Consider the following 55557-nt stretch of genomic DNA (forward strand, 5'->3'; position numbering starts at 1 on the left):
CACCGAGGCCATCGACGGGTTCGGCGCGACGACCACGGTGGTCTGCGACAGGTCGGGGCTGGCGGTGAAGGGGAAGCCGGCGCCCGCGAAAGTCGCGAGGTCGGGCATCATGATCGCGTGATAGGCGCTGGTGAGATCGATGGTGCTCTTGGGATCGACCGAGACGCGCACGTTGTCCGGCAGGGTGCCGGTGCACTTCTTCTTGTCGGCGATGAGCAGGTTATAGTCGTAGGTCAGCTCGTTCTGGCCGAACAGGTTGTAGCGCGGCAGCGTGACGGTGGCGTTGGAATCCGCGCTCTTCGCACCGGCCGGGCCGAACAGCTGGCTCCACCAGGCAGCGCCCAGCGGCAGCGTCTTGAGGTACTGGCCGTTGATCGAGACGTCGAGGCGCGAGGCGCGCTTGTCCAGCCACTGCGCGACCGGGTAGCGGTAGCCGAGGTTCAGCTTGCCGCCTTCGCGCGGCCAGAAGAACAGGTCAGGCGCGACGCGGAAGCGGGTGGTCAGCGGGCCGGGGGGGATGCCCATGCCCTGCAGCGCGTAAGGCTCCATGATCGAGCCAAGCTCGACCGGCTTGTCGGTGGTCAGCCAGCGCACCGCGCCGTAGCGCGGCCATGCCGGGATGCGCACGCCGTCGAAGCTCATGCGCTGGCCGCCGAACACGCCGCGACCGAGCGCGACGGCAGCGGCGGCGAGGCGCAGGTCTTCGTCGTTGCGCCCCATGATCACCAGCAGCGTGCCGTTGGGATCGTTGGGGTTGCGCACGGCAGCGGCGACGGGACCACCGGCGGGCGCGATGTCGAGGCCGGGGATGCCCTGCGTCCCATTGAGGAACACGATGGCATTGCCGCGCGGGATCGAGCCGACGACCGGCTGGAAGCTGAAGCCGCGATAGCTGGCCAGCGAGCCGAGCCAGCTGGCGGTGGCGGCGGCGGCCTGAAGCTCACCGGCGCGCGGCTGGGTGGCGAAGACGAAGGGCATGCGCAGCGGCACGTTCTGGCCCTTGTCGAAGAACGGCAGCGGCAGGCGCGACAGGTCGGGGCCGAAAGTCAGCGGCTGATAGCTGAAATCGAACCACGAACGGGTGTTCGAGATGTTCGCCCACAGCGAGGAATGGAACGGGTCCTCGCAATCGCGCGCATAGTGGCCGATCAGGCGCAGGTTGAGCTGGTTGTCGCCCGGCAGCAGCAGCGCCGGGTTCACCGGGATTTCAAGGACCTGTCCGGCCGCATTGGCGCGGGTCAGCGGCACCGTCTGCGCGACCTCGCCGTTGACGATGACGACCAGCTGGCTGAGGTCGTCGAGCATCGAGGGCGACCAGGCCATCTGCAGGCGCAGCACGGCGCCGGTGGCGATGCGGTCCTGGCGCATGCCGAAGGGGATGCCCATTTCACCCTGCGTGCCGCGCAGGCGGATCGGCTGGGAGACGCGCAGGTCCTTGAGGGTCAGGCGCTCTGACATACCGCCGGTGTTGGCCACGCCCGGGTTGGCGGCGGAGGCAGCGGTCTCGGGCGCCTTGGCCGTCGGCTGGGCGTGAACCTCGGAGGTGCCGAAGAACAGGCCCGCCGCGCCCAGGGCAACGGCGCCGGCCAGCATCGCCGCCTTGGCGAGCGGCAGGCCCTTGTTCTTGGGGTCGTTCTTCTCGGCTTCCTTGGCGGCCTTCGCCATCGCCGCGCGCTTGGCGGCATTGGCGGCCTTCATCTGGCGGCGTTCGGCGAAATTCAGACCCAGCATGCGCTTCAACGTGACCATATCCACCCTGAGAATGTCGCCGAACGAACGGGCCGTGCCGACCATGGCTGGCGGTCCCCACGGCTGCCACGCATCCGCGCGGCCCATGACGGCGCACACTAGATGGCGACCGGCGAGAATGTCGAGCTTTTCGAAACGAACGTAGGCGTTGGTCGCGTTGGTGCGCATCGTCGTGACCGGGATCGACAGCACCTCATCGCCCATTGCCATGGTGATGTGACTGACCGTGCGGTCCTTGGTCGGCAGTTCCTCGGGCAGGCTCAGCGCCGCACCGCCCATCGAGATGTCGATGGTAGTGGCAGGCACCGTATGGCCCGAGGCGAGGTAGGCGGTGACCGGCAGCTGCACCGGAATGCGAATGTCCACGCGCTCCTGCCGGGTCTCGCGCGCCACCGAAACGGCGGCGAGCAGGATAGCGAGGGAGAACAGCGCCCAGGCCACATTCAGCACCAGCGTATCGGTCTGGATGTTGAACATGTAGGGGAAGAACGCCCATTTCACGACGGCCATGGTAATCCCCAGGATCACGAAGCCGATGCAGATGAGGTGCGGCTTGACGATCGCCCAGTCGAAGTAGGTCTGGTCGAGCAGCGAGCCCTTGTCGGTCACGTTGAACTTGCCCTTGCGCGGCTGGAACCACGTCATGACCGTGGGCTTGACGAGGTGGAAGGCAAGGATCGTCTCGTAGACTTCGCCCCAGTACGGGCGGCGCCAGCCACCTTGCGTCTTCTCGTTGGCGACCGACGAGCAGAACAGGTGCGGCAGCGCATAGGCGAAGATCAGCCCGGCGGACGCCTGGATGATGTTCTGACCGAAGATCAGGTAAGCAAGCGGGCTGGTCAGGAACACGATGCGCGGCACCGGATACTGGAAGTGCATCATCGCGTTGAGGTAGCAAAGGCGCTGCTGCCAGGTGAGGCCGCGGCCGAGCAGCGGATTGTCGATGCGCAGGATCTGCGTCATGCCGCGCGCCCAGCGGATGCGCTGGCCAACGTGAAGCACCAGACGCTCGGTGGCGAGACCGGCGGAGAGCCGCGCCGAGATGTACGCGGTATTCCAGCCGGTGCGCTGCAGCTTGAGCGCGGTGTGCGCGTCTTCGGTCACGGTCTCGCCTGCGAAGCCGTTGGTCTCCATCAGCGCCTCGCGGCGGATGATCGCGCAGGAACCGCAGAAGAAAGTGGCGTTCCACAGGTCGTTGCCGCCCTGTACCGGGCCGTAGAACAGGTCGCCCTCGCCCGGCATGTCGCCCATCGTCTGCGCGAGGTTGCGCTGCACGGGATCGGGCGAATACATGTGGTGCGGGGTCTGGATCAGCGCCAGGCGCGGGTCCTGCTGGAACCAGCCGACGGTCAGCTGCAGGAAGGCGCGGGTCGGCACGTGGTCGCAGTCGAAGATCGCGATCAGCTCGCCGTCGGTCTTCTTCATCGCCGCGTTGAGGTTGCCCGCCTTGGCGTGCAGGTTGTTGTCGCGGGTGATATAGCCGCAGCCCGCTTCCTTGGCGAAAGCGCGGAAATCGGGACGCTTGCCGTCGTCGAGAATGAAGACGCGGTAGCGGTCGACCGGATAGTCGAGGTCCATCGCCGCGAAGACCGTGTTGCGCACGATCTCGAGGCTCTCGTTATAGGTCGGGATGTAGATATCAACGGTCGGCCAGGTGTCCGGCTCGCCCTCGGGTTCGATCACCGGGCGGTCGAGCGGCCAGGTGGTCTGCAGGAAGCCCAGCAGCAGGATGACCCAGGCATACAGCTCGGCGAGGTAGAGCACGCCGCCGAACAGGAATTCGAGCGGGGTGTTGAACGCGATCGTCTGCGTCGTGCGCCAGAACAGGTAGCGGGTCGAGACCAGCACCGCCAGGATGCCGAGCGCGACCGCACCCATGCGGCCCTTGATCCGGCGCATCACCAGCGCGCCCGCCATCGTGACACCGGCGCAGACCCACTGCGCGGTGCCGTCCAGCGGCACGCCGATCACCACGGCGGCGATCCCGACGATCACCGCGACGGAGGCATAGCGGGCGAGCCGGTTGTCCAGCACGCGGGCGGCCAGTTTCTCGATCATGCGGCGCGGCTCGGAGATGACGAGGAATGGGAAGAGGAGGGGGTGGAACCACGCGCCACCCACGGGCGGCCGGGCGTCTCGAGCGCGGGAACCAGCGCAGTGCCGATCGCCTTCACGTCGGCGAGCGCGGCGCTCGACGGGGCGTACTTGGCGAGCGGCTGGAGCATCGCGATCGCTTCGGGCACCGATTCGTCGAGGCGGATGCGGCCAAGCAGCCGCTGCCCCACCAGTTCGCGGATGAACGCCGAGGAATGGCGCGAGAGGCGGCGCGTCTCATCCAGCGCGTTGATAACGAAGCTGGTCGAGGCGATGTTCTCGGGGCTCGCCTCGTCCAGCACCTGCGGCATGAGCGCGAGGGTGTCGGGCGCGGCGTTGATCACGCAGACGTTGGCGCTGGCGTGCGGCACGACGCGGCGCGCGAAGGCGAACTCGCTGGCGGGCACGTCGATGACCATGACCTTGTCCTGGCCGGTCTCCAGGAAACCGAGATCGCGAAGGACCGGCACGAAGTCGTTGTCCTCGGGCGCGGTGGTCAGGCTGCGCAGGTCGATGCCCGCGACCAGCACCGCGTCCTCGGCAGGGGCGAACAGCGAGGGCAGCGACATCGCGGGCTGCAGGCCGAAATGCAGCGGCATGGTGTCGCGCCTGGCGGTCGTCAGCACGGTGACGTCGGCGCCCGCCTCGGACAGGGCCATCGCGATGTGCGCGGCCATGAACGTGGTGCCGGCGCCGCCCTTGAGGCCGTGGGTTACGATGACGGGCATCAGATCTTCCCCTGCGATCCGAGGTCGGACAAGTGACGGAGCATGGCGCGCACGTCCTGCTGCTGCGCACCGCCGCGCCGGTCGGCGGGGGTGCTCGCGGCGGGGCCGTTGCCATAGCGGCTGAACAGGGAGCTCAGGCTCTCGCCGGAATAGGTCTCGACCACTTCGGCCGGTGCCGGCTCCGGTTTTGCCGCAACCACGGCCTCGGCCTGATCGATCGCCTGCAGGCGCGGATCGCGCAGCAGCGCTTCGAGGATCGGCCACAGTTCCAGCTCGCTGAAACGATCTTCGAATTCCTTGTAGGCGAAGTCGTTCTTGCCAAGCCGGTCGAGCAGATTTCTGGCATCGATGCGCATAAGAACCCCTGTATGAACACGTAAATTCTGCGCAAAGAATGGTTAAGAAAGGGTATGCGCAAACTAACGGATCATCGATTCCCATGCCCTTGCACCGCGGAAAGGTGCCATTCCGGCAACAGTTTTCGCGAACTCGGGCAGGTACAGGGCTCAGACATGCAATCCTTTGCAAATTAACCATGCCTTATAACCGGTGAAATCGGCACGCCAACAAGTGATTCGGAAAAATACGCATCATCTTCGGAGGAACTGCCGCAAGGATTGCAGGGCTATGGTCCGAGGCTCAACGACCGGATCACTGCATTCGGTTAACTGTCCTGGAAGGATCACGCGACAATGCCGGAGCCAAGTCCTCCGACCGGCGCTCCTGCGCCCGCGATCATGGGCCTCGACGCCCTCCCTCCGCCCGAATCCGGCGTCGTTGCGATCGACGGAGACCGCCGCCACGCGCGCGAAAGGGTGGAAATGCTGGCCCGTTTCCGCCGCGATCTTGCGATCAACACGGTCGTTCTCAAGGACCTGACCCCGCTCGGCGCACGAATCGAGAGCGTCGGGCCACTGGAGATGGACGAAGTGATCACCCTCACCCTGCCCGAATGCCGCCCGATGATCGCCTTCGTCGCCTGGGCCAACGGCAACGGCGCCGGGCTGGAATTCGTCCACCCGCTGCCCGAAGACCTGTTCGCCGAACTGGTCGCGCAATACGGGCTCAGCAGCGAGACCCCGGCAAGTGCCTGATCAGCTGACCGCCGGTTCGAGAAGCCGCAGCGTCCCGGCGTCGGCGTCGATCTCGGCCATGGCACCTTCGGGCACGCTGATCTGGCCGCCGATGTGCCCGATCATCAATCCCTGAAAGGCCGGCACGCCCAAAGACGCGAATCGACGGTCGAGCACTTCGTAGACGGTGAAGTTCGAGAAACCGCCGTCCGGGTTCTCGCAATGAGTGCATTGGCCGAAGACCACTCCCGCCAGCTTGTCCAGCAATCCCGCCAACGCCAGCTGGGTGAGCATCCGGTCGATGCGGTACTCCGCCTCGTTGGTTTCCTCCAGGAACAGGATCGCGCCATCGAAGTCGGGCAGATAGGGCGTGCCCACCAGCGCACTGAGCACCGCGAGATTGCCTCCCACCAGCCGCCCGCGCGCCTTGCCGCCACGAAAGGTCCGTACCGCCGGTCCCCTGCCGCCGAGGTTCGGCCCGGCATAGGCGGGAACCGCGTATGTGGGCATGGCGCCTTCGAAGGCCAGCTGCCGGAACGAATCCCACGATGCCGGCGGCCACGAAGTCGCCGCGGTCGGGCCGTGGATCGAGACGACGCCCGCCCGCGCCAGCGCCAGGCACAGCGCGGTATTGTCGCTGAACCCGGTGAACAGCTTCGGGTTCTTGCGGATCGCGGCGAAGTCGAGCAACGGCAGCAGCCGCGCCGAGCCCCAGCCGCCGCGCACCGCCATGATCGCGCGCACCCGCTCGTCCGCGAACATCGCCGTAAGATCCCGGGCACGCGCCTCGTCCGATCCCGCCAGATAGCCCTCGCGGTCGGTCAAGTGCGGAGCGAAGCGCGGCTCCAGCCCCATCGCCCGCACCGTCGAACCGATCTCGTCGAGGCCGAAGCGGTCGGCCACGAACCCGGCCGGTGCAACCAGTCCCAGTACGTCGCCGTTGCGCAGGCGCGGCGGGCGCACCATATCCCTCGCAGGCGGCGGCATCCTCGGCCGTGCCGGGGCTCCCAGCGCCGGGAGCGCGCCCGGCAGCATGCAGAGCCCCGCCCCCATTCCAACCAGCGCGCCGCGCCGCGAAAACCTGTTCCCGGTCATCATCCGGACAGCCTAGCCCCTGTAAGATTCCGTGCAACCGAGCGTGCACATATCTGTTCTCGACGCTTCGCGCTTACCCAGCCTATGAAGAGCCAATGACTGAAAAAGAAGACAAAGACCTCACCGAGCGCCGCTTCTACAAGGCCGAGCAGGAAGCCGGCTTCGCCGAGCAGCAGGCCGATACCATCCAGACCGGCCATCCCGCCTATCAGCTCGCCTTCCGCGACACCGACTTTCTCCTGCGCGACGAATTACGCCCGGTCCGCTTCCAGCTGGAACTTCTCAAGCCCGAGATGCTGCTGGAAGAGGCCAACATCGGCTCCACGCTGGTGATGTACGGCTCCGCCCGCATCCCCTCGCCCGACAAAGCCGATGCGGTGCGCACCGCCGCCGTCACCGACGAGCAGAAGAAAGTGGCCGAGCGCCTGGCCGAGAAGGCCAAGTATTACGAGGAGGCCCGCAAGCTCGCCCGGCTCGCCAGCCAGTGTGCCATCGTCGAGAAGGGCATGCGCCAGTTCGTCGTCTGCTCGGGCGGCGGTCCGTCGATCATGGAAGCGGCCAACCGCGGTGCGGCGGAAGTCGGCGCGGAATCGCTGGGCCTCAACATCGTGCTGCCGCATGAGCAGGCCCCCAACCGCTATGTGACGCCGCGCCTCTCGTTCCAGTTCCACTACTTCGCACTGCGAAAGATGCACTTCCTGCTGCGCGCCCGCGCGGTGGCGGTGTTCCCTGGCGGCTTCGGCACTTTCGACGAGTTCTTCGAACTGCTGACGCTGATCCAGACCGGCAAGATGAAGCCGATCCCGATCCTGCTCTACGGCCGCGAGTTCTGGGAGCGCGTAGTCAATTTCGAGGCGCTGGCCGAGGAAGGCGTCATCAACGCCAAGGATCTGTCCCTCTTCCGCTGGTGCGAAACCGCCGAGGAAGGCTGGGGCCACGTGCAGCAGTTCTACAACCTCGATTGCGGATGAGGCCCGACTGCGGGGGAGACGAAGGACTATTCGAAAAACCCGAACACAATAAGTGAACTTATCCGAGTGCCTTGAACGGGCAATCCAGTGCATCTGCGGGGCACCCAAAGACCCCGCAGGACACCCGCCATGAGCCAGATCATCGAACCCTTGAACGACCGTGCTCCAGCATTCCTGGGCGCGCTTGCAGACTATGCCCAGCCCGTCATTGTGGCGCTGAGCACCGCCGGCCTGACCGGCGGCGCGATGGCGGCGGTCGGCTTGCTGGCAGACACCGCACTGCGCCGCCGTTCGCGGCTGAACTGAAGCATTCCCGTCATAGCCAGCACAGCGCCATGACGAGATCGACTATCCGCTAACGAACCGCGTGGTGTCCCATCGGCCCGTGCCCATCGCCGAAGCCCGGCGCCGCCAGCAGCGCCGCGCGCACGAAGTCCCGCGCATCCTCGATCGCTTCGATCAGCGGAGCGCCCTGCCCCAGGAACGTGGCGATGGCGCTCGACAGCGTACAGCCGGTGCCGTGCGTATGGCGCGTTTCCACGCGCGGCGCGGTCCAGAGCACGGGTGCCTGCCCCGGCAGCACCAGTCGATCCTCCACGACGTCACCCGGCGCGTCGCCGCCCTTGGCGATGTAGGCGACGCCCTTCGCGGCCAGCGCGGCGTCTCCGCCCAGCGCGGCGAGTTCGTCGAAATTGGGCGTGGTCAGACAGGCGAGCGCCATAAGCCGCTCGAAAGCGGCGATGGTCGCTGCGTTCGCCAACACCGAACCGGCGGTAGAGACCATCACCGGATCGAAGATGACCGGCACGCCCAGCCCTTCCAGCCGGTCGGCGACGACGGCGGCGATCTCGGCACTGCCGAGCATGCCGATCTTCACGGCATCGACGCCGATGTCGCTGATGCAGGCATCGATCTGCGCGGCGACCATCGACGCCGACAGGGTCGTGACCGCGGTGACGCCCTTGGTGTTCTGCGCGGTGATCGCGGTGATCGCGGTCATGGCGTAGCCGCCGAGCAGCGTAATCGTCTTGATGTCGGCCTGGATGCCGGCACCGCCAGAGCTGTCCGACCCGGCGATGGAAAGAATGCGAGGAGGCTGGTTCATGGCCGCGCTCCTTACGCGCTCAACGCACCCCGAGTCGAGTATCAGCCCTTATAATGCCGCACTTTCGACGGCGGAGCGGAATCATGGTGCCGCTTGGCCCGCGTCGGCCGGTCGACGAGTTCGCCGCCGCAATTTGCGCACATGTCATCCAGCGCATCGGCACACTCGGCGCAATAGGTACACTCGAACGAGCAGATGAACGCGCCGGGGGCTTCGGCGGGAAGGTCCGTGCCGCAGCGTTCGCAATCGGGGCGCATTTCCAGAGCCATTATGCAGCGGCCTTTTCCACGGCGTGACATATAGAGGCTACGGCGGCTTCCACTTCGCCGGCGTCGTCGCCCTCGGCCATGACACGGATGACCGGCTCGGTGCCGGAGGGACGGATCACCAGACGCCCGCGACCATCGAGCGAGGCCTCGGCATCGGCGATGGCCGCCTTGACGCTGTCCGCATCCAGCGGCTTGCCCCCGCCGAAGCGCACATTGCGCAGCAGTTGCGGCACCGGGTCGAAAAGGTGCAGCAGTTCGCTCGCCCGCTTGCCCGACTGGACCAGCGCCGAAAGCACCTGGAGCGCCGCGACGGTGCCATCGCCGGTCGTCGCATGGTCGAGCAGGATCATGTGGCCAGACTGCTCGCCGCCGACGTTGAAGCCACCCGACCGCATCCGCTCGAGCACGTGACGGTCACCGACGGCGGTACGCTCCAGCGAAAGGCCCTGGCCGTTCAGATAGCGCTCGAGGCCGAGGTTCGACATGACCGTCGCCACCACGCCGCCGCCACGCAAGGTCCCCTGCGCGGCCAGCTGGCTGCCGATCAGCGCCATGATCTGATCACCATCGACGGTCTGGCCCTTCTCGTCGACCACGATCAGGCGGTCCGCGTCGCCGTCGAGCGCGATGCCGATGTCGGCCCCGGACGACACTACGGTCTCCTGCAGCAGTTCGACGTGCGTGGAGCCGCAGCGTTCATTGATGTTCTTGCCGTTGGGCGTGACGCCCACCGCGACGATCTCGGCGCCGAGTTCCCAGAACGCCGAAGGAGCCACCTGATAAGCCGCGCCATTGGCGCAATCGACCGCGATCTTGAGCCCGTCGAGCCGCACGGTGGACGGCAGAGAGGCCTTGACCGCGTGAATATAGCGTCCCCGCGCATCGTCCACGCGCCGCGCGCGGCCGATCTCGGGAGAGGCGGCAAGGTCGAGATCGCCGCCCATCAGCATCGCCTCGATCGCCAGTTCATCCTCATCGGAGAGCTTGAAGCCGTCGGGGCCGAACAGCTTGATCCCGTTGTCCTCATAAGGATTGTGGCTGGCCGAGATCATCACGCCCACGTCCGCGCGCAGTTCGCGGGTCAGCAGCGCAACCGCAGGGGTCGGCATCGGGCCGAGCAGCACCACGTCCATGCCCACGCTGGTAAAGCCCGCAACCATCGCGTTCTCCAGCATGTAGCCCGACAGGCGCGTGTCCTTGCCGATCACCACGCGGTGACGGTGCGTCCCGCGCAGGAAGCGCGTGCCGGCCGCCTGACCGACCTTCATCGCAGTGGCGGCGGTCATCGCCCCCTGATTGGTGCGGCCGCGGATACCGTCGGTGCCGAAGAACTGCTTACCCATTTCCTGTCCTCTTGCGCGCAAGATTCGAATCTCTCGTCCGCGCTCTGCAACCTGAGGCGTTACCGCCCTCTGAACGCCGCCTTACAGTCTGTTTAGGTTGTCGTCGAACACCGAATTCCTTCCCCCTTGCTCGCCCGCTTTCCTTTGATGCGTTCCCCTCGCGCGTTCCTCCCTCACGGGCGTGGCAGAACTTGAGGAACGCCAAATTGCCAACCGGGCCGACGCCGCTTATTTGTCGCTCCGCATGAATCCTCCCCCCACCCCGCCGAGCGCCTCGCGCATTCCCGAAATCCGCGTGCCCGGAGCCCTGACCCTGCTCGGCCTCGTCGGCGGGCTTGTCATCGGCCTGTTTCTGGCAGGCAAGCCGATCGCCGAAACCGCGCTCAAGGTTACCGGCCCGATCGGCTCGCTATGGCTGCAGGGCCTGCAGATGACGATCCTGCCGCTCGTCGCCGGGCTGCTGTTCTCCGGCATCGTCGAGACGGTCGCCGCCGCCCGGGCCGGGGCCATGGCCCGGCGCACGCTGGGCATCATCGTCGGCTTCCTGGCATTCAGCGCGATCCTGGGCGCGGTGGCGATGCCGGTGCTGCTCGACCTGTTCCCGGTGCCGGCAGGCGTCAGTTTCCCGCACGGCGCAGATCCGGGCAAGGTCCCGGGCATCTCCGAATTCCTAGCCTCGCTGCTGCCCGACAACGTGATCTCGGCAGCGGCGGCAAGCGCCATGCTGCCGGTGATCGTCTTCGTAGGCCTGTTCGCATTGGCCTCCACCCGCCTTGCGGACGAGCCGCGCCGCGCCCTTGCCGTGCTGTTCGAGGCACTGGCGGGCGCGATGATGGTGGTGATCGGCTGGGTGCTGATGCTCGCGCCGATCGGCGTCTTCGCGCTCGGCCTGACGCTGGGCGTGCGCAGTGGCGGCGCCGCATTGGGCGCGCTGGCGCATTATATTCTGCTGGTCGTCGCAGTGGGGACGGTGGTGATGATCGCCGGCTACGTGATCGCTGTTATCGGCGGCAAACGGAGCCTGCCCGCTTTCGCTGCCGCGATGCTGCCCGCGCAGGTCGTCGCGATCTCCACCCAGTCCTCCATCGCGACAGTGCCCGCAATGCTTGCCTCCAGCCGCAAGCTGGGCGTGTCCTCGACTACGGCGGAGTTCGTGCTGCCTCTCGCGGTGACGCTGTTCCGCGCAACCGGCCCGGCGATGAACATGGCCGTCGCCGTCTATGCCGCCAAGCTTGCCGGACTCGAACTGACGGCAGGCGCCCTCGCCGCCGGTGCTTTCGTCGCCTTCGCGACGACCTTCGGCGCGGTTTCCCTACCCGGCACGATCAGTTTCGTCTCCTCGATAGGCCCGATCGCGGCGGCCATGGGCGTGCCGCTATGGCCGCTGGGCGTGCTTGTGGCAGTGGAAGTGCTGCCCGACCTCATGCGCACCATCGGCAATGTCACCATGGACGTCGCGGTCGCAGCTGCCGTCGATGCCGGGATCGAAGAGGAAGCCGCAACGGCCGAAACGATACACTGAACGGTTCGCCGCAGAAAAAGAAACCGAATCGGATGTAATTCGCTCGGAAGGGGCCTGCCTGCGATAGGAGCCCCGACCTTGGCCATTTCGACCTTGCTTGCTGCCGAGCGTTTCGAAACCATTCCCGTGTCCCACGCCCGGCAGTTCCTCGAACCCGGCCCTGTCGTGCTGTTGACCACCCGCCACGCCGGCAACGACAACGTCATGGCTGTGGGCTGGCATCAGGTCCTGGACTTTTCGCCATCGACGATAAGTTGCGTGGTGTCGCGCGGCTGCCGCAGTTTCGACATGCTGCGCGCCTCGGGCCAGTGCGTGCTCAACGTGCCCACCAGCGACATGCTCGACGCTGTGGTGCGTGTGGGCAACTCTTCGGGCGACGAGGTGGACAAGTTCGCCGCATTCGGCCTCGACCGGGCCAAGGCGCACGACGTCGATGTTCCCGTACTTCCGCAATGCCACGCCCAGCTGGAATGCCGACTGCGCGACGACAGGGCGGTGGAGCGCTACAACCTGTTCATTCTGGAGGTCACGCACATCAGCGCGCGCCCGTCACCCAGGCAGCCGGAGTACCTGCACTACATGGGCGATGGAGTGTTCATGCTATCAGGCAAGCGGGTGTCCCGTCGGCGGCTGTTCCGCCCGGAAATGCTGGGTTACTAAACCTATTCCTCCAGCTCGATGTCCCAGTAGAGCCAGTCACGCCAGGTTTCGTGAAGGTAGTTGGGCGGAAAGCCCCGACCGCGTTCCTGCAACTGCCAGCTGGTCGGCCGGATCGGCTGGACGAGCGGCGGCATGTTTGCCTGCTTGGGGGTGCGACCGCCTTTCCGCAGATTGCAGGGCGCGCAGGCGGTGAGGATGTTCTCCCAGCTCGTCCGCCCGCCGAGGCGGCGCGGGACAACGTGGTCGAACGTCAGGTTATGCGGGCTCCCGCAATACTGGCAGGAAAACCTGTCGCGCAGGAACAGATTGAAGCGGGTGAAGGCGGGAAATTCGCTCGGCTTCACGTACTGGCGCAGCGCGATCACCGACGGGATCTGCATCGTCCAGTTGGGCGAATGCACCGCACGTTCGTAGCTTGAAACGATATCGACCCGTTCCAGCACCACCGCCTTTATCGCGGTTTGCCAAGGCCATAGACTTAGCGGGTAGTAGGAAAGCGGCGTATAGTCCGCATTCAGCACAAGAGCAGGGCAGTCTGAAAGACTTCGGGAGGGATCTCCCTCCGCGCTGCGGAACCGGGCCGCGCGCTCGATCAGCTCCGACTTGAGCATGGCCTCCTGTCGCAGGCCGGGATTGCGGTTTGATGGCAGTCCATGGGCTATTTCCAGCACTTGCGCGAGTCCGCGTCAAGATGGCGGATTCATGAGGACGTAACGCAATCCACAGGGATGTTTCCTCAGCTCGCCGTGCTCGCATGACGAAGGGAGATATTTTCAATTTCATTTCATTGTCTCTAGGACGAAGCCGATGCGTACCCGCTTCGCCCCCAGCCCCAACGGCCCGTTGCACCTCGGCCACGCCTATGCCGCGATGGTCGCGCACGATACCGCCCGCGCGCGCGGCGGCGAATTCCTCCTGCGGATCGAGGACATTGACGGCGAACGCAGCCGCCCGGTGTTCGTGGAAGAATTCTTCCGCGACCTCGAATGGCTGGGCTTCGAATGGGACGGCGAAGCTGTATTCCAGTCGCACCGGCTGGCCAGCCACGCCGCTGCGGGAGAGCGCCTGAAAGCCTTGGGCCTGCTCTATCCCTGCACCTGCACGCGCGCCGAGATCGCCGCCGTTTCTACCGGGTTCGGGCCTGACGGGCCGATCTATCCGGGCACCTGCCGACACCGGGAGGTCAATCCCGACAATGCAGCCTGGCGCCTCGACGTAATCAAGGCGATGGCCCTCACCGGCCCGCTCGAATGGCTGGACAAGAACGCGGGGCTTCAGACCGCCGCCCCGCAGATTTTCGGCGATGTCGTGCTGCTGCGCAAAGACCTGCCCGCCAGCTACCACCTCGCCGCCACGCTGGACGATGCGACCGACGGCATCACCCTCGTCACCCGCGGCATGGACCTGTTTCCCGCGAGCCACATCCACAGGCTGCTGCAAGCGCTGCTTGGCCTGCCGGTGCCGACCTGGCTGCATCATCCGCTGCTCATAGAGGCGGATGGCCGCAAGCTGGCCAAGCGGCGCGGCGCCCCCTCGCTGTCCGACCGCCGCCGCGCCGGGGAGGACGGCCGCGCCATCGCAGAGGCATTGCGCACCGGCGTGCTGCCCGCTGGCCTTTCGTTCTCGCAAGGGGTACACCACGCGCCATGAGCTACATTCTCGTGCCCGTAATCCTGGTGCTGGTGGTCATGGTGATCGTCAGTCTCGTGCGCGGTATCGTCGCCTTCATGAACAGCACGAAGGAAGACCTGCACCGCGATCCGAACGCCACCGGCCCCTCGGCCAACCAGTTGCTGCAGAACAAGATGATGTTCAACCGCATCAAGTATCAGGCCGCCGCCGTGCTGGTCTGCGCGCTGCTTCTGGCGATGGCGCGCTGATCCTTGGTCCGGCTCAACAAGATCTACACCCGCACGGGCGATGACGGCACCACCGGCCTCGTCGACGGTTCACGCCTGCCAAAGCACGCCGCGCGCATGGAGGCGATCGGCGGGGTGGATGAGACGAACTGCGCGATAGGCGTGGCCATAGCGGCACTGGGCGGCACCCAACATGCCCACACGCTCACCCACATCCAGAACGACATGTTCGATCTGGGCGCCGACCTCGCCACACCGGGCAGCGACTTCACCCCCGGCGAGATGACCCTGCGCATCGTCCCCGCACAAGTCGTCTGGCTCGAAAATGCCATCGACGCGATCAACGAGAACCTTGCCCCCCTGCGCAGCTTCATCCTGCCCGGCGGGAGCGAGGCCGCCGCGCGCGTCCACGTCGCCCGCGCCTCCGCCCGCGCCGCCGAACGCCGCGCCACCGCCCTTGCCGCAACCGACGCCGTGAACCCCGCCGCGCTCGGCTATCTCAACCGGTTGAGCGACTACCTCTTCGTCCTCGCCCGTGCGGTCAATCGCGACGGCGCCGATGACGTGCTTTGGGTGCCGGGACAAAACCGCTAGGTTCCCTCCGCGATCCCGAGGTGTTAAGCGCCCGGTTAAACGACAGAGGAGTTTGGCAGTGCAGTCAGTCGGCATCATCGGCGCAGGCATCATGGGGTCGGGCATCGCTCAGACCGTGGCGAGCAAGGGCATGGACGTGATCCTCACGGACGTCAGCCTCGAGAACGCCGAAAAGGGCAAGGCCGGCATCGCCAGGGGCCTGGCCAAGCTGGTCGCCAAGGAAAAGATCACCCAGGCCGACGCCGACGCGCTGCTCGCCCGCATCACCCCCGCCGCCGACTACTCCGCAATGTCGGCCTGCGACCTCATCATCGAAGCCGCCACCGAGCGCGAGGACATCAAGCACAAGATCTTCGAAGCCGCCGGCAAGGTGCTGGGCGCGAATGCCATCATGGCGTCCAACACCAGCTCGATCCCGATCACCCGCATGGCCGCCAGCTCGCCCGACGCCGCGCGCTTCTGCGGCCTCCACTTCTTCAACCCGGTTCCGCTGATGGGCCTCGTCGAAGTTATTCCCGGCCTCGCCACCTCGCAGGACACCATCGACCGCATAAAGGCGTTCGGCGAAAAGCTGGGCAAGACCGTGGTGCTCGCCGGTGACGAACCCGGCTTCGTCGTCAACCGCATCCTGTGCCCGATGCTGAATGAAGCGATCTTCGTCCTCGGCGCGGGCATCGGTTCGGTCGAGGACATCGACGCGGGCTGCAAGATCGGCCTCAATCACCCGATGGGGCCGCTGACGCTGGCGGACTTCGTCGGCCTCGACACGCTGCTGGAAATCATGAAGGTCTTCCACTCGACCACCGGCGACCCGAAATACCGCCCCGCGCCGCTGCTGCAGAAGTACGTCGAAGCAGGCTGGTACGGTCGCAAGTCGGGCAAGGGGTTCTACGATTATTCCGGCGAGACGCCGGTTCCTTCGCGGTAATCAGGGGAAGGAAGTCGCAGGGGTTTACCACCCCTGCACCCCGTATATCGTCGAGATCACGCGCGCAGCTTCGTCGCTCACTGACGCGGCGTCGGAAGACATATAGCCTGCGGCGCAATGTAAGACTGAGGCGGCTGCGCGCGTAACGACGACAGTTCGGGGGTCTGGGGCGATGGCCCCAGATTCCTCTTTGGAACCTCCCCGTTCTCCTACCCGTTTCACCAGACGAAGGAGAATCCCAAAATGACCGACCGCCCCGACGACCTCGCCCCGGAAACGGTGAACGACGAGCAGGAAGACGAAGCCGCGCAGGCGCAGACCATCGCCGAACAGGCACAGGCGCGCGGTGCCAAGGGTCTCGGTTATAGCGATAAGGCCAAGGGCGGTATTCGCGACGAGGACGACGTTCAGGACATCGTCGATCACATGAACCAGATGGACACCAGCGGCACCATCGACATGTCCGCCTATGATGGCGAGGAGACGATGGACGATCTGGAAAGCCGCTACGGCAAGGACAATGCCGCCGACCCGGATTTCAGCGACGACGATTCGTGAAGAGGCGGCTGACCCGACCTCCGACTTACCCCCGTCACCCTGAAACAAGTTCAGGGTGACGTGCGCATAAACGTGAACCCGGCGCTGGCCGGAGACTATTTCCCGCCCGTAGCGTTCGACCACGCCGCAACGATCTGTTGCGCCTGCGCCGCCTGCTCGGCATCGGCTTTCGCCCGCTGGGCCTGATCGTTGGCCGCATCTCCGCTGTCGGGAGTCGGGATCGAGCAATAGGCGGTCGCCAGCACCCCCGCCGACCACATCAGCGCGTGCCAGCGGCTACGGAAAACGTGGGTGATCTTGGGGCCGAACATGAGCCTGCATTAGCGTCTACAGGTTAAGATACCCTACCTCCGTCATTGCGAGCGCAGCGAAGCAATCCAGGGCGGCTCAAGACTGCCCTGGATTGCTTCGCTGCGCTCGCAATGACGAATGAGGGTTTCAACCCTCTGTGCCTGCCTCGCGCTTGAGGTCGTAGAGGATTTCCAGCGCATCGCGCGGAGACAGCGCATCAATATCCATGTCACGCAGCTTGTCGCGCAAGGTGTCGCACTCTTCCTCGCGGGTGGCCTCGGCGGCGGCGAACAGCGGCAGGTCGCCGAGGCCCGCGGCAAGGCCGCCGGTTTCCGCGCGCCCCTTTTCCAGCTTTTCCAGCACCGACTTGGCCCGGCTGATGACCTTGGGCGGCACCCCGGCCAGCCGCGCCACGGCAAGGCCGTAGCTGCGATCCGCCGGACCCTCTGACAGTTCATGGAGCAGCACCAGTTCGCCCTTCCACTCGCGCGCGCGGACGTGGTGGAGCGACAGCGCCTCGCAGGTTTCCGCCAGCCGCGCCATCTCGTGATAGTGGGTGGCGAAAAGGCAACGGCAGCGGTTGGTTTCGTGCACCGCCTCGGCGACTGCCCATGCAAGCGCAAGGCCGTCGTAGGTGGACGTGCCGCGCCCGACTTCGTCAAGGATCACGAAGCTGCGCTCCGAAGCCTGCGCGAGAATGGCGGCGGTCTCGACCATCTCGACCATGAAGGTCGAGCGCCCGCGCGCAAGGTTGTCCGAAGCGCCGACGCGGCTGAACAGGCGATCGACCATGCCGATCCGCGCCGACTTCGCCGGAACGAAACCGCCCGCCTGCGCGAGCAGCACGATCAGTGCGTTCTGGCGCAGGAAGGTGGACTTACCGCCCATGTTCGGGCCGCCGATCAGCCAGAGCCGGTCATGACTGGCGAGGCGGCAGTCATTGGCGACGAAGCGCTCGCCCTGCGCCTTGAGCGCCGCCTCGACCACCGGATGCCGCCCGCCCTCGATCTCCAGCGCAAGGCCGTCGACCACCTGCGGGCGCGTCCAGTTGCCCTCGGCGGCGCGCTCGGCCTGCCCTGCGGCGACGTCGATGCGGGCGAGCGCGGCGGCGGTGCGGGCGATCTCGCGCCGCGCGGCGACCGCTTCGGCCACCAGCGTCTCGAAATGCGCGTCCTCCGCCGCGAGGGCATGGCCGCCCGCCTCGGTGATGCGCGCGGCTTCCTCGTGCAGCGCCAGCGCGTTGAAGCGCATCGCGCCTGCCATCGTCTGGCGATGCGAGAAGCCGCTGTCCGGCTCCATCAGCTTGTCGGCGTGGCGCTGGGCGACCTCGATGAAATAGCCGAGCACGTTGTTGTGCTTGATCTTGAGCGAGGCGACGCCGGTTTCCTCGCGGTACTTCGCCTCCAGCGCGGCGATGGCGCGGCGGGCATTACCCGACATCACGCGCAGTTCATCGAGCGAGGCATCGTAACCGCTGGCGATATAGCCGCCCTGCCCGCGCTCGGTCGGCGGCGTTTCCACCAGCGCGCGGGCGAAGTGATCGACCAGTGCGCCATGCCCGCCGAGATCGGGCAGTACGCGATCCAGCAGCACCGGCAGATCGTCCATCTGCCCCAGCCGATCGGCGATCCGGCGCGCGCCGCTCAGGCCCTCACGCAGCTGACCGAGATCGCGCGGAGAACCGCGCCCCGCCACCACGCGGCCCAGCGCGCGGCCCACGTCCGGCAGCGCCCTGAGCGCCGCGCGCATGTCCTCGCGCAAAAGCGCATCGCCGTGGAGCCATTCGACCAGTTCCAGCCGCTCGGCGATGGCCATGCGGTCGGTCAGCGGGGCGGAAAGATCGTCCGCCAGCTGGCGTGCGCCCGCGCCCGTCACGCAGCGGTCGATCGCGTCGATCAGGCTGCCCTTGCGGCCACCTTGCGATGCTTCGAGGATTTCGAGGCTGGCGCGCGTGGCTTCGTCCATCGCCAGCGCGGCGTCACTGGCGCGCGCCTCGGGCGGGAGCAGCAGCGGCAGCTTGCCGCGCCCGACATGGTCGAGATAGGCGATCAGTCCCCCGGCGGCCGCCAGCATCGCCCGCGTGAACATGCCGAAGCCGTCGAGCGTGGCGACGCCGTGGACCAGCTTCAGCCGCTCCTCACCGCCGTCGGAGGAGAACTCGTGCCCGCCGCGAGGAATCGCCCCATCGGGAGCCTGATCCCAGCCCTCCGGCACCACCAGTTCGCTCGCGCCCAGCCGCGCCAGTGCCGCCGCCAGCCGCTCAGGCGCGCACTCTTCCAGTTCCATGCGGCCGGTGGAGATATCGCAGGCCGCGATGCCGACGATCCCGCGAACCTCGCACGCGGCCGCCAGCACGTTGGCGCGGCGCGGCTCCAGCAGCGATTCCTCGGTCAGCGTGCCCGCCGTGACGAAGCGCACGATGCCGCGCGCGACCAGCGACTTGGAGGCGCGGCCTTCCCGGCGGGCGCGCTCCTTGGCCTCGGCCAGAGTCTCGGTCTGCTCGGCGATGGCGACGCGGCAGCCTGCCTTGATGAGCCGCGCGAGGTAGCCCTCGGCCGCGTGCACCGGCACCCCGCACATCGGGATCGGCTGGCCCAGATGCTCGCCGCGCGTGGTCAGCGCGATGTCGAGCACCTGGCTGGCCGTCTTGGCGTCCTCGAAGAACAGTTCGAAGAAGTCGCCCATGCGATAGAACAGCAGGCAGTCGCCTGCCTCTTCGCGCAGCGTGAGGTACTGCGCCATCATCGGAGTCGCGCCGGAGGTCATGCAGCAGCGTTAGCGGCGCACCTGTCATTTTGGGAAGCCGGGGTGGACATCCTTTCCCCTATCGCGTGGCGGGAACATCCGTTAGTGCCCCTTGCGAAACCGGGAGGCCATGCATTGTCCGATAAGTCCAAGGTCCAGTTCACCGACCGCGAAGCCCTGTTCTACCACCAGACCCAGCGTCCGGGTAAGATCGAGATCATCGCGTCCAAGCCGATGGCGACCCAGCGCGACCTCAGCCTCGCCTATTCGCCCGGCGTCGCCGTGCCGGTGCAGGCCATCGCCGACGATGCCGCCACCGCCTACGACTATACCGCCAAGGGTAACCTTGTGGCCGTCATCTCGAACGGCACCGCGATCCTGGGCATGGGCAACTTGGGCGCGCTGGCGTCCAAGCCGGTGATGGAAGGCAAGGCCGTCTTGTTCAAGCGCTTCGCCGACGTCGATTCGATCGACATCGAGCTTGCCAGCGAGGATACCGACGCGCTGATCGAAGCCATCGCGATGATGGAACCCAGCTTCGGCGGCATCAACCTTGAAGACATCAAGGCGCCGGAATGCTTCATCATCGAGCAGACCCTGCGCGAACGCATGAACATCCCGGTCATGCACGACGACCAGCACGGCACCGCGATCATCGCGGCGGCCGGCCTCATCAACGCCTGCCTCATCACCGGCCGCAAGCTGGACGAGATCAAGGTCGTGGTGAACGGCGCGGGCGCCTCGGCGCTGGCCTGCACCTCGCTCATCAAGTCGATGGGCGTGAAGCATGAGAACGTGCTCGTCTGCGACACCAAGGGCGTGATCTATCCGGGCCGCGAGCGCGTGGACCAGTTCAAGTCCGCCCACGCCGTCTCGACCGACAAGCGCACGCTGACCGAAGCCCTCGTTGGCGCCGACGTCGTCCTCGGCCTCTCGGCCAAGGGCGCGATCACGCCAGAGATGGTCAAGTCGATGGCGCCCGAGCCGATCATCTTCGCGATGGCCAACCCGGACCCGGAGATCACCCCGCCCGACGCCAAGGCGGTGCGCCCCGACGCGATCGTCGCCACCGGCCGTTCGGACTATCCGAACCAGGTCAACAACGTGCTCGGCTTCCCCTTCATCTTCCGCGGCGCGCTCGACGTGCGGGCGACCGCGATCAACGAGGAGATGAAGATCGCCGCCGCCACTGCCATCGCCGAACTGGCGCGCGAGCAGGTCCACGAGGACGTCGCGGCGGCCTACGGTGGTGAGACCCAGCAGTTCGGCCGCGACTACATCATCCCCGCGCCGTTCGATCCGCGCCTGATGGAAGTGGTGCCGATGGCCGTGGCCAAGGCCGCGATGGATTCGGGCGTCGCCCAGAAGCCGATCGAGGACTTCGAGGCTTACCGCGACCAGCTGAAAGCCCGCCTCAACCCGACCACCTCGGTGCTCACCCGCGTCTACGAGCAGCTGAAGGCCAACCCCAAGCGCGTGATTTTCGCCGAGGCCGACAACGAAGTCGTCCTGCGCGCCGCGATCCAGTACCGCGATTTCGGCTATGGCGAGCCGATCCTCGTCGGCCGCAGCCAGACCATCCTCGACAAGATGGCCGAACTCGGCGTGCCCAACCCCGAGAGCTTCCACATCGAGAACTCGATGATCTCCGAGCACGTCCAGCCGATGGTGGAGATGCTCTACGACCGCCTGCAGCGCCGTGGCTTCCTGAAGCGCGACGTGCAGCGCATGTGCAACACCGACCGCAACATCTTCGCCTCGGGCCTGCTCAAGCTGGGCGTGGGCGATGCCATGGTGACGGGCATGACTCGCCCCTTCGCGCAGTCGATGAAGGAAGTGCGCCGCGTGCTCGACCCGGCCGAAGGCGAACTGCCCTGCGGCATTCACATGATGGTCGGCAAGAACCACACCGTGTTCATGGCCGACACCACTATCAACGAGCGCCCCACGGCCGAGGAACTGGTGGTCATCGCCAAGGAGACCGCCGCTGTCGCCCGCAAACTGGGCCACGAACCGCGCGTCGCGTTCCTGAGCTACTCGACCTTCGGCAACCCGGCGGGCAAGTGGCTCGACGCCACGCGCGAGGCGATCCAGCTGCTCGACCAGCAGGAGGTCGACTTCGAATACGAGGGCGAGATGGCCCCCGACGCGGCGCTGAACCCGAAGATCATGGAACTCTACCCGTTCTGCCGCCTATCCGCTCCGGCGAACGTGCTGGTCATGCCGGGCCTGCAGTCGGCCAACATCTCGGCCAAGCTGCTCAAGGAAATCGGCGGCACGACCTCGATCGGGCCGATGCTGCTGGGCATGGAAAAGCCGGTGCAGATCGTGCCGATGACCGCGATCGCGCCGGACGTGCTGACCCTCGCAGCGCTGGCGGCTGCGGGGATTACGGGCTGAAATTGAAGGGGAAAATGCAGGGGTTTACCACCCCTGCACCCCGTATATCGTCGAGATCGTGCGCGAAGTCTCGTCACTCACTGACGCTGCGCCGGAAGACATAATAGCCTGCAGCGCGATTTGGGCTCGACGCCGCTGCACGCGCAACGACGACAGTATGGGGGTCTGGGGCAATGGCCCCAGGACCTCTACTTCCGCCTGTACCGGAAGTACCAGACTTCATGCCCGTAAACCGTACGCGCCTTGTGCTCGTAGCGCGTCTGCGGCCAACCGCCGGGGCGAACCTGAAAGTCGCCGGGCTTCTCGCATAGCCACTCGAACTGTTCGGTATGCCGCTGCATCACCATCAGCGCGTGGCGCAAGTAGATCGCGTGGTCGGTGCCGAAACGGAACTCGCCGCCGGGCCTGAGCTTGGCGGCGAACATGTCGACCGGACCGTCGTTCATCATCCGGCGCTTGGCGTGGCGCGCCTTGGGCCAGGGGTCCGGGTGCAGCAGGTAGAGGAACGAGAGCGAGCCGTCCGGAATGCGCGCCAGCGCTTCCAGTGCATCGCCGTGGTGGATGCGCACATTGCCGATCGGCGGGTGCGCTCCGTTGTCGCCGCTGACGTGGGTGAGCGCCTGCGCCACGCCGTTGAGGAATGGTTCGGCGCCGATGAAGCCGTGGTCGGGCAGCATGTCGGCGCGCTGCGCCATGTGCTCGCCGCCGCCGAAGCCGATCTCGAAGTGGAGCGGGCGATCGTCGCCGAACAGCACCTGCGCGGTGATCGGGCCTTCTTCGGGCATGGAGATACGCGGGAGCAGGTCGTCGACGAGGCTCTGCTGCGCAGCGCGCAGGGGTTTGCCCTTGGCGCGGCCGTAGAGCCGGTTGAGCGTGGTCGGATCGCCGGATTTGTAAGCCGTCATGGCGCGCGCCGATACACAAGGGGGGCGGGACTCGCAATCGGGCATAGTTGCGCGGCGCAACTTGGCGGACCGAAATGCGGATTGCCGAGCATGTGTCGCCCTGCTTTATCCCAACTATGCTGCGCGCCATCTTCCTCCTCCTCGTCTGCCAGCTTGCGGGCGAAGCGATCCATCGCATCACCGGCCTGCCCCTGCCCGGCGCGGTCATCGGCATGGTCCTGCTGGTCGGATGGCTGGCGCTGGTCCCGCGCGAGCGGCCGACGCTGACCGTGGTGACCGGCTGGCTCACCGCGCACCTGTCCATCATGTTCGTCCCCGCCGCCGTCGGGCTGATCGAGGAAGGCCCGGTTCTTTCGCGGTACGGCGTGGGGCTGGTGACGGCCACGCTCGCCTCCACGCTGCTGACGCTGATCGTGACGGCGCTGGTATTCCGCTGGGCCTTCGCCCGCTTCGCGCCGGAGGGCGAGGCGTGAGCGATCCTCCACTGCTGGCGACACCGCTGCTCTGGCTGACGGTCACTTTGGGCGTATTCGAGATCTTCGACACCCTATCGAAGCGCTGCGACCGCCATCCGCTGCTCCATCCGGTGCTCTGGGCCACCCCGGTGCTGATCGCCTTGCTGCTGGCGAGCGGCACCTCCTACGAGACATACAAGGCCGCGACCTTCCCGGTCAGCTTCCTGCTCGGCCCGGCGGTCGTCGGGCTGGCGGTGCCGATCTGGCGCGAGCGGGCACGCATTCGCCGGCTGGCCATACCGATCGTGCTGGCGCTGGGTGCGGGCGCGGTGACCTCGATCGTCAGTGCGGTCGGCGTGCTGGCGCTGTTCGGCGCGCCGCGCGATATCCTCGCCTCGATCGCGCCGAGGGCGACCACCACGCCCGTCGCAATGGCGGTGGCGGGGCAGTTGGGCGGCGTTCCGGCGCTGGCGGCGGTGATCGTGCTGTTCGCGGGCGTCTTCGGTGCGATGGTCGCGACGCCGCTGCTCAATGCGCTGGGCCTGCGCGATTACCGCGCGCGCGGCTTTGCCCTCGGCGTCGCCGCACACGGGATCGGAACCGCGCGGGCGTTTCAGGTGGACGCGACGGCTGGCGCGATGGCGAGTCTGGCGATGGCGCTCAATGCCGTGGTGACGGCGGCGCTGCTGTCGGTGGTGGCGCTGCTGGTGTGATCGTCACACAAAACAACGGCCCGCCCCTCGAGAGGGCAGGCCGCCTTGGTTCCTGCAAGGGGTGCAGGGTAATGTCGAATCAGGCCGCTTCGGCAGCCTCGTCCGGGTCGCGCAGGACGTAGCCGCGGCCCCACACCGTCTCGATGTAGTTCGCGCCGCCGCAGGCATGCGCGAGCTTCTTGCGCAGCTTGCAGATGAAGACGTCGATGATCTTCAGTTCGGGCTCGTCCATACCGCCGTAGAGGTGGTTGAGGAACATTTCCTTGGTCAGCGTGGTGCCCTTGCGGAGTGAGAGCAGTTCCAGCATCGCGTATTCCTTGCCGGTCAGGTGCACGCGGGCGCCATCGACCTCGACCGTCTTGGCGTCGAGGTTGGTGACCAGCTTGCCGGTGCGGATGACCGACTGCGAGTGGCCCTTGGAACGGCGCACGACGGCGTGAATGCGGGCGATCAGTTCCTCGCGGTGAAACGGCTTGGTCACGTAGTCGTCCGCGCCGAAGCCGAACGAGCGGACCTTGCTGTCCATCTCCGAGATGCCCGACAGGATCAGCACCGGCGTCTGCACCTTGGCGACGCGCAGCTTCTTGAGAACATCGTAGCCGTGCATGTCGGGCAGGTTGAGGTCGAGAAGGATGATGTCGTAGTCGTACAGCTTGCCCAGATCGAGGCCTTCCTCGCCCAGATCGGTGGAGTAGACGTTGAATCCTTCCGCCGTCAGCATGAGCTCGATGGCCCGGGCCGTGGTCGGTTCATCCTCGATCAGCAGCACTCGCATGGGTCGGTTCCTTCTTGCCCCCGATGCCCGCGGCTGACGCAGCCGTTTGCGGACATTGCGTTGTATTAACCATATGACCAATGAAGGTTAAAGGTTAATTCGTCGTAAACGCCGGATAATCCCTTAAGCAACTCCAACGGGTCATTCCAACGTCACGGCGCGCGAACCGCGCCATTGCTCACCAGAACGGTGGCCGGTGGTTAATGTTAAGGACGCTGGGAGGGAAAGTGCAAACGATTTGAGGCGACCCGATTCTTAACCCGCCACCGGGCTCGCGACTCGCATGGGCTGGCGCGCGCGGCGCAGACGCTCTGCCGGCCGGTCGATGCGCTTGAGATAGCTCCAAAGGCCGCACTGCAGCCCGATCAGCATGAGGATAAAGGGCTGGAACGCGATGCCCACGAACAGCGAGCCGATCATGTAGACCACCTGCGCCAGTTGCAGCGCCACCGCGAGCGGGGCGGCCCAGGCTTCGTCCGGGTCCTTGCGGTCCTTCCAGCGACGGCGGATCAGTTCCATCTGCACCACGCCCGAAAGCTGCAGCAGCAGCCACAGTCCGAAACCCGGGATGCCCTGCTCGCCCAGCATCTCGAAATAGCTGGAGTGGAAAGCTCGGCCTGTCTCGACGACAGGCGTGCGGGTGATCGTGACGGTGCTGCCGGTGGTCTGGCTGGAAACGGTGTCGTAGGCGACCTTGCTGGACAAGTAGACCTCGAAGCCGCCACCCATCGGGTGATCCTTCACATAGCCCAGCGTCCACTTCCACACGCCGATTCGGGTGCTGGCGGACTGGTCGGACTTGTGATCCTCGATCGTGTTCATGCGCTGCATGTAGGATTGCGGCAGGAATGGCACGACGATCACCAGCGCCGCGGCCATACCGGCCGAGATCAGCACGCGGTTCTTCGCCGTGCGCAAGTAGAGCCCGCATAGAATCGCCAGGCAGACGAGGCCGGTGCGGGCCTGGGTGCCGATCGGGATCAGCGAGCAGGCGAAGATCAGCGCCCCGGTGAACAGCCAGACTTTCCAGTCCGGCGGAAAGATCGTGCCGTATCGCGCCAGCCACACCGCGACGGGAATCAGCGCGATGGCGACGCAGGAGATGATCGAGCCTTCATAAAGGCCGGTGTTGTTCTCCACGAAGATGATGAGGCTGCCGTAGCCGCCGCCGCCCATCGCGGTCTTGAGGCCGCCGTCGATGATCAACGCACTGGCCGAGAGCACCATGGCCAGCGCCACGGCTTCTATCCTGAGGCGCGTGCGCAGGGTCAGCGGCAGGAACAGCGCGAAGACCAGCGCCTTCCAGACCCACGACCACTTGGTCAGCGCTTCCTCGGGATAGTCGGCGGTGAAGGTCGTCACGGCGCAGTAGAGCAGCAGCACGCCGATCAGGCCCTGCCGCCATGTGAAGCGCGAATCGCGCTTGTCGTCGAACACCAGCCATCCCAGGAACGCCGCTGTAAAGGCGATCAGCGAGATCGGCAGCCGCGTCAGGAACCCCCACGAGATGATTTGCGGCGCGACGATATCGACGTAGAGGTAGCACAGTACCCACAGGAACGGCCGCTTGAAGCCGAGCAGCATCATCGCCGCGAAGAAGCCGGTCAGCGCAAGGTTAAGCATCGCCGCCGTCCCCGTCCTCGATGGGCCGGTTCACACGCATCGGCGCTCCCGGCCTGCGACGCGGCCGGGCTTGCGAATCGGTCCCTTCCGAATCGAGGTCAGCCCGCCACAGCAGACGCCAGGCAGCGAGCAGCAGCAGTCCATGCGATATGGCAAGGGCGAGGATATCGACCATCGACAGCCGCGTTAGCAGCGGCAAGTTGACGGCACGTTAAGCGTTCCCCGCTAGGAAATGCAGCTTATGACCCGCATCCTTCACGTGCTCGACCATTCGCTGCCGATCCACAGCGGCTATACCTTCCGCACGCGCGCGATCCTGAAAGCGCAGCACGCGCTGGGCCTCGACGTGCGCGGCGTGACCGGCCCGCGCTACAATGAAGGCGACGGCGTGGTCGAGGAGCACGACGGCCTCCTGTTCCACCGCGTCGGCGGCAAGGCTTCCGGCCCTCCGGTCGTGCGCGAGTGGCGTGAGATCGCCCTGTTCGCGGCGGGCATCGAGAAGGTCGTCCAGCAATGGCGTCCCGACGTCATCCACGCCCATTCGCCGGTCCTGTGCGGACAGGCCGCGCTCAAGGTCGCCCGCAAGTACGGCATCCCCCTCGTCTACGAGATTCGCGCTTTCTGGGAGGACGCCGCCGTCGGCAACGGCACCGGCAGCGAGGGTTCGCTCAAATACCGCCTCACCCATGCGCTCGAAACGCATGTGGTGCGCAAGGCCGACGCGGTGGTGACGATCTGCGAGGGCCTGCGCGCCGACCTCGCCACGCGCGGGATTCCCGAGGACAAGATCACCGTCATGCCCAACGGCGTCGACCTCGCCCTGTTCGGCACGCCGCTGCCGCGTGACGAGGCGTTTGCCGCGCAGCTCGGCTTCGACGGCCCCGTCATCGGCTTCATCGGCAGCTTCTACGACTACGAAGGCCTCGACGTCCTGATCGACGCGATGCCCGCTCTCGTTGCCCGCCAGCCGCGCGCCAAGCTGCTGATGGTCGGCGGCGGACCGCGCGAGGAGGCCCTGCGCGCGCAGGCGGCAGCCTCGCCCGCAGCCGGGGCCATCCACTTTGTCGGCCGCGTTCCGCACCACGAGGTCGATCGCTACTACGCGCTGTGCGACGTCATGGCCTACCCGCGCAAGAAGAGCCGCCTGACCGACCTCGTCACGCCGCTGAAACCCCTCGAAGCGATGGCGCAGGGCAAGCTCGTCGCCGCCAGCGACGTCGGCGGCCACCGCGAGCTTGTCACCGACGGCTTGACCGGAGTGCTGTTCACCCCCGACGATGCATCCGCCTGCGCCGAGTCGCTGGCGCGGCTGCTCGATGCCCGTGACGAGTGGGAATCCTACCGGATTGCGGGCCGCAAGCACGTGGAAACCCGGCACGACTGGGCCGAGAACGCCCGTCGTTATCCTCTCGTTTACCAAATGCTGGCAGCAAAGACCGATCAAGCAGGGCTGGGAGCCGCCGCGTGAGCACAGGTCCCGGTTCAAGACATAAGGGTAATGCAGTGGCCGACACCAAGCTCACCATCGAGAGCGGCGCCGAGAGCGCAGGCGGGGGCACCGGCGGACAGCCGATCACACGCCACCCGCTGTTCCCGGCTATCGTCGCTCTGTGGTTCGGCGCGCTGGCCGGGCTCGGCAGCGTGATCGTCAGTTCCTCGACGATCGAGGGGCTGGTGCTGGCGCTCGGCATCGACAAGGTGATCCCGATGGCCGCGCCGCCGCTCGGCACGACCATGCGTATCCTGCTGGCGCTCGGCATGACCGGCCTCGGCGCTGCGATCGGCGGCCTGATCGCCCGGCGCATCGCCCGCCCCGCCGCCCTGCCCGGAGCCGACACCGCTGAAACGGATGAGATCGCGCAAGCCGCTGCTGCACCGGCATCGACCGCGCGCCGTCGCCGCGCGCTCGCCATCGAGCCCGAAGCCGCATCGGTCGTCGAGGAACGCGCACCGCTGCCCGGCGCACCGACCGACCCTCGAATCCTCAATGTCGCCGATTTCGACATCGACAGCTTCGACGAAGCGCACGACCAGCCCGCCTTCCGCCGTCCGGTGGAAGCCGCTGCCATCGAAAGCGCCGCCGAAGACACCGACGCAGACGACAACCTGCCCGCATGGCTTGACGCCGAAACCGCATGGCGCGAACCCGAAGCGACCTTCACGGCCGATCGCGGCGTGTTCACGACGCCTCCGGGCGCGCAGATCTTCAAGGCCGAACTCGAAGCCGCCGAAGAGGCCGCGCGCGAAGAGGTCGAGGCTCCCGTCGGCAGTCGTCTGTTCGAAGCCTATTCGCGCGAACTCTCGCCGCGCAGCGATGTAGTGACCGACGCGGTGCCGGAAGCCATCGAAGAACCGCTGGCTGGCTCCACCTCCAGCCTCGAAAGAGCCGCGCCCGGCTTCAAGCTGCTGCCGCGCCTGCCGCAAGGCGACTGGGGCGCGCCCGAGGCCGAACTCGAAGCGGAAGAAGCGCCTGCGTGGTCCGTACCGGCCTTCGCGGCACCTGCTGCGGAAGAATCGCCTTCCGACGAAGCGTCCTCCGCCATCGAGATCGTCGCTTTCCACGAAGAGCCCGCGCCCTTCGCGGCTCCCTTCGAAGCGGAGCCGGAAGCTCCGGCCGAAACTTTCGTTGATACCGTGGAGGAACCGCGGTCGAGCGTCCGCATCGCCGATGCCGACCTCGGCTCGCTGTCGCAGGTCGAACTGCTCGAACGCCTCGCCCTCGCCATGGAGCGCCGCCGCGAGGATGCGCGCCGTGCCGCCGAGGCAGCCGTGGTGGTGCCGCAGGCGATCGTCGCCCCCTTCGCCGCCCCGCTCGTCGAAGCCGAGCCCGAAGAGCAGCACGGCTACGTCGAAGCACATCTACCCGAAGCCGAACCGGCAGCCTCGGCGCCCTCATGGCCCACCGCCGTGCCGAGCGCACTTCGCCCGGTTGCTCTCGACCCGATCGACGATGCCGTCGAACCGTTGGAAGGCTATGCCCCGCCGCGCCACATCGGCTTTTCCTCGAACGAGGAGCATCCGGAGTTCGACCCGCATGCGGCCATCCCCTTCCCGTCCAGCCCGTTCCCGAACACCGCGTTCGAGGCCGAAGAGGACACCGGCGACGAAGAGGAGGACACCGTCCTGCAGCAGGGCTACGCCTCGCTGTTCAACCTTTCGCGCCACGCGGCGGTGCGCAAGCCCTTCCTCCAGTTCGGCGACCCCGATGAGGCGGGCGACGAGATCGCCCATGCCACCCCGGTAGTCGCTGACGAGGAAATCGAAGAAGCGGCGCCGTTCGGCCGCCCGGTTCTCCTCCCCGATCCGACCGGGGAAGCCCCGGCTGAGTACGAGGAACGCCCGTTCGACGCTCCGCGCAACGATCCGGAAGCTACCGAACGCGCCCTGCGCGCGGCGCTCGCCACGCTGCAGCGCATGAGCGGAGCGGCCTGAAACCGTCCCTCGACCTCCTCAAGCGGATTCGAAAACCCCCGTCCGGCGCAATCCGGGCGGGGTTTTTGATAATAAAATGCCGGGAAATCCGTCGTTCACGCCATCTTGCTGCGCAGCCAGCCGTGTTCGCCATTGCAAAACGGTCGCTGAATCGTCATGGGGACCGTGGGGTCACTATGCCGCGTGGGGTCGTTCGCACGATTCGGTGCGAGTCCGCAGGCATGCCCAAGTGATCCCCTGCCAAACGGCACCAAAAAAACACAGGATGGGTTTATATCGATGGGATTTCCTAAGCCCCAGGGCCTCTATGACGCGCGCAATGAACACGACGCCTGCGGTGTGGGCTTCGTCGCCCATATCAAGGGCCAGAAAAACCACGCGATCATTACCCAGGCTCTGGAGATTCTGAAAAACATCGACCACCGCGGTGCGGTGGGCGCCGACCCCTTGCTGGGCGACGGCGCTGGTATTCTCACCCAGATTCCCGATGCGCTGCTGCGCACCTGGGCCACTTCCGAGGGCCTCGAACTGCCGCAGGCGGGCGACTACGCGGTCGCCATGTGCTTCCTGCCGCAGGACGATGCCGCGCGCGAGATGATCGTCTCGATCTTCGAGAAGTTCATCAAGAAGGAAGGCCAGCACCTGATCGGCTGGCGCGACGTGCCCGTCACGCTCGACGGCCTCGGCAAGACCGTGCTCGAATCGATGCCGGTGATCCGCCAGTGCATCGTCGGCCGCGGTGAAAGCTGCGCCGACCAGAACGCCTTCGAGCGCAAGATCCTGGCGATCCGCAAGCAGACCCAGAATCCGCTGGCGGCACTGGCCGAGAAGCATGACATGCCGGGGCTCACCGAGCTGTACATGCCCAGCTTCTCGACCCGCACGATCGTCTACAAGGGCCTGCTGCTGGCGACCCAGGTGGGCTCGTTCTACGACGATCTGCGCAACCCGGAATTCGTCTCGGCCCTCGGCCTCGTGCACCAGCGCTTCTCGACGAACACGTTCCCCAGCTGGAAGCTGGCGCACCCGTTCCGCTTCATGGCACACAACGGCGAGATCAACACGGTTCGCGGCAACGTGAACTGGATGAACGCGCGCCGCCGCACCATGGAATCCGAGCTGCTCGGCGCCGATCTCGACAAGATGTGGCCGCTGATCCCGCACGGCCAGTCGGACACCGCATGCCTCGACAACGCGCTCGAACTGCTGATCGCGGGCGGATACTCGATGGTTCACGCCATGATGATCCTGGTGCCCGAGGCATGGGCGGGCAACCCGCTGATGACCCCGGAACGCCGCGCGTTCTACGAATACCACGCCGCGCTGATGGAGCCGTGGGACGGCCCCGCCGCCGTCGCCTTCACCGATGGCCGCCAGATCGGCGCCACGCTGGACCGCAACGGCCTGCGCCCCGCGCGCTTCCTTGTCACCGACGATGACCTGTGCGTCATGGCGTCCGAGAGCGGCGTCCTTCCGATCAAGGAAGACAACATCGTGCGCAAGTGGCGTCTCCAGCCCGGCCGCATGCTGCTGATCGACTTCGAGGAAGGCCGCATCATCGAGGACGAGGAGATCAAGACCAAGCTGGCCGAGGCCGAGCCCTACGAAGAGTGGCTCGACCGCACGCAGTACAAGCTGGCCGATCTCGACGTGATCGAACCCGAACTGGCCGAGCTGCCCAAGCCCACCGGCACGCTGCTCGATCGCCAGCAGGCGTTCGGCTACACGCAGGAAGACACCACGCGCTTCCTCGAACCGATGGCCGTCAACGCCGACGATCCGCTGGGTTCGATGGGCACCGACACGCCGATCCCGGTGCTGTCGCACAAGTCGCGCCTGCTCTACGACTACTTCAAGCAGAACTTCGCGCAGGTCACCAACCCGCCGATCGACCCGATCCGCGAGGAACTGGTGATGAGCCTGGTCACCATGATCGGCCCGCGCCCGAACCTGCTGGGTCATGACGCCGGCACGCACAAGCGCCTCGAAGTCAGCCAGCCGATCCTGACCGACCTCGGCCTCGCCAAGATCCGCTCGGTGGAGGCCGCGCTCGACGGCGCGTTCCGCACCGGCACCATCGACATGACCTGGGACGCCAAGACAGGGGCCGCAGGGCTTGAGCTGGCGATCAAGGAAATGTGCTGGGCCGCGACCGAAGCGGTGCTGGCGGACAAGAACATCCTGATCCTGTCCGACCGCAGCGTCGGCCCGGACCGGATCGCCATGCCCGCGCTGCTGGCGACGGCGGCCGTCCACCACCACCTCGTCCGTCAGGGCCTGCGCATGCAGACCGGCCTTGTCGTCGAAACAGGCGAAGCGCGCGAAGTGCATCACTTCTGCGCTCTGGCAGGCTACGGCGCCGAAGCGATCAACCCCTACCTCGCGCTGGAAACCATCGAGGAAATGCGGGTCCGCAAGAACCTGCCGGTCTCGGCCGAGCAGGCGGCGAAGAACTACGTCTACGCCATCGGCAAGGGCATCCGTAAGGTCATGTCCAAGATGGGCATCTCGACCTACCAGTCGTACTGCGGCGCGCAGATCTTCGACGCGGTCGGCCTGTCCACCGCGTTCGTCGACAAGTACTTCTCCGGAACCGCCACCACCATCGAGGGCGCGGGCCTTGCCGAGATCGCGGAAGAGACCGTGCGCCGCCACGATGCGGCTTACGGCGACAACCCGGTGTTCAAGAACATGCTCGACGTGGGCGGCATCTACGGATCGCGCGTGCGCGGCGAGGAACATGCCTGGACCAGCGAGAACATCGGCCTGCTCCAGCACGCCGTTCGCGGCAACGTGCCCGAAAAGTACCGCGCCTTCGCGCAGACCATCAATGACCAGTCGGAGCGCATGCTCACGATCCGTGGCCTGATGGACTTCGTGCCCGGCCAGTCGATCCACATCGACGACGTCGAGCCCGCGAGCGAGATAGTGAAGCGTTTCGCCACCGGCGCGATGAGCTACGGTTCGATCAGCTGGGAAGCCCACACCACGCTGGCCGTGGCTATGAACCGCATCGGCGGCAAGTCGAACACCGGCGAAGGCGGCGAAGACCCCAAGCGCTTCAAGCCGCTGGACAACGGCGACACGATGCGCTCGTCGATCAAGCAGGTTGCCTCTGGCCGCTTCGGCGTCACCACCGAGTACCTCGTCAACGCCGACGACATCCAGATCAAGATGGCGCAGGGCGCGAAGCCCGGCGAAGGCGGCCAGCTGCCGGGCGACAAGGTCGACAAGACCATCGGCGCCACCCGTCACTCGACCCCGGGCGTCGGCCTGATCTCGCCGCCGCCGCACCACGACATCTACTCGATCGAAGACATCGCGCAGCTCATTCACGATCTCAAGAACGTGAACCCGACCAGCCGCGTCTCGGTCAAGCTGGTGTCCGAAGTCGGCGTGGGCACGGTTGCGGCGGGCGTCTCCAAGGCGCGCGCGGACCACATCACGATCTCGGGCTACGAAGGCGGCACCGGCGCTTCGCCGCTGACCTCGCTGACGCACGCGGGCTCGCCCTGGGAGATCGGCCTGGCCGAAACCCAGCAGACCCTGCTGCTCAATAACCTGCGCAGCCGCGTGGTGGTTCAGGCCGACGGCGGCCTGCGCACCGGCCGCGACGTCGCGGTTGCAGCCCTGCTCGGCGCCGAGGAGTTCGGCTTCGCCACCGCGCCGCTGATCGCGGCAGGCTGCATCATGATGCGCAAGTGCCACCTCAACACCTGCCCGGTGGGTGTGGCCACGCAGAACCCGGTGCTGCGCGCGCGCTTCACCGGCCAGCCCGAGCACGTCATCAACTACTTCTTCTTCGTGGCGGAAGAACTGCGCGCGATCATGGCCGAACTCGGCTTCCGCACCATTCCCGAGATGGTCGGCCGCGTCGATCGCCTCGACATGAAGAAGGCCATCAGCCACTGGAAGGCCAAGGGCGTCGATCTCTCGAAGGTGCTCTACCAGGCGCCGCTGGGCGACGGCCCCTCGCTGGGCTGGAGCGAAGTGCAGGACCACGGCCTTGAACACGCGCTGGACAACGCGCTGATCGAGGGCGCTGCCGATGCTCTGGAAAAGCGCGAAGCCGTCCGCATCGAAAAGCCCGTCATCAACGTCAACCGCACGGTCGGCGCGATGCTCTCGGGCGAGGTGGCGCGTCGCTACGGCCATGACGGCCTTCCCGACAACACGATCAACGTGAAGCTCACCGGCGTCGCCGGCCAGAGCTTCGCCGCCTGGCTTGCCCACGGCGTCACGCTCGACCTGACCGGCGATGCCAACGACTACGTCGGCAAGGGCCTGTCGGGTGGCCGCGTGATCGTGCGCCAGCCCGGCCACGTCGATCGCGATCCCACGAAGAACATCATCGTCGGCAACACCGTGCTCTACGGCGCGATCTCCGGCGAGGCGTTCTTCAACGGCGTCGGTGGCGAGCGCTTCGCGGTCCGCAACTCGGGCGCGATCGCGGTCGTGGAAGGCTGCGGCGACCATGGCTGCGAGTACATGACTGGCGGCGTCGTAATGGTGCTGGGCAAGACCGGCCGCAACTTTGCGGCAGGCATGTCGGGCGGCATCGCCTACGTCTACGACGAGGACGGCGAGTTCGCGAAGCTGGTCAACCCCTCGATGGTGGACCTGCAGCCGATCTCGGCCGAAGCCGACGAGGACGCCAATGACCTTGGGGCAACCGGCCGTCCCCAGCAGCGCACCGTCTCGGTCCGCGACCTGGGCATGGGCGACATGCTGCGCCACGATGCGGAGCGCCTGCGCATCCTGCTCGAACGCCACCACCTGCACACCGGCTCGAAGCGAGCCCGCGCGCTGCTCGACGACTGGTCGAACACGCTGGGCAAGTTCGTCAAGGTGATGCCGCGCGACTTCGCGAAGGCCCTGCGCCAGCAGGAGGCCGAACGCCTCGAAGCCGCCTCGGTCGCAGCAGAATAAGATTTAGGAACGTATCAAGATGGGCAAGGAAACCGGCTTCCTCGAACTCGACCGCAAGGACCGTACGTACGGTCCGGTCGAGGATCGCCTCAAGAACTACAACGAGTTCGTCGTCCCCCTCTCGCCCGAGGCGCTGAAGGCACAGGCGTCGCGCTGCATGAACTGCGGCGTGCCGCACTGCCACACCGGCTGCCCGGTCAACAACATCATCCCGGACTGGAATCATCTGGTCTATGAGGACGACTTCAAGAACGCTCTCGAAGTCCTACACTCGACCAACAACTTCCCCGAGTTCACCGGCCGCATCTGCCCCGCCCCGTGCGAGGCCGCCTGCACGCTGAACATCATCGACGAACCCGTGACCATCAAGTCGGTGGAATGCGCGATCGTCGACAAGGGATGGCAGGAAGGCTGGATCACGCCGCAGGTGCCTGAGAAGCGCACCGGCAAGTCGGTCGCCGTCGTCGGCTCCGGCCCGGCGGGCATGGCCTGCGCCCAGCAGCTGGCCCGCGCCGGTCACTCGGTGACGCTGTTCGAGAAGAACGACCGCGTCGGCGGACTGCTGCGCTACGGCATCCCCGACTTCAAGATGGAGAAGCACCTCATCAACCGCCGTCTCGTGCAGATGATGGCGGAAGGTGTCGAGGTGAAGACCTCGGTCGAAGTGGGCGTCACCGTCTCGGTCGCCTCGCTGAAGGAAAACTTCGACGCGGTGGTCTTCGCCGGCGGCGCGGAAGACCCGCGCCCGCTCGCGATCCCCGGCTTCGAACTTCCCGGCGTGCGCTACGCGATGGAATTCCTCACCCAGCAGAACAAGCGCAATGCGGGCGACGACGAGCTGCGCGCCGCCCCGCGCGGCACCCTGTCGGCCACCGGCAAGCACGTCATCGTCATCGGCGGTGGTGACACCGGTTCGGACTGCGTGGGCACCTCCAACCGCCAGGGAGCCGCTTCGGTGACGCAGCTGGAAATCATGCCCCGCCCGCCCGAAAAGGAAGACAAGGCGCTGTCGTGGCCGTTCTGGCCGCTCAAGCTGCGCACGTCGTCGAGCCACGAGGAAGGCGCGACCCGCGACTGGGCTGTGCTGACCAAGCGCGTCATCGGCGACAACGACGTCAAGGGCCTCGAATGCGTCCGCGTCGAGTGGAAGGGCGGCAAGATGCAGGAGATCGAAGGCAGCGAGTTCACGCTCGAAGCCGACCTAATCTTCCTCGCGATGGGCTTCCTCGGCCCCCGCAAGGCCGGCATGCTCGACCAGTCGGGCGTCGAACTGGACGCGCGCGGCAACGTCAAGGCGAACGTCTTCGAGTACCGCACCAGCGACGAGAAGATCTGGTCCTGCGGCGACATGCGCCGCGGCCAGTCGCTGGTCGTCTGGGCGATCCGCGAAGGCCGCCAGTGCGCACGTTCGGTAGACGAAGCGCTGATGGGCGTGAGCCAGCTGCGGCGCTGATTTGCGGCGTTATCGGATTGAGAGGGGGCGTGCCGAAAGGTGCGCCCCTTTTTCGTTGCGCCTTGCCTCGGGGGCTTCGACAAGCTCAGCCTGAGCGGAATTTAAAGAACGGCTCTCCAACCCGCTCAGGCTGAGCTTGTCGAAGCCCTCACCGCATGCACCACGCCCGCGCGATCATTTCTCCCGCCGCCTTGACCCCGAACCCATCGCCCGGCTCTCTCCGCACCCAAAGGGAGAACCGCAATGCTGCTCGAAATCGCGGAAATCGAAGTACGTCCCGGAGCCGAAGACCAGTTCGCCAGCGCCATGCGTGATGCTGGGATAGCCCACCTCGCCACCTGCGAGGGCGTCGTCTCCGCCCGCTTCGGACGCGGGGTGGAGAACCCCTCGAAGTTCACCTTCAACGTCGTGTGGACATCGATGGAAGCCCACCAGAACGCCCGCACACTCGAAGCATTCGGCAGGTTCCGGGCCTGCTTCGGCGATCTCTCGGTCGGCGGTGCAATGAGCCACTACGTGATGGACGAGGCGATAGAAGGCCGTTCGGCCTGACTCGTCGTCCCGGAATCACCAGTCGATCGTACCGCGCCCACGCGCCACGAGAAACGCATTCGCCTTGCTGAAATGGCCGCAGCCGAAGAACCCCTGATAGGCCGACAGTGGACTGGGATGCGGCGCCGTCAGGACCAGATGATGGCTCTCCATCAGGCCCGCCACGCTCAGCGCCTTCTTCTTCGCATGACTGCCCCAGAGCATGAACACGCAGGGCTCCGTCTTCGCCGCCACCGCCGCGACGGCGGCGTCGGTGATCGCTTCCCAGCCGCGCTTCTGGTGCGAGCCGGCCTGCCCGGCCTCCACCGTCAGCGCATTGTTCAGCAGCAGCACGCCCTGCCGCGCCCAGTGCTCCAGATTGCCGTGCCCCGGCGCTACGACACCGCAGTCGGTCGCCAGTTCCTTGTAGATGTTCACCAGCGAGGGCGGCACTTTCACCCCCTCCTGCACCGAGAACGACAGGCCATGCGCCTGCCCCGGCCCGTGGTAGGGGTCCTGCCCCAGAATCACCACGCGCACCTGATCGAGCGGCGTCAGTTCCAGCGCCCGCAGCCGGGTGCCGCGCGGGGGATAGATCACCTTGCCCGCCGCTTCCTCAGCCTTGAGCCAGCCGCCCAGCTTGCGCGCCTCGGGCGTGGCGAGCACCGGCGCCAGCGCGGGAGCCCAGTTCTCCGGAATGGCCTGGACGTCCTGTGTTGCCGACATGCCCTCAACCTTCCCGAAAAACCCGCGCCTCAGTGCGCGCGCCATTGCGAAACCGCCAGCCAGTCCCTAAGCATTTTCGGATCATGGCTGTCCATCTCCACGAAGAAGATCTCCCCGAAGGCGTGCTCGCGCCGGGTCCCGTCGCTATCGACACCGAGACCATGGGCCTCATCACCGCCCGTGACCGGCTCTGTGTTGTGCAGATTTCGGACGGCAAGGGGGACGAGCACCTCGTCCGCTTCAAGCCCGGCAGCGATTACGCCGCCCCGAACCTGAGGGCCGTGCTGGCCGATCCGGCGCGGCTGAAGCTGTACCATTTCGCCCGGTTCGACCTCGCCGCGATCGAGCACTATCTCGGCGTCACTGCAGCACCGGTGTTCTGCACCAAGATCGCCAGCAAGATGGTCCGCACCTACACCGACCGCCACGGCCTGAAGGACCTGGTGCGCGAACTGCTCGGCAAGGAAGTATCCAAGCAGCAGCAGTCGAGCGACTGGGGCGCCCCGGAATTGACCGACGCGCAGAAAGACTACGCCGCGTCCGACGTGCGCTATCTGCACGCGATGCACGAAATCCTCGTCGTGCGCCTCGCTCGCGAAAACCGCACCGAACTCGCCCAGGCCTGTTTCGATTTCCTTCCGGCGCGCGCCCGTCTGGACCTTGCGGGCTGGCCGGACCACGACATCTTCAGCCACGAAGCAGCCTGACCCGTCTACGGGAGTTACCTGAAGCGCCATGTCCGTCGAAGCCGTACAGATCCAGAACCGCCGCCGGCATTTCGCCCGGCCCGGCGGCTCGCATGATCGACTCGTCGGACTGCTTGCCAAGGTGCTTCCGGCCGGCATCGGCCTCGTCGCTGCCGTCATGATCCTGGTCCCGCTGTCCCCGCGCGGCGAGATCAGCTTCCTGCTTGACCGCAACAAGGTGGCGATCACCAATGAACGCCTGCGCGCGGACGATGCCGCCTATCGCGGCAAGGACAACAAGAACCGCGACTTCACCGTCAACGCCGGTACGGCCGTGCAGAAGAGCGCGACCACGCCGATCGTCGAGATGCTGGGCCTCAAGGCCCTGCTGAACCTCAACGACGGCCCGGCTGAAATCGTTGCTCCGCGCGGCGCCTACAACTACGACAGCGAGCAGATCGCCATCGACGGTCCGGTCAACTTCGCCGCTCCCGACGGGTACAAGATGACCACACGCAACGTCGCCGTCGATGTGAAGCAGAAGACGGCCGTGGGTTCCGGCGGTGTCGATGGCACTGTGCCAACCGGCACATTCCGCGCCGATTCGATGAAGGCCGACCTCGAGAACCGCACCGTGACCCTCGAAGGCAACGCCCGCCTGCGCATGACGCCGGGCAAACTCAGGATACCGCAATGACCGCCGCCCCCCGCATGCTCTACCGTACCGCGCTGGCCCTGCCGGTGCTGGGCCTTGCCGCCCTTGCCGGGTCGCAGCAACTGGGCGCGCAGGTCTTCAACGGCCACAACTCCAACGCCCCGGTGGACTACGCCGCCGACCGCATCGAACTGCAGGACAAGCAGGATCGCGTGATCCTGTCCGGCAACGTCGATGTGAAGCAGGCTGAACTGCGCCTGCGCGCGGCACGCACGGTAGTGAACTTCACCAACCAGGGCTCGATGCAGATCCAGCGCATCACGGCAAGCGGCGGCGTGGTCGTTTCGCGCCCTGACGAGACTGCGACGGGTGATGTCGGCGTCTACGACTTCAACCAGCGCATCATCACGATGACCGGCAATGCCACGATCAAGCGCAGCAACGGCGACGTCCTGCGCGGCGGACGGCTGGTTGTCGACCTCAAGAGCGGCGTGTCTTCCGCTTCGGCCGGACCGAACGGGCGTGTTTCCGGCACGTTTTCAGTGCCCAAGCAGAACGGAAAGTAACTTCCCGGCCTGCCTCGGCTCGATGAAATTAACCAAAAGACATTTTCCTACAGCCGATAATGTGCGTAATTGGTTTCGGGTTTCCTTCGTGTCTGAGGAGTCCCGATGCCAAACAACCCCATTTCCGTGCCTGCCGGGTATGCGCCTGCATTTGCCGTAGGCTTTGCCGCGTCGTCCGGCGGCGACCTGTCGATCGTTGAGCCTGGCCGACCGCTGCCGGTCACATCCGTTCAACCGCCCGCATCCTCACCGCTCACCGGATCAGCCCAGGCGCAGACAACCGCCGGTCCGTTCATTCCTGCGCCCGCCCGACCGGTTTTCCTGGCGCTGGCGGGCATCTGGCAGGGAAATGTCATCATAGCGCGATCCACCGATGGCGGCGCGACGCTCCAGCCACTTACCCTGGCAGGCGAGCCTTGGGCCAGTTTCACCTCCAATGCCTGCGAAGTCGTCTGGGAGGAATACGAAGCGGGCGCCGCGCTCTACCTCCTCGCCGATATAGCGTCCGGTTCCCTGCAATATCGCCTGTCCCAGTAACCCAGCGACCAAAAGTTCATCGCACAGCCTCGTCTGGAGAACATCCATGCCCATCGATGTAATCGCGCGCGGAATGGCCGTAGCGCAAGCGCGCTCCTTCGCCTCGAACGAACCGGGCAAAGGCGCTGCACTCATCTTCACGGAAAGCGGCGACAGTCTGCAGACGGTTTCCGAACTCTCGCTAGGTATCGCACCGGTTCTCCCGAGCGGGGGAGACGATACGGCAGCGCTGCAGGCCGCCCTATCGACCGGGTGCTTGATACTGGCCAAGGGCGCAAGTTATCAAATTGCGGGAAGCCTTACTTGTCCGGCGTACCGCTGTGTCGTGGTCGGTAACGGCGCGCGGCTCAACGTCAACTTCGGATCAGATTACGCCCGCCCGGTTTTCCAGAACGACAAGCAAAGGGACGTCAGTCATACGCTGGTCGTCCGCGATCTCGTGATCCGCGGAAACTGCATGATCTTTGATTTTCGATACTCTTCCAACAACCCGGGTGCCGGGATGAAGATCAAGGCGAATTGTATCGACTTCAATACTCTCGACGGAAATCAGCGCCAGGGAACAGGACTGATCATAGCCGATCAGATCGATTTTCTGGAAATGTCCAATATGGATATTATAAATGTCGATCAGGTATTCCAGATCGGGGGCGGAGCAGAACGGCGCGACAGCACCCAGTTATCGATGCGTCAGTTCTATATACAACAGGTAAATGGTATTGGCTCGATTTCGGGAGTGGATAAATTTACGCTGGAGCAGGTCGATGCAATGACCGTCGGTTCAGGCATTGCCTACCTCCGATCCTGCAAGAACATTCAATGCAGACAGGTGCATGTCGAAGGGATAGGCGCTCCCGGGTATTCGACCGCCGGCGGCGCCATGCCAGCGGCAGCGCAGGGCTATGCCCATTACATCGCAAATCTCATCGAGATTGGCGCCCATTTCGATCAGTGCAAGACCATAGACCACGGCGGGACCGGCGGAACGGGAAAAGGCAGCATATACATCGGTCAAGCGTCACTGCCGAGACTTCAGAATGTAAGGCTTACCAACTGTACGTTTGCGTTGGCAATGATGGGCTCAGCCAATTGGAAGGCGATAGTCAACAGGGGCCGTTTCAAATGGAGCGGCGCCTGGCCATTCACGGCCGACGTGTCACTTCACGCAATCTCCATGCAGTACCAGGATGCCCGGATAGAGGATCCGGTCATCGACCGGACGAGCGCCGGAAATCTGCTGCCGGGGTCTACGCCCCTGAGCCTGACGGATACTGCGATCTCAGGGGGCGGGTCGCCTCCGACAGTGTCGGAGGTGGCGGACGGCTATAGCACGTTCGCCGGCCATTCGGTGACGTTCAATGCCGCAGGATATCAGATGGTCAAAGCGGTCAACGTGCCGCACGGCTGGAATACCCTGATCTTCGAAGGACGCCGAACGGCCGGCCTGCCCAGACTATTCGCTCAGCAGACTGGCGGCAGCTTCTCCACGTTCGTCGATGCTGTACTGGTCGATGGCGCCGGCGAAGACATAACCTGGCGACTCCCCTTCTGGAATGCGACGCCGAACCAGTCCATCAAGATCGGCTTCCTGTCTTCAGCGACGGGCGATGCTCTCAACTGCACGTATATCGGCCTGGCGCGAGGGCTGCATGTTCGTAAACCGGTGACGTCGACCCCTGAAACCTTCGCGTCGCTCCCTCCGCCGAGCAATCTGTGGCTGGGCAGACAAGTCATAGTAAGAGCCACCGGAACAGCCGACACCGCATACATTTGCCTGCGCAATGCCGCAGGTAGCGCCACTTGGGTAGCGCTTGGCTAGGTCGGCAAGCAGGGCCTCAGAAAGCCCTGTCGTGCACCAGGACACGCATGGTCAGGAAGATGATCTGCAGGTCACGCATAATCGTCCACCCCTCCAGGTACTCAAGATCCGCCTGGAGGCGGTTGACGAGGTCCGATTCATGATCCGTCGCACCACGGAAGCCGCGCACCTGGGCGAGGCCCGACAGGCCGGGCTTCAACGAATGGCGCTGCCAGTAACGCAGATCGACTTCCCAGAACAGCTTGTCACCCGCCAGCGACCCCGTGGCATGCGGCCGGGGACCGACCAGGCTCATGTCGCCGAGCAGCACGTTGAACAACTGCGGCAGCTCATCGATACTGGTACGCCGAATGAAACGGCCGACAGTGGTGATGCGCTTGTCGTCTTTCGAGGCGGAGACCGAACCGGTCGCATCGCCCAGAGCCTGCGTCATCGAACGGAACTTGTACATGTTGAAGAAGCGATTGCCGCGGCCCATGCGGCGCTGGGTGAAGAATACCGGCCCTCCGTCCTGCAGCTTCACGGCCAATGCCACCACGATCAGCAGCGGCGACAAGGCGAGAATGGCGCCGCCCGCGAAGGCGACATCGAACAGCCGCTTGACGGCACGATCACGCAGCCCGAGCGGGCCAGCGGATACCATCAACAGCCCGTGCTTGCCGACAACACGCGCGCCTTGTGCGCCAAGACGCGCAACTTCGTCGTCGAGCACTTCGCCATCCACGTTCGCCCCTTTGAGCATCATCGCCCATTCAGCGCGCCGTCCTGCCGGGCAGCTTACGATCACACGATCGATATTGCGGAGGACGAGACCTATGCGATCCAGCGCATTCGGGTCATTGAGGTTGGGGCGCAGGCCCATTCCGGCCGCTGAAATGCGGATCGCTCCGCGCAGTTGCACTTGAGGTCCGCCATCGTCGATGATGAGTTCGTTGATGATGTTGTCGCCACAACGCCAGCGCACGAAACTGCGCAACTGCAGACGCATCCACGCAATGACGGCCATCGCCGCAAGAGCGCCACCATTGAAGCCGGAGCGCGAAACGTCCGCATCCGGCCGGATCAGGAACTGCACGAAGACCACGACGACTACGGCAATTACGATAGCCAGCAACGCGCGGAATACGCCTTTCCAGCCATCCTGCAACGAAGCGGTTGAATAGGCACCGTTGTAAAGCGCCAATGTCAGGAAGATCGGAAGAATCAATTGAGCATGGACCATGCTCTCGGCAAGACCCTGAGATCCTGCAAGAATATACCCGGTTGTAGCGAAGCCGATGAAAATCGAAGCGATGTCGCCGACGACGAGGGAAAGATAGCATTGCAGACGACGCCGCTCGAGCGACGGAGCAACGAGCAGATCATCGACATCGGCCCGCTCCTTGGCGAGCAAACCTGCAGCAAACGGGGCGTTCATGCTGGTAGCACCCGGGCTTGCAAATTCACGCTGAATGCCTCCCTCATCAGAACCTCAGCGCGAGCAGCACGGACATCATGCTGCGGCGCAATAGGTATATGCCCGTATGTACTGAAGAGGCAACCCTAAAAGCGGTTTCTGTCAGGACGTGGTAATTGTCGGTCGTTTTGAATTAGGACGCGCCGATCTTGCAATTGTCAAAAGACCGTCAGCCAATAGCAGTTCCGCATCCTGACTGTTAGCCAACAGGGCCTGATGAAGCCCGACCAGTCGCGCGACAAGCCGTTCGAGGCGATAGCCACGCCAAACCTGCAACTGGGCAGTCAACGCCGGTTGGTCTTTCCAGAATATCCGCCGTGCGCCGGCCTCCGCCTTCAGGAAGCCTGCAACGTCGCGGCTGTCGCCCAGACGTGCATTGAGGCCCGCAAGCTGGGCGGTCCTGCGCTCGAACGCAAGCAGCAGGCCTACCGGGTTCATGCCCTGCTCACGCATCCGCTTCAGTTCGGAGCCAATGATCTCTCGCTTGCCCCCGAGCACCGCATCCACGAGCGGGGAGAAATCGTCATCCTCGGTCGATGCGCCTATGGCATCGAGATCTTTTGCTGCGACCGGTCGCGGAGTTTCGGGGGATGCATCGAGATAGACCGCCAGCTTGGTCACTTCCGAACGGGCAAGCCGCGTATCGAGACCTGCTCCCCGCGCGATCCACTCGGCGATCTCGCTGCCCAGCTTGAGGCCTGCGGCATTGGCCATCGTCCGTACCGATGCTGTCGCCGAAGCCAGGTCCGGCGGGTAGAACATGGCGACAAGGCCATCGGGTCGACCTGCAAGCAGCTTGGCGGTCCGCGACTTGTCCGTTGCACCGGTCGCGACGATCAGGACCGGACATCCCTCGACGTCGTTCTCAAGCAGGGTCTGTACGGCATCGTGCGCCTCGTCGCCCTGTGCTCGAACCCATATATGTCGCGTGCCGCCGAACAGGGAAGTGGAGCGGGCCTCATCGCCGAGACGGACGGGATCGCGGCGCAATTCTGCACCCGACATTTCGATCCGTTCGCCGGGTTCGGGAAGCAGCGAGAGGATTTTCGCCGCAGCATCGGAGGCCCCCGACTCATCAGGGCCGCAGAAGAAGAAGACGCGGGCATCGCGGGCAGCACGCTGGGCAAGGCCCGCGAACTCCTTCTGGGTGGCCTTCACAGCCCTTTACTGGGCGGTTTCACCGCGCAGACGCAGCGCGATGTTGGTGACGATGCGCGTGGCAATGTCCTTGGACATATTCTCGAGTGCGGTCTGCTCGGCGGCGATCGTCGCATAGTCCGAAGAAACGACGTCGATGCCTGCGTCGGAGCCGGCAGTCTGGTCAAGCACGACCTCGCCGCTGCCCACGTCCACCAGTTGATAACGCGCGCGCAGTGTACGCCGTTCGCGGCCCACGGTATCGTCCGAGAGCAGCGCGAAGCTTTCCAGCTTGTCGTCGAGGCGCACATCCAGCCGATACTTCGGCGTGACGCCCTTCGCGCCCGATACGCCAAGTTCATCGACCAGCGCATTGCGCACTAGCCAGCCCGCCTTGCCCTGGATCGCCGAGACTTCGACGGCGGCAAGCCCTTGCGCGACGGCGGCGTTACCGCCGCCGGCATACATCGGCTGCAACCCGCACCCGGCGAGCAGCACGGCGGCGGTGAGGGCGACTAAAGCCTTCACGCGACGAGATTTACCAGTCGGTCGGGCACCACGATCACCTTGCGAATTTCCGCACCATCAAGTGCACGCTGCACTTTCTCGCTGGCAAGGGCAAGCGCCTCGAGGTCTTCCTTCGACGTGCCCTTGGCGACGGTGAGGGTATCGCGCAGCTTGCCCTTGACCTGGACGGCCACGGTGACCTCGTCATCCACCAGGAGTGCCGGATCGACTTCGGGCCATGCGGCGTCGGCGATCAGGCCCTCTCCGATCGAGGACCAGGCCTCTTCGGCGAGGTGCGGCATCATCGGCGACACCAGCAGCAGCAGTGTGCGGATCGCGGCGGAACGGCTGGCGGAGGGCTGGGCCTTCTCCACCGCGCCGGTCAGTTCGTAGATGCGCGCCACGGTCTTGTTGAAGCCGAGCGATTCGATGTCACGCGCTGCGGCATCGACGGTCTGGTGGACCTTGCGGTCGATCGCCTTGTCCTCGCCGGTCGCCGCCGCGTCATACTGCGCGAACAGGCGCCACAGGCGCTGGACAAAGCGGCCGCAGCCTTCGATGCCCGCTTCCGACCAGGGCAGGTCGCGCTCGGGCGGGCTGTCGGAGAGCATGAACCAGCGGATCGCGTCGGCGCCGTAAGTCGCGACGATCTCGTCGGGATCGACGACGTTCTTCTTCGACTTCGACATCTTGATGACGCGGCCGACTTCAACGGCTGCGCCATCGGCCTTGAGCGTCGCGCCTTCGGAGGTGCGCTCCACTTCGCTCGGCGCGAAGTAAATCGGCTGGCCGTTGGCTTCATTCACGCGGGCATAGGTCTCATGCGTGACCATGCCCTGGGTGAACAGGCTGCCGAACGGCTCCTTGACCTCGATCTTGCCGATGCGGGCCAGCGCGCGGGTCCAGAAGCGGGCGTAGAGCAAGTGCAGGATCGCATGCTCGATGCCGCCGATGTACTGCTCCACCGGAAGCCACTCGGCAATTTTTGCCGGGTCGAACGGGCGGTCGTCGGGCTGGCTTGCAAAGCGCAGGAAGTACCAGGAGGAATCGACGAAAGTATCGAGCGTGTCGGTCTCTCGGCGAGCCGGGTGGCCGCACTGCGGGCAATCGACATGCTTCCAGGTCGGGTGACGCACCAGCGGGTTGCCGGGCGTCTGGAAATCGACGTCCTCGGGCAGCACGACGGGGAGGTGCTTCTTGGGCACCGGCACTACGCCGCAGACCTCGCAGTGGATGAACGGGATCGGCGTGCCCCAGTAGCGCTGGCGCGAAACGCCCCAGTCGCGCAGGCGCCACACCGTCTTGCCCTCGCCCCAGCCTTCGCTCTCGGCGCGGGCGATGACGGCGGCCTTGGCCTCAGCAACGCTCATGCCATCGAGGAAGTCGGAGTTTACGAGAACGCCGTCGCCGGCCTCGGATTCGCCATCGAAAGACTTGTCAGCTTCCTCGGCGCTCGCAGCGACGACGCGCGCGATCGGCAACTGGTACTTGGTGGCGAATTCGAAGTCGCGCTGGTCGTGGCCGGGAACGGCCATGACCGCGCCGGTGCCGTAGTCCATCAGCACGAAGTTGGCGATGTAGACCGGCAGCGGCGCGCCCGTGAACGGGTGCTTCGCGGTGATGCCGGTATCGAAGCCCAGCTTCTCCGCCGTTTCAAGCTCTGCGGCGGTGGTGCCGCCCTGCTTGCACAACGCGATGAAGTCCTGAACCTCGGGGCGGCCTTCGGCGCATCCTTGCGCGATCGGGTGATCGGCGGCGACGGCGACGAAGCTGGCGCCGAAGATCGTGTCCGGGCGAGTCGAGTAGACCTCAACCTTGCCACCCGTGGAAAGGTCGAAGCTGAACTGCAGGCCCTGCGACTTGCCAATCCAGTTCTCCTGCATCGTGCGGACCTTCTCGGGCCACTTGTCGAGCGTGGAGAGGCCGTCCAGCAGTTCGTCGGCGAAGTCGGTGATCTTGAGGAACCACTGGGAGAGCTTGCGCTTCTCGACCAGCGCGCCCGAGCGCCAGCCGCGCCCGTCGATCACCTGCTCGTTCGCCAGAACGGTCTGGTCGACCGGATCCCAGTTCACCGCCGATTCCTTGCGGTAGACCAGGCCGTGTTCGTAGAGGTCGAGGAACAGCGCCTGTTCCTGCCCGTAGTATTCCGGTTCGCAGGTCGCCAGTTCGCGGCTCCAGTCGAGCGCGAAGCCGAGGCGCTTGAGCTGAGCCTTCATGTTGGCGATGTTCTCGCGCGTCCAGCCGCCGGGGTGGACGCCCTTTTCCATCGCCGCGTTCTCGGCGGGCATCCCGAAGGCGTCCCAGCCCATCGGGTGCAGGACCTCGAAGCCCTTCATCCGCTTGTAGCGCGCCAGCACGTCGCCCATCGTGTAGTTGCGGACGTGGCCGATATGGATGCGGCCCGAAGGATACGGGAACATCTCCAGCACGTAGCTGCGCGGCTTGGATGAGGTGTCGTCGGCGCGGAAGCTCTGCGCTTCGTCCCACGCAGCCTGCCAGCGCGTGTCCGCCTGTGCGGGATCGAACCGCTCGGTCATCTTTGTCTAAACTCCTGCGGGACGCGCCCGCTCAAATGAACGGGCGGCGCTTTTGGCCGCCCGGTAACTCTCAGCCGCCGATCGAATCGCGGCGCAGGTCGCGGGCGCGGGTGAGGATGATGTCCTCGAGCTTCTGCACAGTCGCCGCCTGCACCGGAGCCGGCACCCAGCCACCACCCTGCTGCACTTCGCGCACGGCGGTGACGCGCAGCGCGTCGGCACGCAAGTCCTGATCGAGGATGGCGATCGACACTTTCACGCGCTCGGTCGGGGTCTTGGGGTTGACGTACCAGTCCGTGATGATGACGCCGCCGGCGCTGTCCGACTGGAGCAGCGGCATGAACGACACAGAATCGAGGCTGGCACGCCACAGGTAGCTGTTCACACCGATGGTGGTGACCTGCGAAGGCGCGAGCTTGGCCTGCTCCTTCTTCCTGCCACCGCCGCAACCGGCCAGCGCCAGCGCAGCCGCGGCGCAGATGCCCACGGTCGTCAGCGTGCGCACGGTGAAGAGGCCGTTGTCGGTGCTGGCTGTCATGTTCGTTCCCAAATCCGGTGTCAGAGGCTGCAGGCGCGGCGCGCGCCGAACCTGTCGTCAAAACGCCTCTATAACCGCCGGTGGGCCAGCGGCAAGAGCGCCTTTCCGATGGGCTGTCCCAAGCAGGGCGCGGATGAGCGCGTCCTGAACGAGGGCGCCCTCTTTGCCCCTGACCCTTTGCCCCGCACTCAGGCCGTGTTAATCTGTCTGGACGATCATGGGGTCATCCTTCACGGCAAGTCCGTGAAAGTGTCTCGATGACAAGCAGACAGGGGCTTTCGATGAGTACCGAGCGTGAGGGCGCGGCCCGGGGAGGCATGAAGGGAAGCCTGCTGCTGGCAGGCTGCGTCACCCTTCTTGCGTTGCCGAGCGCGGTTCTCGCTTTCTCGACCGACTTCAAGAGCAACCCCTCGGCAAGTTCCGGGCAGATCGATTCGCTTGCGCCCGAAACGACTCAGGAGAACCTGTCGCAGGCGATCGCGCTGCGCTCGCTCGCGAAGGGTGACCTGTTCCCCTTCACTCCGGCGGGCACGCCCAATCGCGCGGATCGTGCCGTGACCGTCGCCGTGCGCGTCGATCCGGAAGCAGCGCAGGCGATCATCGTCCACGGTCGCGCCCCGCTCGCGCAGGCGAATCAGGATCAGGCACGCCTGCGCATCGCGCCTACTGCCTTCAATCTCGGCGTTTCCCGCGGATATCAGAACTTCGCGCAGAATCTCGTTCCGCAGGCGCCCACCCGCCCTCTGGCGGAACTGCCGGACCTGAAGAAGTTCAGCTTGTCGCCCGGCCCCGCCAAGCACGACGAATCGCGCTTCAGCCCTCGGATCTCTCTCGACGAGAAGAAGGCCTCCGGCCGTGCTCCGCGTACTTTTGCTGTCGATGGCAGTGAGGTGGATCTCGGCGGCGCTTATCGCGTGACCGAGAATCTCGATGTGACCGCGGGCGTGCGTTATTCCCAGGAACGTGAACGGCTGGTTCCGCTGACCGACGGCAAACAGGACAGCCAGGCCGTTTACGTGGGCACCCAGTTCAAGTTCTGATCCAAGCAATATTGCTTGCAAAATCTGCAACCAGGAATGATGCATTTAGGTCAATAGTCGGCCTTGCGGCCGTCATAATCCTTCCATAGCCTTGTCGTCGGTGGATGCTCACAACGAAAGGCTGAAGGTATGGCGCGCGTTGCAATTGTAACTGGCGGAACCCGGGGTATTGGCGAAGCTGTTTCGCTCGCATTGAAAGAGCGCGGTCACACCGTTGTCGCGAACTACGCAGGCAATGAAGAAAAGGCCGCCGCCTTCACCGAACGTACCGGTATCCCTTCATACAAGTGGGATGTCGGCGATTTCGAGGCGACACAGGAAAGCTGCGCGCGCATTGCCGCAGAAGTCGGCCCGATCGATATCGTCATCAACAATGCCGGCATCACCCGCGACGGCGTGCTCCACAAGATGAGCTTCGACGACTGGAACGACGTCATGCGCGTCAACCTGGGCGGTTGCTTCAACACCGCAAAAGCGACGTTCTCCGGCATGCGCGATCGCGGCTGGGGCCGCATCGTCAACATCGGCTCGATCAACGGCCAGGCCGGCCAGTACGGCCAGGTGAACTATGCCGCAGCCAAGAGCGGAATCCACGGCTTCACCAAGGCACTGGCTCAGGAAGGTGCGAAATACGGCGTCACCGTCAATGCCATCGCACCGGGCTACATCGACACCGACATGGTCGCGGCGGTTCCCGCCCCGGTGCTGGAGAAGATCGTCGCCAAAATTCCCGTGGGGCGCCTCGGCAGCGCCTATGAGATCGCGCGCGGCTGCGCCTTCCTCTGCTCTGAAAACGCGGCTTTCGTTACCGGATCGACGCTGAGCATAAACGGCGGCCAGCACATGTACTGACGATGGCGGACGCGGCCGCGGCTAACCGTCGTTTGGGTCGGACGCGCTTCTCGGCGCAACAACAGGCCCAACTTGAACTCCTCGCCCGAAAAGCGTAGAGTTAACGCCGCAAACGACACTGGCCCATGGCCTGTGGATCAAGCCCTCGCCGCTGCAACGGCGGGGGCTTAGTCGTTTCAGAGCCCGACTTCCTGTCTTCGGTCCATTTTCGAAACGTCTGGGGGACACGCTGCAACGTATCCCCCACCCGTCGCCTACTTCCGGCCCTTCACCTCCACCACCTTCAGGATGAGGGTGGCAAAGGCGAACAAGGCCCCAAGGAAGAGGCACAAGTCAGCAAACGACACTGGCTTTTCCTCCAAGGGATCGACGGCAGGATTGCCGCCGCCGACCACCCTATAGGAAAAATCCTACATGTTCCATATTTGTTCTCATTGAACGTCAGGCGAGTTCCGCGAGCGCGGAGGCGTCGAAACCCTTCAATCCTGCCGCATTGCCGTCACGCACTTTGGCAACCCAGTCTGCGTCAGTGATGAGGGCGCGGCCCACGGCGATCAGGTCAAACTCGTCACGCTCCATGCGCTCCACGAGTCGGTCCAGACCCACGCTGGACGAACCCTCGCCGCCGAATGCCGCCATGAAATCACCAGAAAGGCCGACCGAACCGACGCTGATCGTCGCGGCGCCGGTCAGCTTCTTGGCCCAGCCTGCAAAGTTCAGCCCATTCTCGCCGTCGATTTCGGGGAATTCGGGCTCCCAAAATCGACGCTGCGAGCAATGCAGCACATCGACACCCGCCTCCACCAACGGCTGCAGCCAGTCGGCCATGAGGTCCGGCGTATCGGCGAGGCGCGCGGCGTAGTCCTGCTGCTTCCATTGGCTCAGGCGCAGGATCAGCGGATAGCCCGGCCCCACGGCCTCGCGCACCGCCGCGACGACTTCCGCCGCAAAGCGCGAGCGCTCGCGAATGGTGGCGCCGCCGTAGCGATCAGTCCGCAGGTTGCTGCCCGCCCAGAAGAACTGGTCGATGAGATAACCATGCGCGCCATGCAGCTCGACCACGTCAAAACCGAGGCGGCGGGCATCTGCGGCCGCCGCGGCGAAAGCAGCGACGGTGTCGGCGATGGCTTCCTCGCTCATCACCTCCCCACGCGGCATGTCAGGTGCATCGTAGCCCGACGGGCTCTCGACCGGGGCATCGGGTACCCATTCGGTCATGAAGCTCTTGGTCGCGCCTGTGTGCCACAGCTGCGGCCCCATGCGGCCACCGGCGGCGTGGACCGCATCGATCACCTGCTTCCAGCCGCCCAGTGCCGATTCGCCATGGAAAAAGGGGATGCCGGGGTCATTGCGTGAGGCGGGGCGGTCGATCACGGTTCCTTCGGAAAGTATCAGTCCGACGCCGCCTTCCGCCCGACGGCGATAGTAAGCGGCTTGCGCCTCGCCGGGGATACCCTCGGCCGCAAAAGCGCGGGTCATCGGGGCCATGACGATGCGGTTGGGAAGTTCCAGCGAGCCGATGCGAAACGGCTGGAACAGAACGTCGGTGGCACTTGCGGTCATTGCGGAGCAGCTCCAGTTTGCTGGGGGAACCGCTTAGGTATATATCAGATACCTGAGGTCAATGAGGCACCCTGAGGTGCGCAAGTATATCCAGGGATACCTAGATGCCCGAATGCCAACATTTCTCGGTCGATTGCCCCAGTCGCCTGCTGTTCGACCAGATCGCCGACAAGTGGTCCATGATGGTGCTTACCGTGCTCGATGCCGGCCCCATGCGCTTCAACGGAATCAAGCGCCACCTCGAAGGCGTGACGCAGAAAGCGCTCACCCAGTGCCTGCGGCGGCTGGAGCGCAACGGTCTGCTCGAACGGCGGGTGATTCCCGTCTCCCCGATCGGGGTGGAGTATGAGATCACGCCGCTGGGCCGGTCCCTGCAAACCCCGTTCAAGGCTCTCTACGGCTGGACGATGGCCAACATGCATCAGGTCGAGCAGGCGCGCGCGGAATACGACCGGCGCCTCGCGGCCTGAAGCGGGTCAGTTCAGACTGGACGACGGATCGAGCAATCGCAGATGGGCCTGCGCCATCAGACTGACGGCATCACCGATGACTGCGAGCGCATCGTCGACGGCAATGCCGCACCCGACGCTCAGCGGCGCGAGACCGTTCAGTGCCTGAATTAGATCCCTTTCGTAAGCTTGCAGGCGCTCCGCCTCGAGCCGCGTGACATCGAACTGGGATCCGAGGATATAGCGTGCATCACCCGCTTCCGTTCTCAGGCGCGTCAGGCAAAGCAGGTTCACGAAGGCCGAACCATCGCGCCGGAAATTGATGATCGGCGCTCTGGCTGCAATGGTATCCTCATTGTGCAGGAAGGCGCGAAACTTTGCATGGGCTTGCGCATCCCGCACGCCGCCCTGCAACAATCTGCAATTTTGACCGACCATGTCGTCGGCGGAATAGCCGGTCAGTTCGGTGAAGCGCTCGTTGACGTAGAGCAGGGGATGATCGCCGTCGATCGATGCAAGCGACAACGCGATCGGCAGCGACGTCAGAAAGTCGCGCAGTTCCGAGGGAACCGATGTTTCCATCGCAGGTCAACTCCAGCCGGACAGACTCGAGCGACTACCAGAACGAAGCCCGAAAGCACAACGTCGTGGCGGAAATTCAGAGTCTTGCCAGATTCCCCGAGCAGGATGTCCAACCGGCCACGCTCCTCCTCCCGGCATGAAAAAAGGGCCGCGGTTTCCCGCGACCCCTTTTTCGTAGCCTTGGCTCTGGGCCGAAGCTCTCGATAGGCTTAGCGCTTCGAGAACTGGAAGCTGCGGCGTGCCTTGGCGCGGCCGTACTTCTTACGCTCGACCACGCGGCTGTCGCGGGTGAGGAAGCCGGCTGCCTTGACGGCCGAGCGCAGGGCCGGCTCGTACTTGGCGAGAGCCTGAGCGATGCCGTGCTTCACAGCGCCCGCCTGACCCGACAGACCGCCGCCCTTGACGGTGGCGACGACGTCATACTGGTCTTCGCGGCCAGCGACCTGGAAGGTCTGGTTGATGACCAGACGCAGGGTCGGACGGGCGAAGTAGACTTCCTGGTCACGGCCGTTGACGATGATCTTGCCCGAGCCGGGCTTGATCCACACGCGGGCAACGGCGTCCTTGCGGCGGCCGGTGGCGTAAGCGCGGCCCTGCGCGTCGATCTGCTGCTCGCGCAGCGGAGCGTTCGAGACGGGAGCGGCTGCAACGGTTTCGTCACCGACGGTCACGTTGCCGGCGATCTCGGCGAGGTCCGACAGGCTCTGCACGGTTTCGTTCTCGGACATTATGCGCCCACCTTGTTCTTGCGGTTCATCGAAGCGACGTCGAGCGCTTCGGGCTGGGTGCCACCGTGCGGGTGCTCGGTGCCGGCGTAGACGTGCAGGGCGCGCATCTGGTCACGGCCGAGCGGGCCGCGCGGGATCATGCGTTCGACAGCCTTTTCAAGCACGCGCTCGGGGAAGCGACCGGCGAGGACCTTGTCCGCGGTGACTTCCTTGATGCCGCCGGCGTAGCCGGTGTGCTTGTAGTAGGTCTGCTGCTTGAGCTTGTTGCCCGTGAAGCGCACCTTCTCCGCGTTGATGATGACGACGTGGTCGCCGCAATCGACGTGGGGGGTGAAGCTGGGCTTGTGCTTGCCGCGCAGCAGGTCTGCAACGATCACGGCCAGACGGCCTACAACCAGATTCTCGGCATCGATCAGATGCCACTTCTTCTCCACCTCGGCCGGCTTGATCGACCGGGTGACCTTCGTGAGCGCCTTCATGGCTGGTCTATCCCTATAATTCGAGCGCCAGCCACGGGAGCGAATCCCCTGATAGCGCGGAAGGCGGCCAAATCGTCGAAATGGCTGCGTAAGTCAAGCAATGCGCGGGATTGCAGAGAGGTAAAATAATACCGTCAAGGTCGAGACGGCAACCCGGCGAGCCAGGCCAGCGTTTCCGGCGCCCCGGCATCGCAGCGCCAGCCAAGAACGGCGGGATCGTCGTAAGGGTGCAACTGCGCAACGCGGGCGACGGCTGCATCCAGCAGTTCCGCGCGGGTCTTGAACAGGACGCCGAACTCCCGCGCAGTCCCGCGCTCACCATTCCATACGAAGATGCTCAGCACGCCCGGCACAATGTTGGCGCATGCGACCAGCGCTTCGTCCAGCAGCACGTCGATCACCGCCAGCGCGGCATCCTCGTCTGGAAACGGGCACCAGACGAGCGCCCCGCCCGCGATCGTGCTCATCCCCGGCGGCCGAGGGCATGCGCCCCCCACACTGTCGCAGCGACGAGGAGAGCGCCGCACAGCTGGTGCGCGACGGCGATCCACAGAGTCACGCCGGACCACACGGTAAAGATGCCGAGCAGCACTTGCGTGCCGAAAGCACAATGCACCGCGACCGAAACCAGCCGCTCATGCCTTGCCTTGAGCTTGCGCCCCATGACGACCAGCACCGCAACCACCGCCCATGCCCACCAGCGGTGGATGAAGTGCGTGAGGTAGGGATCGTTGACCAGCGACGAGAAGAACCCGCGCGCCCACTCCACACCCTCGGGAAAGAAGGTGCCCTGCATCAGCGGCCATGCGTCCCAGCTCCACCAGCCGGCACCGGCGACGTAACCGGCACGCAGGCCCGCCACCATGGCGCCCATGAACAGCTGCAGCGTCAGCATGCCCAGCGCGAGGGCGCCAAAGCCGGTCAACCGCGCCCGCTGTTCGCCGCGCTCCATCGCCTTGAGATCGAGCGCGGTCCAGACGAGCCCGCCCAGCGTGAACAGCGCCACCAGCAGGTGCGCGGCAAGGCGGAAATGACTCACCCGGTCCAGCGCTTCGGCGCTGAGGCCCGAGGACACCATCCACCAGCCGACGACGCCCTGCAGACCGCCCAGCGCCAGCAGCGCCAGCAGCCGCGGCTTGTAGCCGCCGGGGATCGTGCGCTTGAACCAGAACCACGCCAGCGGAACCGCGAAGACAAGGCCGATCGTGCGCGCCAGCAGGCGGTGGAACCACTCCCAGAAATAGATGAACTTGTACTGCTCCAGCGCCATCCCGGCGGGGCCGTTGACGTCGAGGTACTGCGGAATCTGCTTGTAGCGGGCGAACTCGGCCTGCCACTGTGCGTCGGTGAGCGGCGGGATCGCGCCGGTCAGCGGCTTCCACTGGGTAATGGAAAGGCCCGACTCGGTCAGCCGGGTGATCCCGCCCACCGCAACGATCAGCACCACCATGACCGCCACCGTCAGCAGCCAGCGCACCATCGGGGCGATATCGTCACTCGTCCCGATGATCGGGCGCCCGTCGTTCACTCTCATGCGTCTGCTTCTTCTTTCATGCGGGCGTTTCCTGCGATTTTGCGGGCATTTGCGCAAGAGGGCGTTCGACGGCACGTGCTTTCGGCGAGTCTTGTTTGAAAATTTCGCACGTATGCCCTTGCATGATGATACAACGTTACATAGATGGCTGCCCATGCGTACTGCCCTTCTTGCGATTCGTAACCGCCTCGACCGTGCCGGGATCATCCTGAGCGGGCTCTGCGCAGTGCATTGCATCCTTGGCGTCGTCCTTGTCGGCGTGCTGGGACTGGGCGGCGAAGCGCTGCTTTCGCCCAGCATCCACCGCATCGGCCTGGCCCTTGCGCTGGTCGTGGGCATCATCTCGCTCGGCTTCGGCATGCTACG

At 65.4% G+C, this 55557-nt stretch carries 52 protein-coding genes (2 of these 52 running past the window's edge); 27 read left to right on the forward strand and 25 right to left on the reverse strand.

The genetic code is table 11. From position 1 onward, the window contains the following. The 3 genes in view from bcsA to ACODRZ_RS03470 are tightly spaced (each overlapping or abutting the next) and all read right to left on the reverse strand, a layout consistent with a single transcriptional unit that may run on beyond the window. A protein-coding gene (bcsA, locus tag ACODRZ_RS03460) for a UDP-forming cellulose synthase catalytic subunit (protein ID WP_488969469.1) crosses the window boundary here: on the reverse strand, nt 1–3807 show its 5' portion. Its footprint begins 660 nt before the window's first position; the window shows 3807 of its 4467 coding nt (coding positions 1–3807); the start codon lies at nt 3805–3807; the stop codon falls past the left edge of the window. Further along, a complete protein-coding gene (locus tag ACODRZ_RS03465; protein ID WP_488969470.1) occupies nt 3804–4571 on the reverse strand; it encodes a cellulose synthase operon protein YhjQ/BcsQ in 768 nt (255 codons plus the stop codon). The genes bcsA and ACODRZ_RS03465 overlap by 4 nt, the downstream gene beginning before the upstream one ends. After that, nucleotides 4571–4927 (reverse strand): hypothetical protein, encoded by a 357-nt coding sequence (locus ACODRZ_RS03470; RefSeq protein WP_488969471.1) that lies wholly within the window; start codon nt 4925–4927, stop codon nt 4571–4573. The genes ACODRZ_RS03465 and ACODRZ_RS03470 overlap by 1 nt, the downstream gene beginning before the upstream one ends. A 336-nt stretch (nt 4928–5263) precedes the next feature. Between ACODRZ_RS03470 and ACODRZ_RS03475 the strand changes: the two genes are divergently transcribed. After that, nucleotides 5264–5665: a hypothetical protein gene (locus ACODRZ_RS03475; protein WP_488969472.1), complete on the forward strand. Its 402-nt coding sequence runs from the start codon at nt 5264–5266 to the stop codon at nt 5663–5665. Here ACODRZ_RS03475 and ACODRZ_RS03480 read toward each other — a convergent pair whose 3' ends face one another. Further along, the gene (locus tag ACODRZ_RS03480) at nt 5666–6742 is read right to left on the reverse strand and encodes a S66 peptidase family protein (RefSeq protein WP_488969473.1); all 1077 of its coding nucleotides are present in this window, start codon (nt 6740–6742) and stop codon (nt 5666–5668) included. Between the two features lie 92 nt (nt 6743–6834). Here ACODRZ_RS03480 and ACODRZ_RS03485 point away from each other — a divergent pair, with 92 nt between their 5' ends. Beyond that, nucleotides 6835–7710: an LOG family protein gene (locus ACODRZ_RS03485; protein ID WP_488969474.1), complete on the forward strand. Its 876-nt coding sequence runs from the start codon at nt 6835–6837 to the stop codon at nt 7708–7710. A gap of 129 nt (nt 7711–7839) precedes the next feature. Continuing rightward, on the forward strand, nt 7840–8016 hold the full coding sequence (locus ACODRZ_RS03490; protein WP_488969475.1) for a hypothetical protein: 177 nt from the start codon (nt 7840–7842) through the stop codon (nt 8014–8016). A 49-nt stretch (nt 8017–8065) separates the two neighbouring features. Here ACODRZ_RS03490 and thiD read toward each other — a convergent pair whose 3' ends face one another. The 3 genes from thiD to glmM are packed head-to-tail and all read right to left on the reverse strand — an operon-like array spanning nt 8066 to nt 10427. Next, the gene (thiD, locus tag ACODRZ_RS03495) at nt 8066–8815 is read right to left on the reverse strand and encodes a bifunctional hydroxymethylpyrimidine kinase/phosphomethylpyrimidine kinase (protein WP_488969476.1); all 750 of its coding nucleotides are present in this window, start codon (nt 8813–8815) and stop codon (nt 8066–8068) included. 41 nt (nt 8816–8856) lie between these two features. Then, nucleotides 8857–9084, reverse strand: a complete 228-nt coding sequence (locus tag ACODRZ_RS03500; RefSeq protein WP_488969477.1) for a DUF1272 domain-containing protein — start codon at nt 9082–9084, stop codon at nt 8857–8859. After that, on the reverse strand, nt 9084–10427 hold the full coding sequence (gene glmM, locus ACODRZ_RS03505) for a phosphoglucosamine mutase (protein ID WP_488969478.1): 1344 nt from the start codon (nt 10425–10427) through the stop codon (nt 9084–9086). Before glmM ends, ACODRZ_RS03500 begins: the two co-directional genes overlap by 1 nt. A gap of 244 nt (nt 10428–10671) precedes the next feature. Between glmM and ACODRZ_RS03510 the strand changes: the two genes are divergently transcribed. Beyond that, nucleotides 10672–11949 carry a dicarboxylate/amino acid:cation symporter gene (locus ACODRZ_RS03510; protein ID WP_488969479.1) on the forward strand — a complete coding sequence of 426 codons (1278 nt, stop codon included), beginning with the start codon at nt 10672–10674 and terminating at the stop codon, nt 11947–11949. Nucleotides 11950–12027: 78 nt separating this feature from the next. After that, a complete protein-coding gene (locus ACODRZ_RS03515) occupies nt 12028–12609 on the forward strand; it encodes a flavin reductase family protein (RefSeq protein WP_488969480.1) in 582 nt (193 codons plus the stop codon). Between the two features lie 2 nt (nt 12610–12611). On the opposite strand, the gene ACODRZ_RS03520 is transcribed toward ACODRZ_RS03515, so the two are convergent. Further along, complete coding sequence (locus ACODRZ_RS03520) at nt 12612–13220, reverse strand: HNH endonuclease (protein WP_488969481.1); 609 nt, start codon at nt 13218–13220, stop codon at nt 12612–12614. A gap of 196 nt (nt 13221–13416) precedes the next feature. Between ACODRZ_RS03520 and gluQRS the strand changes: the two genes are divergently transcribed. From gluQRS to ACODRZ_RS03545, 5 genes are all read left to right on the forward strand, one after another. Beyond that, nucleotides 13417–14259, forward strand: a complete 843-nt coding sequence (gene gluQRS / locus ACODRZ_RS03525; RefSeq protein ID WP_488969482.1) for a tRNA glutamyl-Q(34) synthetase GluQRS — start codon at nt 13417–13419, stop codon at nt 14257–14259. Then, entirely contained in the window at nt 14256–14489 is a 234-nt protein-coding gene (locus ACODRZ_RS03530) for an HIG1 domain-containing protein (protein ID WP_008832462.1), read from the forward strand. Before gluQRS ends, ACODRZ_RS03530 begins: the two co-directional genes overlap by 4 nt. A 3-nt stretch (nt 14490–14492) precedes the next feature. Further along, nucleotides 14493–15062, forward strand: a complete 570-nt coding sequence (locus ACODRZ_RS03535) for a cob(I)yrinic acid a,c-diamide adenosyltransferase (RefSeq protein WP_488969483.1) — start codon at nt 14493–14495, stop codon at nt 15060–15062. Between the two features lie 58 nt (nt 15063–15120). Next, nucleotides 15121–15990 (forward strand): 3-hydroxyacyl-CoA dehydrogenase family protein, encoded by an 870-nt coding sequence (locus tag ACODRZ_RS03540; RefSeq protein WP_488969484.1) that lies wholly within the window; start codon nt 15121–15123, stop codon nt 15988–15990. A gap of 243 nt (nt 15991–16233) precedes the next feature. Continuing rightward, nucleotides 16234–16548 carry a hypothetical protein gene (locus ACODRZ_RS03545; protein ID WP_488969485.1) on the forward strand — a complete coding sequence of 105 codons (315 nt, stop codon included), beginning with the start codon at nt 16234–16236 and terminating at the stop codon, nt 16546–16548. A gap of 95 nt (nt 16549–16643) precedes the next feature. Here ACODRZ_RS03545 and ACODRZ_RS03550 read toward each other — a convergent pair whose 3' ends face one another. Further along, nucleotides 16644–16859: a hypothetical protein gene (locus ACODRZ_RS03550; protein WP_488969486.1), complete on the reverse strand. Its 216-nt coding sequence runs from the start codon at nt 16857–16859 to the stop codon at nt 16644–16646. Between the two features lie 127 nt (nt 16860–16986). Continuing rightward, nucleotides 16987–19605 carry a DNA mismatch repair protein MutS gene (mutS, locus tag ACODRZ_RS03555; RefSeq protein ID WP_488969487.1) on the reverse strand — a complete coding sequence of 873 codons (2619 nt, stop codon included), beginning with the start codon at nt 19603–19605 and terminating at the stop codon, nt 16987–16989. A gap of 114 nt (nt 19606–19719) precedes the next feature. Here mutS and ACODRZ_RS03560 point away from each other — a divergent pair, with 114 nt between their 5' ends. Continuing rightward, nucleotides 19720–21984 (forward strand): NADP-dependent malic enzyme, encoded by a 2265-nt coding sequence (locus ACODRZ_RS03560; protein WP_488969488.1) that lies wholly within the window; start codon nt 19720–19722, stop codon nt 21982–21984. Between the two features lie 188 nt (nt 21985–22172). On the opposite strand, the gene trmB is transcribed toward ACODRZ_RS03560, so the two are convergent. Beyond that, the gene (trmB, locus tag ACODRZ_RS03565) at nt 22173–22889 is read right to left on the reverse strand and encodes a tRNA (guanine(46)-N(7))-methyltransferase TrmB (protein ID WP_488969489.1); all 717 of its coding nucleotides are present in this window, start codon (nt 22887–22889) and stop codon (nt 22173–22175) included. A gap of 116 nt (nt 22890–23005) precedes the next feature. On the opposite strand from trmB, the gene ACODRZ_RS03570 reads away from it, so the two are divergent. Both ACODRZ_RS03570 and ACODRZ_RS03575 read left to right on the forward strand, forming a co-directional pair. After that, nucleotides 23006–23362: a CidA/LrgA family protein gene (locus tag ACODRZ_RS03570; RefSeq protein WP_488969490.1), complete on the forward strand. Its 357-nt coding sequence runs from the start codon at nt 23006–23008 to the stop codon at nt 23360–23362. Further along, entirely contained in the window at nt 23359–24057 is a 699-nt protein-coding gene (locus ACODRZ_RS03575) for an LrgB family protein (RefSeq protein WP_488969491.1), read from the forward strand. The genes ACODRZ_RS03570 and ACODRZ_RS03575 overlap by 4 nt, the downstream gene beginning before the upstream one ends. Before the next feature lie 79 nt (nt 24058–24136). On the opposite strand, the gene ctrA is transcribed toward ACODRZ_RS03575, so the two are convergent. Then, a complete protein-coding gene (ctrA, locus tag ACODRZ_RS03580; protein ID WP_008832472.1) occupies nt 24137–24832 on the reverse strand; it encodes a response regulator transcription factor CtrA in 696 nt (231 codons plus the stop codon). 255 nt (nt 24833–25087) lie between these two features. Continuing rightward, nucleotides 25088–26455: a putative O-glycosylation ligase, exosortase A system-associated gene (locus ACODRZ_RS03585; RefSeq protein WP_488969492.1), complete on the reverse strand. Its 1368-nt coding sequence runs from the start codon at nt 26453–26455 to the stop codon at nt 25088–25090. Between the two features lie 241 nt (nt 26456–26696). Between ACODRZ_RS03585 and ACODRZ_RS03590 the strand changes: the two genes are divergently transcribed. The 5 genes from ACODRZ_RS03590 to ACODRZ_RS03610 all read left to right on the forward strand — a co-directional run bounded on the left by ACODRZ_RS03590 (nt 26697) and on the right by ACODRZ_RS03610 (nt 36821). After that, nucleotides 26697–27923: a TIGR04063 family PEP-CTERM/XrtA system glycosyltransferase gene (locus ACODRZ_RS03590; protein ID WP_488969493.1), complete on the forward strand. Its 1227-nt coding sequence runs from the start codon at nt 26697–26699 to the stop codon at nt 27921–27923. Between the two features lie 35 nt (nt 27924–27958). After that, nucleotides 27959–29887, forward strand: a complete 1929-nt coding sequence (locus ACODRZ_RS03595) for a hypothetical protein (protein ID WP_488969494.1) — start codon at nt 27959–27961, stop codon at nt 29885–29887. Nucleotides 29888–30166: 279 nt separating this feature from the next. Then, on the forward strand, nt 30167–34816 hold the full coding sequence (gltB, locus tag ACODRZ_RS03600; RefSeq protein WP_488969495.1) for a glutamate synthase large subunit: 4650 nt from the start codon (nt 30167–30169) through the stop codon (nt 34814–34816). Nucleotides 34817–34835: 19 nt separating this feature from the next. Continuing rightward, nucleotides 34836–36269: a glutamate synthase subunit beta gene (locus ACODRZ_RS03605; protein WP_488969496.1), complete on the forward strand. Its 1434-nt coding sequence runs from the start codon at nt 34836–34838 to the stop codon at nt 36267–36269. A 243-nt stretch (nt 36270–36512) separates the two neighbouring features. Then, nucleotides 36513–36821 (forward strand): putative quinol monooxygenase, encoded by a 309-nt coding sequence (locus ACODRZ_RS03610; RefSeq protein WP_488969497.1) that lies wholly within the window; start codon nt 36513–36515, stop codon nt 36819–36821. Between the two features lie 15 nt (nt 36822–36836). On the opposite strand, the gene ACODRZ_RS03615 is transcribed toward ACODRZ_RS03610, so the two are convergent. Next, nucleotides 36837–37526 carry a uracil-DNA glycosylase gene (locus tag ACODRZ_RS03615; protein WP_488969498.1) on the reverse strand — a complete coding sequence of 230 codons (690 nt, stop codon included), beginning with the start codon at nt 37524–37526 and terminating at the stop codon, nt 36837–36839. Nucleotides 37527–37609: 83 nt separating this feature from the next. On the opposite strand from ACODRZ_RS03615, the gene ACODRZ_RS03620 reads away from it, so the two are divergent. From ACODRZ_RS03620 to ACODRZ_RS03640, 5 genes are all read left to right on the forward strand, one after another. Next, nucleotides 37610–38233: a ribonuclease D gene (locus ACODRZ_RS03620; protein ID WP_488969499.1), complete on the forward strand. Its 624-nt coding sequence runs from the start codon at nt 37610–37612 to the stop codon at nt 38231–38233. Between the two features lie 28 nt (nt 38234–38261). After that, nucleotides 38262–38909: an LPS export ABC transporter periplasmic protein LptC gene (gene lptC, locus ACODRZ_RS03625; RefSeq protein WP_488969500.1), complete on the forward strand. Its 648-nt coding sequence runs from the start codon at nt 38262–38264 to the stop codon at nt 38907–38909. Then, nucleotides 38906–39433 (forward strand): LptA/OstA family protein, encoded by a 528-nt coding sequence (locus ACODRZ_RS03630; RefSeq protein WP_488969501.1) that lies wholly within the window; start codon nt 38906–38908, stop codon nt 39431–39433. The genes lptC and ACODRZ_RS03630 overlap by 4 nt, the downstream gene beginning before the upstream one ends. A gap of 105 nt (nt 39434–39538) precedes the next feature. Beyond that, on the forward strand, nt 39539–39970 hold the full coding sequence (locus tag ACODRZ_RS03635) for a hypothetical protein (protein WP_488969502.1): 432 nt from the start codon (nt 39539–39541) through the stop codon (nt 39968–39970). 46 nt (nt 39971–40016) lie between these two features. Beyond that, the gene (locus ACODRZ_RS03640; protein ID WP_488969503.1) at nt 40017–41789 is read left to right on the forward strand and encodes a hypothetical protein; all 1773 of its coding nucleotides are present in this window, start codon (nt 40017–40019) and stop codon (nt 41787–41789) included. Nucleotides 41790–41805: 16 nt separating this feature from the next. Here ACODRZ_RS03640 and ACODRZ_RS03645 read toward each other — a convergent pair whose 3' ends face one another. From ACODRZ_RS03645 to ACODRZ_RS03665, 5 genes are all read right to left on the reverse strand, one after another. Next, nucleotides 41806–43206 (reverse strand): sugar transferase, encoded by a 1401-nt coding sequence (locus ACODRZ_RS03645; RefSeq protein ID WP_488969504.1) that lies wholly within the window; start codon nt 43204–43206, stop codon nt 41806–41808. Between the two features lie 141 nt (nt 43207–43347). Next, nucleotides 43348–44403 carry a DNA polymerase III subunit delta gene (holA, locus tag ACODRZ_RS03650; RefSeq protein ID WP_488969505.1) on the reverse strand — a complete coding sequence of 352 codons (1056 nt, stop codon included), beginning with the start codon at nt 44401–44403 and terminating at the stop codon, nt 43348–43350. Between the two features lie 6 nt (nt 44404–44409). Continuing rightward, nucleotides 44410–44910: an LPS assembly lipoprotein LptE gene (gene lptE / locus ACODRZ_RS03655; RefSeq protein ID WP_488969506.1), complete on the reverse strand. Its 501-nt coding sequence runs from the start codon at nt 44908–44910 to the stop codon at nt 44410–44412. Continuing rightward, a complete protein-coding gene (gene leuS, locus ACODRZ_RS03660; RefSeq protein WP_488969507.1) occupies nt 44907–47426 on the reverse strand; it encodes a leucine--tRNA ligase in 2520 nt (839 codons plus the stop codon). The genes lptE and leuS overlap by 4 nt, the downstream gene beginning before the upstream one ends. A 70-nt stretch (nt 47427–47496) precedes the next feature. After that, on the reverse strand, nt 47497–47964 hold the full coding sequence (locus ACODRZ_RS03665) for a DUF3576 domain-containing protein (RefSeq protein ID WP_488969508.1): 468 nt from the start codon (nt 47962–47964) through the stop codon (nt 47497–47499). A 281-nt stretch (nt 47965–48245) separates the two neighbouring features. Here ACODRZ_RS03665 and ACODRZ_RS03670 point away from each other — a divergent pair, with 281 nt between their 5' ends. Continuing rightward, nucleotides 48246–49004 (forward strand): hypothetical protein, encoded by a 759-nt coding sequence (locus tag ACODRZ_RS03670; protein WP_488969509.1) that lies wholly within the window; start codon nt 48246–48248, stop codon nt 49002–49004. A 129-nt stretch (nt 49005–49133) separates the two neighbouring features. Continuing rightward, a complete protein-coding gene (phbB, locus tag ACODRZ_RS03675) occupies nt 49134–49856 on the forward strand; it encodes an acetoacetyl-CoA reductase (protein ID WP_488969510.1) in 723 nt (240 codons plus the stop codon). A gap of 441 nt (nt 49857–50297) precedes the next feature. On the opposite strand, the gene ACODRZ_RS03680 is transcribed toward phbB, so the two are convergent. Continuing rightward, a complete protein-coding gene (locus tag ACODRZ_RS03680) occupies nt 50298–51419 on the reverse strand; it encodes an NADH:flavin oxidoreductase (protein ID WP_488969511.1) in 1122 nt (373 codons plus the stop codon). A 104-nt stretch (nt 51420–51523) separates the two neighbouring features. On the opposite strand from ACODRZ_RS03680, the gene ACODRZ_RS03685 reads away from it, so the two are divergent. Further along, a complete protein-coding gene (locus ACODRZ_RS03685; RefSeq protein WP_488969512.1) occupies nt 51524–51889 on the forward strand; it encodes a winged helix-turn-helix transcriptional regulator in 366 nt (121 codons plus the stop codon). 6 nt (nt 51890–51895) lie between these two features. On the opposite strand, the gene ACODRZ_RS03690 is transcribed toward ACODRZ_RS03685, so the two are convergent. The 5 genes from ACODRZ_RS03690 to ACODRZ_RS03710 form a co-directional block, all read right to left on the reverse strand. Next, nucleotides 51896–52450, reverse strand: a complete 555-nt coding sequence (locus ACODRZ_RS03690; RefSeq protein ID WP_488969513.1) for a PAS domain-containing protein — start codon at nt 52448–52450, stop codon at nt 51896–51898. A gap of 209 nt (nt 52451–52659) precedes the next feature. Continuing rightward, nucleotides 52660–53178 (reverse strand): 30S ribosomal protein S9, encoded by a 519-nt coding sequence (gene rpsI, locus ACODRZ_RS03695; RefSeq protein WP_488969514.1) that lies wholly within the window; start codon nt 53176–53178, stop codon nt 52660–52662. Continuing rightward, entirely contained in the window at nt 53178–53657 is a 480-nt protein-coding gene (gene rplM, locus ACODRZ_RS03700) for a 50S ribosomal protein L13 (protein ID WP_232495097.1), read from the reverse strand. Before rplM ends, rpsI begins: the two co-directional genes overlap by 1 nt. A 134-nt stretch (nt 53658–53791) precedes the next feature. After that, nucleotides 53792–54124, reverse strand: a complete 333-nt coding sequence (gene cutA, locus ACODRZ_RS03705; RefSeq protein WP_488969515.1) for a divalent-cation tolerance protein CutA — start codon at nt 54122–54124, stop codon at nt 53792–53794. Continuing rightward, nucleotides 54121–55191, reverse strand: coding sequence for a COX15/CtaA family protein (locus ACODRZ_RS03710; RefSeq protein ID WP_488969516.1), 1071 nt, complete (start codon nt 55189–55191; stop codon nt 54121–54123). The genes cutA and ACODRZ_RS03710 overlap by 4 nt, the downstream gene beginning before the upstream one ends. Nucleotides 55192–55345: 154 nt before the next feature. Here ACODRZ_RS03710 and ACODRZ_RS03715 point away from each other — a divergent pair, with 154 nt between their 5' ends. Continuing rightward, on the forward strand, nt 55346–55557 hold the 5' portion of the coding sequence (locus ACODRZ_RS03715; RefSeq protein WP_488969517.1) for a MerC domain-containing protein. Its footprint extends 160 nt past the window's final position; only the first 212 of its 372 coding nucleotides appear in the window; its start codon is at nt 55346–55348; its stop codon lies beyond the right edge, outside the window.

It is taken from the genome of Novosphingobium sp. FG90 (assembly GCF_057808725.1).

What these genes read in the sequence shown, in the direction of transcription:
- ACODRZ_RS03500 (WP_488969477.1), bottom strand. Translation starts at nt 9,084, where the DNA reads ATGGCTCTGGAAATGCGCCCCGATTGCGAACGCTGCGGCACGGACCTT.
- ACODRZ_RS03475 (WP_488969472.1), top strand. Translation starts at nt 5,264, where the DNA reads ATGCCGGAGCCAAGTCCTCCGACCGGCGCTCCTGCGCCCGCGATCATG.
- ACODRZ_RS03690 (WP_488969513.1), bottom strand. Translation starts at nt 52,450, where the DNA reads ATGGAAACATCGGTTCCCTCGGAACTGCGCGACTTTCTGACGTCGCTG.
- trmB (WP_488969489.1), bottom strand. Translation starts at nt 22,889, where the DNA reads ATGACGGCTTACAAATCCGGCGATCCGACCACGCTCAACCGGCTCTAC.
- ACODRZ_RS03665 (WP_488969508.1), bottom strand. Translation starts at nt 47,964, where the DNA reads ATGACAGCCAGCACCGACAACGGCCTCTTCACCGTGCGCACGCTGACG.
- ACODRZ_RS03590 (WP_488969493.1), top strand. Translation starts at nt 26,697, where the DNA reads ATGACCCGCATCCTTCACGTGCTCGACCATTCGCTGCCGATCCACAGC.
- ACODRZ_RS03470 (WP_488969471.1), bottom strand. Translation starts at nt 4,927, where the DNA reads ATGCGCATCGATGCCAGAAATCTGCTCGACCGGCTTGGCAAGAACGAC.
- ACODRZ_RS03465 (WP_488969470.1), bottom strand. Translation starts at nt 4,571, where the DNA reads ATGCCCGTCATCGTAACCCACGGCCTCAAGGGCGGCGCCGGCACCACG.
- ACODRZ_RS03520 (WP_488969481.1), bottom strand. Translation starts at nt 13,220, where the DNA reads ATGCTCAAGTCGGAGCTGATCGAGCGCGCGGCCCGGTTCCGCAGCGCG.
- ACODRZ_RS03610 (WP_488969497.1), top strand. Translation starts at nt 36,513, where the DNA reads ATGCTGCTCGAAATCGCGGAAATCGAAGTACGTCCCGGAGCCGAAGAC.
- ctrA (WP_008832472.1), bottom strand. Translation starts at nt 24,832, where the DNA reads ATGCGAGTGCTGCTGATCGAGGATGAACCGACCACGGCCCGGGCCATC.
- lptC (WP_488969500.1), top strand. Translation starts at nt 38,262, where the DNA reads ATGTCCGTCGAAGCCGTACAGATCCAGAACCGCCGCCGGCATTTCGCC.
- rpsI (WP_488969514.1), bottom strand. Translation starts at nt 53,178, where the DNA reads ATGTCCGAGAACGAAACCGTGCAGAGCCTGTCGGACCTCGCCGAGATC.
- ACODRZ_RS03685 (WP_488969512.1), top strand. Translation starts at nt 51,524, where the DNA reads ATGCCCGAATGCCAACATTTCTCGGTCGATTGCCCCAGTCGCCTGCTG.
- rplM (WP_232495097.1), bottom strand. Translation starts at nt 53,657, where the DNA reads ATGAAGGCGCTCACGAAGGTCACCCGGTCGATCAAGCCGGCCGAGGTG.
- ACODRZ_RS03510 (WP_488969479.1), top strand. Translation starts at nt 10,672, where the DNA reads ATGAATCCTCCCCCCACCCCGCCGAGCGCCTCGCGCATTCCCGAAATC.
- phbB (WP_488969510.1), top strand. Translation starts at nt 49,134, where the DNA reads ATGGCGCGCGTTGCAATTGTAACTGGCGGAACCCGGGGTATTGGCGAA.
- thiD (WP_488969476.1), bottom strand. Translation starts at nt 8,815, where the DNA reads ATGAACCAGCCTCCTCGCATTCTTTCCATCGCCGGGTCGGACAGCTCT.
- ACODRZ_RS03480 (WP_488969473.1), bottom strand. Translation starts at nt 6,742, where the DNA reads ATGATGACCGGGAACAGGTTTTCGCGGCGCGGCGCGCTGGTTGGAATG.
- ACODRZ_RS03680 (WP_488969511.1), bottom strand. Translation starts at nt 51,419, where the DNA reads ATGACCGCAAGTGCCACCGACGTTCTGTTCCAGCCGTTTCGCATCGGC.
- gluQRS (WP_488969482.1), top strand. Translation starts at nt 13,417, where the DNA reads ATGCGTACCCGCTTCGCCCCCAGCCCCAACGGCCCGTTGCACCTCGGC.
- ACODRZ_RS03490 (WP_488969475.1), top strand. Translation starts at nt 7,840, where the DNA reads ATGAGCCAGATCATCGAACCCTTGAACGACCGTGCTCCAGCATTCCTG.
- ACODRZ_RS03710 (WP_488969516.1), bottom strand. Translation starts at nt 55,191, where the DNA reads ATGAGAGTGAACGACGGGCGCCCGATCATCGGGACGAGTGACGATATC.
- cutA (WP_488969515.1), bottom strand. Translation starts at nt 54,124, where the DNA reads ATGAGCACGATCGCGGGCGGGGCGCTCGTCTGGTGCCCGTTTCCAGAC.
- ACODRZ_RS03605 (WP_488969496.1), top strand. Translation starts at nt 34,836, where the DNA reads ATGGGCAAGGAAACCGGCTTCCTCGAACTCGACCGCAAGGACCGTACG.
- ACODRZ_RS03615 (WP_488969498.1), bottom strand. Translation starts at nt 37,526, where the DNA reads ATGTCGGCAACACAGGACGTCCAGGCCATTCCGGAGAACTGGGCTCCC.
- mutS (WP_488969487.1), bottom strand. Translation starts at nt 19,605, where the DNA reads ATGACCTCCGGCGCGACTCCGATGATGGCGCAGTACCTCACGCTGCGC.
- ACODRZ_RS03630 (WP_488969501.1), top strand. Translation starts at nt 38,906, where the DNA reads ATGACCGCCGCCCCCCGCATGCTCTACCGTACCGCGCTGGCCCTGCCG.
- ACODRZ_RS03585 (WP_488969492.1), bottom strand. Translation starts at nt 26,455, where the DNA reads ATGCTTAACCTTGCGCTGACCGGCTTCTTCGCGGCGATGATGCTGCTC.
- glmM (WP_488969478.1), bottom strand. Translation starts at nt 10,427, where the DNA reads ATGGGTAAGCAGTTCTTCGGCACCGACGGTATCCGCGGCCGCACCAAT.
- ACODRZ_RS03570 (WP_488969490.1), top strand. Translation starts at nt 23,006, where the DNA reads ATGCTGCGCGCCATCTTCCTCCTCCTCGTCTGCCAGCTTGCGGGCGAA.
- ACODRZ_RS03485 (WP_488969474.1), top strand. Translation starts at nt 6,835, where the DNA reads ATGACTGAAAAAGAAGACAAAGACCTCACCGAGCGCCGCTTCTACAAG.
- ACODRZ_RS03670 (WP_488969509.1), top strand. Translation starts at nt 48,246, where the DNA reads ATGAGTACCGAGCGTGAGGGCGCGGCCCGGGGAGGCATGAAGGGAAGC.
- ACODRZ_RS03620 (WP_488969499.1), top strand. Translation starts at nt 37,610, where the DNA reads ATGGCTGTCCATCTCCACGAAGAAGATCTCCCCGAAGGCGTGCTCGCG.
- ACODRZ_RS03645 (WP_488969504.1), bottom strand. Translation starts at nt 43,206, where the DNA reads ATGAACGCCCCGTTTGCTGCAGGTTTGCTCGCCAAGGAGCGGGCCGAT.
- ACODRZ_RS03550 (WP_488969486.1), bottom strand. Translation starts at nt 16,859, where the DNA reads ATGTTCGGCCCCAAGATCACCCACGTTTTCCGTAGCCGCTGGCACGCG.
- ACODRZ_RS03530 (WP_008832462.1), top strand. Translation starts at nt 14,256, where the DNA reads ATGAGCTACATTCTCGTGCCCGTAATCCTGGTGCTGGTGGTCATGGTG.
- ACODRZ_RS03640 (WP_488969503.1), top strand. Translation starts at nt 40,017, where the DNA reads ATGCCCATCGATGTAATCGCGCGCGGAATGGCCGTAGCGCAAGCGCGC.
- ACODRZ_RS03635 (WP_488969502.1), top strand. Translation starts at nt 39,539, where the DNA reads ATGCCAAACAACCCCATTTCCGTGCCTGCCGGGTATGCGCCTGCATTT.
- leuS (WP_488969507.1), bottom strand. Translation starts at nt 47,426, where the DNA reads ATGACCGAGCGGTTCGATCCCGCACAGGCGGACACGCGCTGGCAGGCT.
- ACODRZ_RS03545 (WP_488969485.1), top strand. Translation starts at nt 16,234, where the DNA reads ATGACCGACCGCCCCGACGACCTCGCCCCGGAAACGGTGAACGACGAG.
- gltB (WP_488969495.1), top strand. Translation starts at nt 30,167, where the DNA reads ATGGGATTTCCTAAGCCCCAGGGCCTCTATGACGCGCGCAATGAACAC.